The organism is Micromonospora sp. NPDC049101, assembly GCF_040648675.1.
GTDB lineage: Bacteria > Actinomycetota > Actinomycetes > Mycobacteriales > Micromonosporaceae > Micromonospora.
Genome location: NZ_JBEZED010000001.1, coordinates 456,346 through 512,496, shown reverse-complemented (window position 1 = coordinate 512,496; position 56,151 = coordinate 456,346). Strand labels below are relative to the sequence as shown.

The window sequence follows — 56,151 nt, the reverse complement described above, 5'->3', positions numbered from 1 at the left end:
CTGTCCGGGTACGACCCGGAGGGCCCACTGCCCGCCGAGGACCCGGACGTCTCCGGCGACGCGATCAGCCGGGGCCGAACCGGCGTGTATGCCGACCCGGTCGACACCGCGCGGCGGTGGCGGGCCCTGGCCGAGGAGAAGGGGCTCGGCATCCGCGATCTGATCATCGAGGTCACCGGCCGGCAGTCCTTCGTCGGCACCGCGCGGCAGGTCGCCGAACGGATGAACCACTTCGTGCAGTCGGACGCCGCCGACGGGTTCATCCTGGTGCCGCACCTGACCCCCGGCGGGCTCGACGAGTTCGTCGACCAGGTCGTGCCGCTGTTGCAGGAGCGCGGCGTCTTCCGCAGCGAGTACACCGGCACCACCCTGCGCGACCACCTCGGCCTCGGTCCCGCCCGCCCGGTCGCCCGACCCTCCAGCCGAAAGTGACGGTTCCGGCGTGAAGTTCCTGCTGATTACGCTCATCACCCACCTGCCCGACCCGGTCACTGGGCAGCGCAGGAGCACCACCGACCGGTTCCGGGACGTGGTCGACACGGCGGTCCTCGCGGAGGATCTCGGCTTCGACGGGTACGGCGTCGGTGAACGCCACGAGCGCCCCTTCATCTCGTCCTCACCACCTGTGGTGCTGAGCCACATCGCGGCCCGGACCTCCACCATCCGGTTGTTCACGGCGGTCACCACGCTCAGCCTGCTCGACCCGGTGCGCGCCTACGAGGACTACGCCACCCTCGACCACCTCAGCGGCGGCCGACTCGAACTGATCATCGGCAAGGGCAACGGTGCCGCGCAGGCGCAACTGTTCCACGTCACCGCCGAGGACCAGTGGGACCGCAACCGGGAGGGCTACGAGCTGTTCCGCCGGCTCTGGCGGGAGGACCGGGTCACCTGGTCCGGGACGTACCGGCCGTCGCTGACCGACGCCGAGACCTGGCCCCGCCCGCTGCAACAGCCCATCCGCGTCTGGCACGGCAGCGCTACCAGCAGGGACTCGGCCGACCTCGCCGCCCGGTACGGCGACCCGATCTTCTCCGCCAACGTCACCAACCCGATCGAGCCGTACGCCGAACTCATCCGCCACTACCGGGAACGGTGGGTCCACTACGGGCACGATCCGGCCGACGCGCTCGTCGGCGCGGGCACCGCCGGTTTCTACGTGGCCCGCACGTCGCAGGAGGCGGTGGAACGGTACCGGCCGATCTTCGACGCCCGGGTGGCCGCGTTCCGGCGGCTGGGCATCCAGCCGGTCTTCGCGACCCTGGAGGACGCCATCGAGCGCAGCTCGATCCTGGTCGGCAGCCCGCAGCAGCTCGCCGACAAGGTGCTGCGCTACCACGAGCAGTTCGGCCACGAGGTCATCCACCTCCAGGCCGACCACGACGGGCTGACCGACAAGCAGCACCGGGAGAGCCTGGAGCTGTTCCAGGCCGAGGTGGCCCCGGTGCTGCGTCGGGAGATCCCGAGCCGCCCCTTCGCACCGCCGGCGACCGCCGCCGCGGCGGCCTGACCAGAAACGGGGACCAGCATGCCGTCCACTCCACTGTCCATCCTCGACCTGTCCCCGGTGCCCGCCGGCGCCACCGTCACCGACGCCCTGCACAACACCGTCGACCTGGCTCGGCGGGCCGAGCAGTCCGGCTACCACCGCTACTGGCTGGCCGAGCACCACCTCGCCGCCGGCGTCGCCAGCTCCGCGCCGGCCGTGCTGATCGGGCAGGTCGCCGCGGCCACCAGTGTGCTGCGCGTCGGCTCCGGGGCCGTCCAGGTCGGGCACCGCACCGCCCTGTCGGTGGTCGAGGAGTTCGGCACCCTCGCCGCCCTGTACCCGGGCCGCATCGACCTCGGGCTGGGCCGCTCCGGTCAGCGGCGCATCGAGGCGGCCCAGGCGGTCGCCGCGCCGGCCCCGCCGCCGGTGCCGGCTCGGGTGGTCGACGGACTGCTCATCCCGCCGCCGTTCTCGTATGCCCAGGTGCTCACCTCACCGCGCTTCGCCCTGAGCACGGCCCTGCTGCACCAGCCGGGCGCGCAGCCGCCACCCTTCGCCGAGCAGGTGGCCGACGTGCTGGCCCTGCTGCGCGGCGACTACACCGACGCCGACGGCCTGGACGCGCACGCCGTGCCGGGGGAGGGCACCGACCTGCAGGTGTGGCTGTTGGGCAGCAGCGGCGGGGAGAGCGCCCAACTGGCGGGTGCGCTGGGCCTGCCCTTCGCCGCCAACTACCACGTCAGCCCCTCCTCGGTGCTCGACGCGGTCGCCGCGTACCGGGCCGCGTTCCAACCCTCGGCGACGCTCGCCGAACCGTACGTGGTGGTCTCCGCCGACGTGGTCGTCGCCGAGACCGACGACGCGGCCCGCCGGCTGGCCGCACCGTACGGGCCGTGGGTGCGCAGCATCCGCAGCGGCGAGGGCGCGATGCCGTTCCCCAGCCCGGAGCAGGCCGCCGCGCTGCCCTGGAGCGAGGACGACCGCCAGCTCGTCGCCGACCGGGTGGACACCCAGTTCGTCGGGGCACCCGGCACGGTCGCCGAGCGGCTGCGCACCCTGCGCGACGTCACCGCCGCCGACGAGCTGTTGGTCACCACGATCACCCACGCCCACACCGACCGGGTCAGCTCCTACGAACTGCTCGCCAAGGAGTGGACCGACTGACCCGGGCCCTGGTCGACGGTCACCGGGTGCCGGACGACAGCGTCGAACAGGTAACCGAGGTCGTTGCCCGCGGCCTGGTCACGCTGACCGGCCCCGGTGACGTCGGTGGCCCGGGCACGCAGGGTCCACCGGCCGGGCCGCGGCGGGCGCCAGGGCGCCGTCCATCGCTGCCAGAGCCCGCCCTCGTCCTCGGGGTATGTTGCGCTGGACGTACTCCTCGAAGCGTGTCCCGCTGACGCGTTGCACGACGTAGCCGGCGAGCGCGTTGCCGTAGTTGGAGTAGGCCGGGGTCGTGCCCGGCTCGTAGATCTGCTCCGGTGGGTCGGTCGTCAGGGCCTCGCGCAGGTCGAGGTCGGTGGCGTCGGTGCCGATCAGGCCGGCGATGCGCTCCTCGAAACCGGCGGTGTGCGTCAGCAGGTGCCGCAGGGTGACGGCTCGCTCGTAGTCGCGCGGCAGGTCGAAGTCGAGGTACGTCTCGACGTCGGCGTCGAGGTCGAGTTTCCCGCTCTGTACGAGTTGCAGGACGGCGGTGGCGGTGACGAGCTTCGACACCGATCCCATCCGGAAGAGATGTCGGTCCGGATCGACAGGTACGGCCCCGGTGTCACTGTCACCGGTGTCGGCGTGGCCGTACCCCCGGGTCGTGAGGATCTTGCCGTCGTCCACGACGGCGACCGTGGCCCCGGCGATGCCGGTGCGGTCGAGCGCGGCCGGCAGCACGCCGTCGAGCCAGGCGTTGACGTCGGTGTCGGTCAGGGCAGGACCCGTACCGCCCGGGGCGGCGGCAGCCGCCGGGGTGTCGACGTGCGGGGCCGGGCGGGCGGGCGACGCGCCGCAGCCCGCGGTGGTCACCGCGACGGCGGCGGTGGCGGCGAGGATCGCGCCGAGTCGGGCGAGGATCCCCGCCGGGCGGGTTCGCTGACGTGTACGAGAGCGCATTGTCTGCCTGTGCCTTCCTCGGCGAACGGGTGTCCGGAGCGGGTCCGTACGGCGTCACTCGATGCCTTGCCACCAGCCTGTTCGACCACGTGGGCGAAACCATCTGGCGGAGGACGGCAATGCCCTTGCGACCTGAGGAGGAGGGGTGTGCGCACCCACGGTGGAAAGATCCACGCGCGGTGCGTGAACCACCGCCCGTGCCGGGGCATCCCAGGTGGTGACAGATCCCGCAGAGGAAAGGACCACCCATGCGCGGCAAACTGCTCGTCGGAGTGGCACTCAGCGTCACGGTCGGCGCCGGCTGCACCCCATCGGTCGACCGGGTCGCCGGTGACGCGGGGCCCGCCGGCTCTGCCGCGGGCAGCGCGAGCCCGTCGGTATCGAGCGCCCCGACGACCGCCAGCTCCGGCCCGGGTACGCCGACCGCCGGCAGCGCCACCCCGGCTGCTCCGGTCTCCCGCACCTCCGGGACCGGTACCCAGCCGAGCGAGATCCGGCAGACCGACTGGCCCAACGCGGTGATCCGCAAGCTGGGCTTCTGCGAGTCCGACGACAGTGTGGTGTTCCGCAACGGGTCGAACGGGTTCGACGTGCCGTGCCGGATCCTGCCGGGTGGCGCGCAGCCGGTGTACGGCGAGTTCATCGTCGAGGAGCCGGCGAACGCGCCGTCGACCGAGGACGCGCTGGTCCTCGTCGAACTGGGCAACCCGAACGCCGCGCGACGGCAGGCCCTCGTGCCCGTGCAGCTCTCCGACAACGGCCGGGGCCGCTACGCCTGGCCGGTCATCCGGGGAGACCAGCCGGGTTCCGGAGTTGACCAGGTCATGACGTTCGTCTCGTACCGGTTGGTGGGCCAGAACGTGGAGGCCACCGTCCGTACGCTCGGCGGCGGCACCGAGACCCGCCGGTGGCGCAAGGCCGACGGCAGCGGCAACTGGGAACGGTACTAACCGCTACGACGCGGGCGTGCTGCCCCGCACGCGCAGCGTGCGGAGGATCTCGTCGGTGCGATCCGCGCCCCCGCTCTGTCTGACCTGGACGTAGACGTCGAGGGTGCTGTTGGCCGCGGTCAGGATGGTCTCGCTGAAGGACGTCGTGGTTCTGGCGCATCGCGTCCAGCGCCGGACGCTCCCGCTGAGGCTGCCGACCGTGATCGTGCGGTCGGCAGCGCGGATGCACCGGTTGTGGCCGGTCAGGGTGGGCGGGACCGTCGCAGTGGTGCGGGTCCGGCTCACCCCGACGAACACGCCGGGCGTGGGACTGTTCGCGGTGGACCACGCGGTGAGGTCGGGCCCGACGACCAGGCCCGGGTCGTGTGCGCCGGGCAGGCCGATCACGCCCGGTTTCCAGCCGCCGTCGCGCAGTTGCCGGGCCCAGTCGTCGGGCACGGCGACCGAGACGGTGCCGGTCACGTCACGCACCCGTGTCCAGCCCGGTGGCGTGGCGGAGGCGGCGGACGAACCGGCCAGGACCAGCGTCGTGGCCGCCGCGCCGACGGTGGTGAGGGCCCGGCGGGCGCGCTGCGGCGACCGCCGGGCCGGAGCCGTTTGCGCGGTGAGCAGATCCTCCAACGCGCGGGCGTACGCGGCCGCGCTCGGCCAGCGGCGGGCCGGATCGCGCTGCAGGGCCCGACGGACGACACGCTCGACGGCCGCGGGCACCCGGGCCGCTGTCTCCGCCGCCTGCCCCGGCGGCAGCCCGGTCACCATGTGGTGGGTGAGGGCGCCGATCGCGTAGACGTCGGCACGCGCGTCCAGCGCGCCGCCCGGGACGAGCTGCTCGGGTGCCATGTAGCCGGGTGTACCGGCGACCAGCGTGAACCCGGAGGCGTGCGCGAGTGCCTTGGCCAGCCCCAGGTCGGCGACGAGCACCCGGCCGCCGGCGGCCGGGGTGTCGAAGAGGACGTTGGAGGGCTTGAGGTCGCGGTGCAGCACGCCCTTGTCGTGCAGGACGGCCACCGCCCTGGCGATGTCGGCGGCGATCCGCAGCGCCTCGGGCACCGGCAGCGGACCGTCGGCCAGCCGCTCGGCGAGCGTGCCGCCACCGGCGTACGTCATCACCAGGTACGGCCGGCCGTCGGGCAACTCGCCGATGTCCAGCACGCGGACCAGGTGGTCGGAGTCGACCTGCCGCATGAACCGGGCCTCCTGGCGGAACCGCGCCCGGATGTCGGCCCGCTGCGACCAGTTCTCGGCGAGCACCTTCACCGCCACCGGGGCCTGCAACTCGTCGTCGTACGCCAGCCACACGGTGGCGAACGCACCGGCACCGACGGGTCGTGCGACGCGGTACCGGCCGACCTGTGGCGGGATGGACACGGCCGTATTATCCGGCAGCCGCAGCCGCGGTGTCGCACCGGGAGCGGGGGAGCGCCGACATTGGACGGGTCGTCGATCGAGGAACTGGCGCGCCGGGCAGCGGCCGGTGACAGCGCCGCACTTGAGGAGTTGCTGGCGGCGATCGGTCCGCGGGTGCTGGAGCAGTGCGGGCGGTTCCTGCCCTGCCGGCAGGACGCCGAGGAGGCGGCGCAGGACGCGTTGGTGCAGGTGGCCAGGCACATCGAGCGATTCGAGGGTCGGTCGCTCTTCACGACCTGGTTGCACACGGTGGTCGCCAACTGCGCGCGGCAGACCTACCGGGCGCTGCGGCGACGGGCGGCCGAGCGGCCGAGCGCACTGCTGCCCGTCGAGGTGGCCGATCCCCGCACGACGAGCGTCATCGCCGGGTCGCGTCTCGACCTGCTCGACGCGTTGGACAGGTTGGAGGCCCACCGGCCGGAGTTGGTGACGGCACTCGTGCTGCGCGACCTGTGTCAGCTCGACTACCAGGAGATCGCCGGGCAACTGGGCATTCCGGTCGGCACGCTGAAGTCCCGGATCCACCACGCCCGCAGACACGTCCGGGAGTCGTTGCAGGGCGGGGAGTAGAACGGCGGCCCTTTTCGGAAATGGCCTCGATCTGGGATTTTGTCGCTGATCGAGTGACATCGTTTGACATGCGCCGGCGGCCCATCTTGGATGGTCGATGGTCACAGTCCGACCGGGTCGGTCCGGTCGACGCCCCGATCCTGGAGGACGGATGTCAGCCATCGCGCGGTCCCACCCACGTCACTCACGATGGCGACTGCTGCCGGCGGCGATGGCAGCGGCGACGCTGCTGACCGTCGCGGTCGGCGTACCGGCATCGGCCGCGGCCACCTCGACGGTGGTCAGCGCCGCGTCGGGCCGCTGCCTGGACGTCGTCGGCAACGTCCGGACCGCCGGTGCCGGCATCAACATCTACGACTGCAACGGTCAGGCCAACCAGGCCTGGACCCTCACCTCGGCCGGCGAGCTGCGGGTCTACGACGAGACGATGTGCCTGGACGTGGTCGGTCAGGACACCACCGCGCCGGCCACGTTGCAGATCAACACCTGCACTGGTGGCGCCAACCAGCGCTGGCGGATCAACACCACCGGGACCATCGTCGGCGTCCAGTCCGGTCTGTGCCTGGACGTCAACGGCGGCGCCACCGCCAACAGCACCCTGGTTGGTCTCTGGACCTGCAACGGCCAGGCCAACCAGCGCTGGACGACGGCGCTGGGCAGCAGTGACAGCCAGCCGCCCACGGCTCCGAGCGGCGCGCGGGTCAGCGGTCTGACGTGCAACTCCGTGACCTTCGCGTGGAACGCCTCGACGGACAACGTCGCGGTCGCCTTCTACGACATCTACCACGATGGCCAGTTGATGACGTCGGTGAGCGGCTCGACGCTGTCCACAAGCCTCACGGTGGTCGCCGGGGCGACCTGGGGCCTGTACGTCAACGCCCGGGACGCCGCCGGCAACGTGTCCCAGGCGAGCAGCACCGTGTCGATCACGCCCCCGCAGTGTCAGGCCGACACCCAGGCGCCGACCGCGCCGCAACAGCTCACCGGCACCGCGTCGGGCACCACGGTGACCCTGCGCTGGACCGCGTCGACCGACAACATCGGCGTCCGGGCGTACGACATCTTCCGTGGCGGGGTGAAGGTCGGCACGGTCACCGGCGCTCCGCCGGCGACCACCTTCACCGACAGCGGGCTGGCGGCGAGCACCGCGTACCAGTACTACGTGGTGGCCCGGGACGCGCAGGACAACGTCTCGTCACGCAGCGCCACCGCGACGGTGACCACCGGCGCGGGCTGCGGCACCCCGGTGTGCGCGGTGCGCCAGGTCACCACCGACACCGACATCCCGTGGGGGCTGGCGACGTTGCCGGACGGCAGCGTCCTCTACAACCGCCGCGACGCGCACGACATCATCCAGCTCAACCCCAGCACGGGGGCCAAGACCAACCTGGGCACCGTCCCCAACGTGCAGAGCACCGACGGTGAGGGTGGCCTGCTCGGGCTCGCCATCTCGGCCAACTTCACCAGTGACCGCTGGCTGTACATCATGCACACCTCGCCCAGCGACAACCGGATCGTGCGGATCAAGTTGGAGAACGGTCGCCTCAACACCTCCAGCGAGCAGGTGCTGATCAGCGGCATCCGGCGCAACAAGTACCACGACGGCGGCCGGCTGCGGTTCGGCCCGGACGGCAAGCTGTACGCCAGCACGGGCGACGCGCAGAACGGCAACTACGCGCAGGACCGGTCGGCCCTCGAAGGCAAGATCCTGCGCCTCAACGCCGACGGCACCGTCCCCTCGGACAACCCGTTCGGCAACTACGTGTGGAGCTACGGCCACCGCAACCCGCAGGGGCTGGCGTTCGACTCGCAGGGCCGGCTGTGGGAGCAGGAGTTCGGCAACTCGATCATGGATGAGACCAACCTGATCACGAAGGGCGGCAACTACGGCTGGCCGGCGTGTGAGGGCACCAGCGGCACCTGCGGCACCGCCGGGTTCATCGCGCCGGCGCGCACCTATCCGACCGCGGACGGGTCCTGCTCCGGCATCGCGATCGTGCGGGACGCGCTCTACGTGGCGTGTGCGCGGGGTGCCCGCATGTACCGCGCGGTGATCAGCGGCAGCAGTCTGACGAACGTCCAGACGTACTTCAACGGCACCTACGGCCGGTTGCGGACGGTGGAGCCGGCCCCCGACGGCGGCCTGTGGCTGACCACCACCACCGTCGGTGACAAGGACAGCACCCCGAACAACAGCAACGAGAAGATCCTGCACGTCACGCTGGGCAACTGACAGCCGCGGTCCGGGCGGCTCAGCGCCTCGTCAGGATGACGAGTTGCTGGGTCGCCCGGGTCATCGCGACGTAGCGGTCCACCGCCCCCTCGATGCCCGTGCCGAACGCCTCCGGGTCGATGAGGACGACCAGGTCGAACTCGAGCCCCTTGGCCTGCTCCGGGCTCAGCGATCGGACGCGGGGCGTCGGCGGGAACGCCGGGTCGCCGATCACGCAGGCGGTCCCGTCGGTGTGCTCGGCGAGCCAGGCGTCGAGGGTCGCGCCCAACTCGGCGGCCGATCCGTGCACGACGGGGAGCCCGGTGCCGCGGACGGAGGTCGGCACGTTGGCGTCCGGGAGCACCGCCCGGATGACCGGCTCGGCCTCCGCCATGACCTCCTCCGGGGTCCGGTAGTTGATGCTCAGCGAGGCCAGGGTGATCCGGTCGAGCCCGATCCGTTCCAGGCGTTCCTGCCACGACTCGGTGAACCCGTGTCGGGCCTGAGCACGGTCCCCGACGATGGTGAAACTGCGCGACGGGCACCGGGCCAGCAACATCTGCCACTCGGCGTCGGTCAGCTCCTGGGCCTCGTCCACCACGATGTGCGCGAACGGGCCGGCGAGCAGGTCCGGGTCGGCGGCGGGCACCGCGGAGTCGTCGACCAGGGCGTCGCGCAGGTCCGGCTGGCGCAGCATCGTCAGCAGGCCCTCGCCGTCGTCGTAGGCGTCGGCCGCGAGCAGTTCGTCGAGAACTCTGGCCCGGTGCTCGCGTTCCACTGCGGCGGCGGGGTCGTGCCGTCGCGGCCGCTCCGAGACGTCGCCGAGGCGCTGCCGGGCCGCGTCCAACAGCGGCAGGTCGGACACGGTCCAGGCCCGGGCGTCGTCGCGGTGCAGCGTCCGGACCTCCGCCGGGCTGAGCCAGGGCGCGCAGGTGCGCAGGTACGCGGGCACCGACCACAGGTCTCCCACCAGGTCGGCCGGGTCGAGCAACGGCCAGGCGCGGTTGAACGCGGTGCGCAGCTCCCGGTTGCGCAGCAGCGATCGCCGCAGTGCGTCGTCCGGCTCGTCGCCGTCGTACCTGTCGACGAGGATCGTGAGCAACTCCGCCCAGATCTCGTCGCGTGCCTCGTTGTGTGGGGTGCCCGGCCCCGGTGCCTGGAACGCGTCGGCCCAGTCGTCGGCGCCCAGCCAGATGTCGCCCTCGTCGGTCGTGATCGTCATCGGCTTGACCGGTGGGTCCTCGTAGAACCGGACCGCCGCGTCGATGGCTCGGACCAGGTCCGCGGAGGACTTCAGCCGGGCCACGTCCGGGTCTTTCTCGACGGTCGCCGCGGCCCCCTCTCCGACGAGGTCCCGCAGGGTGCAGGTCTGCACGTCCTCCTCGCCGAGGCTGGGCAGCACGTCGGCGACGTAGGCCAGGTAGGGCTGGTGCGGCCCGACGAAGAGCACCCCGCCCCGGCGCTGACCCAGCCGAGGATCGGAGTAGAGCAGGTAGGCGGTGCGGTGCAGCGCGACGACTGTCTTTCCGGTGCCCGGGCCACCGTCGACGACGAGCGCGCCGGCCGACCCCGCGCGGATGATGGCGTCCTGGTCGGCCTGGATCGTGCCGAGCACGTCCCGCATCCGGCTCGACCGTGCGCTGCCCAGGCTGGCGACGAACGCGGACTGGTCGTCGAGCGCGACGGCGTGCCCCACGAACCCGTCCGGGGTGAAGACCTCGTCCCAGTAGTCGCTGATCCGGCCGCGCGTCCACCGGTACCGGCGGCGGCTCGCCAGGCCCATCGGGTTGGCGTGGGTCGCGCCGAAGAAGGGCTCGGCGGCGGGAGAACGCCAGTCGAGCAGCAGCCGCCGGCCCGCACTGTCGATGAGGCCGCGACGTCCCACGTACACCGGCTCGGGGTCGTCGGTGCCGACCACGTGGCCGAGGCACAGGTCCAGGCCGTAGCGACTCAGCGCCCGCAGGCGGCCGGTCAGCCGGCGGATCTCCTCGTCCCGGTCCATCGCCTGCCGGCCCTTGCCGCCGGGCGCCAGGCGCTCGGCGGCCAGGCGCTCGGACAGTTCGGCGTTCAGGTGGTCGAGGCTCGCCGCCATCGTCGCGAAGTGCTGCTCGTCGCGGGCGATGAGCGCCGGGTCGGCCTTGGGGGCGAGAGGACCGGGAAGATCGAACACGGAGGGAGGCAGGGAATTCACAATGCGGACTTCCATTTCGGCAGAATCTGGTCTCGGCCGACGATTTTGCGGCACGAACCGGGTCTTGCCGCAAGCCCCCCAGTGCGCTATATGTTAGAAGTGGCAGGGGGCCGGGTGCCCCCGTTTTCCGAGCTCAGGGCGCGTCGACGACCTCCCGACCGAGTGGCCAGAGCGCCGCCGGCACGAGCTTGAAGTTGGCGATGCCAAACGGGATCCCGATGATCGTCACGCAGAGGGCGACCCCGGCGAGGATGTGCGACAGCGCCAGCCACCAGCCCGCCAGCACCAGCCAGAGGATGTTCGCCAATCCGGAGGCGACGCCCGCGCCGGGTTTCGGCACCAGGGTGCGGCCGAAGGGCCACAGCGAGTAGACGGCGAGGCGCAGCGACGCGACGCCGAACGGGATGGTGACGACCAGGACGAAGCAGACCAGGGCGGCGAGGCCGTACCCGACCGCCAGCACGATGCCACCGCCGAAGACGAGCCACAGCACGTTCAGTACGAAACGAATCACCATCTCAGCATGAGCGATGTTCGCCACCCGAACCCGCGGGTGCTGTCGCCGACGTGGGGGGCCACGCCGAAGGTGAGTGCTTGTTACACTCCGCCATTGATGATCATGGGCGGTGTGGCGCGGCGCGCCGACGGCCACCGAGGCTGGCGGTGATTCTGGTGAACGACGGGTTCGCGGTCGACGCGGACGAGATCCGTGCCCACGCGCGCAACATCGAGGCGCTGGCGGGGCGTTTCGCGGCGGTGCGGGCGGCCAGCGCCCACATCACCCAGGACGACTCGGCGTACGGGTTGCTGTGCGGGTGGATCTCCGGAGTCCTGGCGGACAAACACGCGCGGCAGGACGAGTTGTTCGCCGCCGTCGAGGAGAATCTGACGCTTGCCGCCTCGGGCCTGCGCCAGACCGCAGACGGCTACGACACTGTCGACGGCGACAACGCCGCGCTGATGAGCGACGTGGAAAGCCAGTTGACCCGATGACCGACCTGTCACTTGTCGCCGACGTCACCTCCACGCGGGAGGTCTGGACGGGCGCCTCCCTGGCCGACAGCGTCGAGGGTCTGGTCGACGCGATCAGGAGTGAGGGCTGGGTCGACGATCTGCTCGCGGGTGCCGCGTTCGGGCTCGACGCGGCGGTGACGGTGCTGGATCCGTTCAGCGCGCTGCTCGCCAACGGCCTGGGCTGGGCGATGGAATACTTCGAGCCGCTGCGGGAGATGCTCGACCAGCTCACCGGCATGCCCGACGTGGTCGCCGCGCACGCCGCCACCTGGAACAACATGGCCGCCGAGCTGCACAGCATGGCCAACGACCTGCGGGCGCACCTCGACGCCGACCTGCCGGAGTGGTACGGGCAGGCCGCGCTGGCCTACCGCGGCCTGATGGACCACAACGTCGAGGCCCTCGGCGGGCTCGGTGCGGTCTCCGCCGCGATGGCCGCGGCCACCGAGGGTGCCGGCAACCTGGTGGCCTTCACCCGCGACATCGTGCGCGACCTCATCGCCGACCTGGTGGCACGCGTGATCGTCTGGGCGGTCGAGGCCATCTTCGTCGTCACGATCCCGGTCATCGCCGCACAGATCACGGCCGCCGTCGTCAAGTGGGCCGGGCGCATCCTCATGTACGTCGGCGCGTTGATCACCAGCCTGACCAACCTCACCCGCATCCTGAACGGATAAGGCGTCCATGGCGAAGCCCGGAAAACCCGGCGGCGGCAGCGGCGGCACGGGTGGCGGTGGCGGCGCCGGCAAACCCCCGAAGAGCTACGGCGGCATCAACGCCGGCAAGGGCATCGCCAGTGCCCAGCAGGCCACCGGCCAGGCGGCCCAGCAGGGCCATCCACCCGGGGCCGGCCAGGGGCCCGGCAGCACCAGGCCGGCGAGGCCGACCCCACCTCCCGCGCCGACCACGCCGCCGACGGCAGGCGGCATCCACCACAGCGACGCGTCGCGGAAGCACATCATCGAGGGCGACGGTGGTCGGCAGGGCGGCCACCTCGCGGGCACCGGCTTCTCCAACAAGACGGAGTTCCCGAAGAGCTGGGACGAGGCCAAGATCCTCGACGCCGCGCACCAGGTGACGCAGCAGGGGCCACCGAACAAGGGGCCATACCCGACCAAGGACGCGGACGGCAACCCGGCGTGGGCCTACGACTACGTCGGCGTCGTCGACGGGGTGCAGGTCAAGACGACGGTGCTCGCCGACGGCGAGATCCGCACCGCCTTCCCGCCGGACCGGACCAACCCCGGCGTCATCAGCAACCCGCCGGCGCCGAACCCCGCCCCGCAGGGAATCCCGATGGGCAACCCGCCCCGTTACAGTAATCCGGACGTCGGCGGCGACGGCAGTTGGACCTGGGAAGGCCCGAAGGGCAACAAGATCATTAGAGTGGTCCAGGACGACCAGGGCACCGTCACGCGGACCGAGCTCGGCGACTACAAGAAGAAATGAACACCATGGATACGCAGACGTACGCGACGGTCGCCGAGGTGTGCCGCAGGCTCGTGGGCCGGCTTCCCGACGACGTCCTCGGCACCGTGCGGGAGCAGTACGCCGCGGGTGAGTTCGACCTGGCCGACGCCACCCTCCTGCTCAGCCTCGCGTACTACGGCGTCGGGATCACCAGCGCGGAACTGGCCCTCCTGCGCGTCTTCGTCGGCGAGCCCGACGGCCCCGACCTGGCCGACGTGCCGGTCATCGCGGAGGTGCCGCCACTGGCGTACCGGTTCAGCCCCGACGGCCCCCCGGACGCGCCCAACCCGGCTCCGGCCGACACCCTCCTGGCCGCCGACGCCCCCCGCCGCCACGGACGCAGCCTGCACCGCGCCTGGCGGACACCACTGGCCGGCGCACCGGACGCGGCGGCCTGGACGTACCTGCTGCGGGTGACCGACGGAGCGGACGAGCTCTCGACGTACTCGGGCGTCATGTCGACGCTCTGGGTCTCGCTGCAGCAGAAGTGGCCGGTGGAGGTCATCGCCGGCGACTCGCCGCGGACGCCGTACCAGGAGGCCGCGTTGGCCGCCGCCCAGGTGATCTGGCGCGCCTGAGGGCGAGGCCCGGCGACCTCGACCGGGGGTCGGCTCGGTGGAAAACCTGAGACGGAAGTCGGGGGCCGGGCGAGGGATCTTCCCGGAGCCGGCCGGGGCTTCGCGGACCAGATGATGGTCGGCATGAAACGCGCTGCGCTGTACGTCCTCGCCGGACCTGTCGGGATCGCCGCCTACGGCCTGGTACGCCTGTGGGCACGAGCCGACAACGTGTACGGCCCGGGGCTCGACTGGCAGGCCGCGCACCTGGTCGCTCTCGCCGGCATGGTGTGCTTCGTCCCGGGTGTGCTCGCGCTGTCGGGCCTCCTGCCCCGCAGCCCCTGGCGCACCGGCGTGGTGACCCTCACGATGGTGGGCCTCGCCGCGACGATGGTCCAGTTCGGCGCCGACATCGTGGAGGGTCTCCTGGCCGCGGACCGGGCGGAGATGTCGGCGCTCGGCGCGGACTTCAAGGACATCCCCGGCGTCGAGATCGCCTTCTACGACGTCGTACCCCAGTTCTTCTTCCTCGGCCTGGTCGTCCTGGCGGGCATGCTCGCCGCGAGACGGCGGCTGCCGTGGTGGAGCGTGCCGCTGCTGGTCGTCGGCATCGTCCTGCCGGTGCTCACCCTCGACCTGCTTCCCGTCGCCGGCCTGGCGATGCTGGCGGCACTCGCGCCGGCGCTGCCGGCCCTGCGGGAACGGCAGGTCGTGACCGCGACGGTGGACCGCATCCCGTCGCGCCCCTGAGGACGATTCGGATAGTACGTGATCCGACAGTAACTTTCGATGCGGCCATATAGCGTCTGAGCTGGGCAAACGTTCCGAATGGACCGAGCGGGACGCCCTTTCTCGATGCCACTGCCGGGCATTCCCCGTACCTCGCGCAAGGAAGGCCTTCCCATGCATCGCATGATTCATCGACTGCTGCTCCTGACCGGCACGGCCGTCGTCATCGGAATGCTGACGACCTCCACGGGCGCGGCGGCCCGGCCGGGCAGCATCCCGCCGGCGCGTACCTCATCCCCGGCTCTGGCGTCGTTGGACGCCGGCTCCTGCACCATCCTGTGGGACCTGCTCAACGCCGGCGGCCGCAACGGTCGGCTGGCGGTCGGTCTGACCGAGGACCAGCAACTCCTGAAGTTCGCCGCCAACCGGCCGGGGTTGGCCTGCGTGATCGGCACGGTGGACCTGCCCGGCACCGAGAACCTCGTGGGCATCGACTACCGGGTCCAGGACGGCCGGCTCTACGGCGTCGGTAACAGCGGCGGCATCTTCACCCTGTCCACCAGCACCGCCGTCGCCACGAAGGTCAGCCAGCTGACCATCCCCCTCAGTGGGTCGTTCTTCGGCGTCGACTTCAACCCGGCCGCCGATCGTCTGCGCATCATCAGCGACACGGGCCAGAATCTGCGGCACAACGTCAACGTCGGCGGCGTCACCCTCGCCGACGGCACCCTCACCTACCCGCCTGCGGTCACCGCCGCTCCCGGGCTGACCGCAGCGGCCTACACGAACGTCGACCTCGATCCGAGCACCGCGACCACGTTGTTCGACGTCGACACCAACCTCGACCAGGTCGCGCTGCAGTCCCCGGCCAACGCTGGCCAACTCGTCGCCACCGGCAGCCTGGGCGTGGCCGCCAACCCACGGGCCGGCTTCGACATCCACAGCACCCTGCGCGACGGGCGAGCGGTGAGCAACAACGCCTACGCCGTCCTCAACGGCGGCTTCCCCAGCCAGGTGTACCAGATCGACCCGCTCACCGGCACGGCTCAGCTGACCGGTGGCTTCGCCGTGAAGTACCTGGTCATCGACCTCGCGCTGCGCCTCAACCAGCAGTAACTCTCCGGTGTCCGGCAGGGGTGGCCCATCTTCGGGTGGGCCGCCCCTGCCCGTCCACCGACTGTCAGTTCGACAGGCCGGTGCAGGCGGCTCCGTCGATGGTGCACGCCTCGGGGGTGGCACCGGCGGGCGAGCCGTTGACCCGGAACGTCACCCGGACCGACGCGCTGCCCGGCACCTGGCCCGCCGTGCCGTCCGGCACGAACGTCCACACCGCACCGTCGCGGGTGGCCCGTGCGCCCTGCACCGCGCTGACGCGCAGCGACTCCCGGGGCAGGGTGACCACCAACGTCCACTGCGGCGTCGGTGCCGACCCGGGGTTGCTGATCGTCACCGCCGCGCCAAAACTGAGCAGCGCGTTGTCCTCGATGGCGAAGTCGGCGACCAGGGCGGCCGACGTGGCCGTCGCGGTCGAACCGGTCGGCGCGGGCCTGGTCGACGCCCCGACGGTCGGTGGGACCGCGGTGGCCGAGGCGGCTGGCGGGGGAGCGGGCACCGCCGCGCTGGTGGCCGCCGGTCGCGCCTGCGCCCGGGGCGTGCCGGCCGGGGGCGTGCCCACCTGGTCCACCGACAGTGGCGGGTCGAGCGTCACAGGTGTCAGCTTCTGCGGCGTACGCAGCACCCCGGCGACGAGGACGGCCGTCACGACCAGCACCCCGAGCGCCGCGATCACGGCCAGCCAGGTGGCCCGCGAGGCGTCGTCCCGACCGGTGAGCACCCGCCGGGCAGCCGTGGCGAGGGCCACCAGCCGGTCCAGCAGGATGATCGCCACGGTACGGCGTGGCTGGGGTGGTGTTGCCGGCACTGCCTGTCTCTCCTTCATTTCGTCGCCGGATGCCCGCCCGCGACCCGTCCCGGTCGCGCGGGGCAGCCGAGCGGTCACAGGTCGCGGAGCCCGACGAGTATCGCCTCGAGCAGATCCTCGGTCGGCAGCTCCGACAACATCGGCGGGTCGTGCGTCTCGATCAGCCCGGCCGCGAGCAGGTCGCCGAGCAGCACCCGGACGGTCCCCAGTGGGAGGTCCAACTCGGCGCCGACCTCCGCGACCGACACCGGATGGTGACACAGCTCGATGATCCGCGCCTGTTCGGGGAAGAGCGGTGTGGACGGCGTGCCGGCCCGCCGGGCGACGACAAGTGAGATCAGGTCGAACTGACCGTGCGCGGGCGAGGTCCGCCCGCCGGTCATCGTGTACGGCCGGGCGACCGGGCCCGCGTCGTCGTCGTACCACGCCTCGTCAGCGGTGCCGGTGCTGTGCACCAGTGTCCCCGATCGTCGCCGAGGAGGCCGGCCCCAGTGTGATCGGCAGGTGCCGCTCGGCCTGCCCCACGAAGAGCGCCACCTCGTACGCCATGTCGCCGACCATGACGTCGTCACCGGCGATCCGCACGGTGAGGATGGTCCCGTTCGGGATGGTGGCGACGAACAGGAACGTCCGCGCCATCTGCACCACGACCTGACGCAGAGCGCCCGCGTCGCAGGTGCGGGTGGCGGCCAGCCCCAACGCGATCAGACCGGCGACCACGCCGGAGATCTGCTCGGCCAGCTTGCCCTCCACCCGTCGGGAGCCGCCGAGCGCCAGCCCGTCCGGGGAGAGCACGACGGCGAACTCCGCGCCGGGCACTCGGTCGACCAGGCGGTCCAGGGCACCGGTCAGGCCGTCGTCGGTGACCACTGCAGGGGTCATGGGTGTCTCCTCGCTGCTCTGGCGACCGGCATCTCGACAGTGTCGAGGCTGGCCCTGCCGTGTTCGGGGCCGGTGGGCCCGCTCTGGCGGACCCGCGTCGGCAGCGCGCCGTCGCCGTTGGGCTCGGGCGGGCCGGTGCCGTTGTGCGCCGGCGGGTACGGGGTGGCGGGTGGCGCGGTGGACGTGCGCCGGACGGTGTCGCCGACCGTGACAAGTCGGGCCGGCAGGAGCACGATCGCCGCCGTCCCACCGCGCCGGCTGGGACGCAGTGAGACGTGCGCCCCACAACGCTCGGCCAGCACGGCGACGGTGTACAGGCCGGTGGGGCCCGCGGGTGGGGTGGCCGGCGGGTCGCCGAGCAGGTGGTTGGCGTCGGCCAGTGCGGTGACGTCCAGGCCGGGCCCGTCGTCGACGACCAGGACGGCGCACCCCTGCGGTCGGTGCTCGCCGCTGACCCGGACGGTGCTGTCCGCCGGCGAGAAGGCGAGGGCGTTCTCGATCAGCTCCGCCAGCAGGTGGACGACGTCCGTGACGGCCGGGCCCGCCAGCGACCACGGCCAGTGCGGCGCGATCAGGACCCGGTGGTAGTCCGGCACCTCGGCGACGGCACCGCGGGCGACGTCGAGCAGCGGCACCGAGCGCCGCCAGCGGCGCGCGGGCGTCGCGCCGGCCAGGGCGATCAGCTTCTCCACGTTGCGGCGGACCCGGGTGGTCAGGTGGTCGAGTTGGAACAGCTCGGTGCTCTCCTCGGCGGACCGCTCCCGGCGCTGCATCCCGTCCAGCAGGTTGAGCTGGTCGCGCAGCAGGACCTGGTTGCGTCGGGTGACCCGCAGGAACAGCTCCCGGTCGGGGCCGGTGGGCGGTGCCACGACCTCCGGGGGCGGGGCCGGCGGGTGCACGACCGGCCGGGTCAGCTCGTCGGCCAGCCGTCGGACGGTGCGCACCCAGCTCGACAGGAGCACGAGCACGACGATGAGGCCCAACCCCACCACCGCGCCGGTACGCGCGACGAGCACCGCGGCACCCGGCGTGGCCCGCTCGACGCTGCTGCGGGCGGTGCTCGTCACCAGTGCCTGCAGTGCGCCGAGGGCGGTGTCCGCGGCGGCCCGCCAGCCCGGGATGGTGATCCCGGCCAGGGCGTTGGCGGTGTCCGCCCGCACCAGCCGGTCCTCCAGGGCGATCAGCCCCGCGAACTCGGGGCCGGTGGCGATCCGCTGGTGCGCACCGGGGCCGTCGGCGGGCAGCCCGGCCGCCGCCTCGGCGCGCGCGAACCGCTGGTTGTCGACGAGCGCGGTCAGTCGGCGTCGATCATCGACACCGAGCCGCCCCGCCGTCAGGGCCGCGCTGACCAGGGTGTCCTCCCGCGCCAGCAACTCCCGGGCGCGGGCCAGCGCGATCACCGCACGGGTGTCGGCGGCCAGCGCGCTCTCGTACGCGCCCCACTCCGGGCCGTACACCCGGAAGGCGACGTCGATGACCTGGTCGTACCCGTCGATGGCCGCGGCCTGGTCGAGTTGCCCGGCGTCCAGCTGGGACCGGATCGTGCTCAGGCCGTCGAGCCGGCGGACCAACTCGTCGGCCCGGTCGCGCACCTCGCCCGCGCTGAGCAGCCGGATGTCGTGGCCCTCGGTGAACTCGCGGAGCTCGGCGGCGGCCCGGTTGGTGCCCGCGCGCGCCCCGCCCAGCGGGGTCGGCGTCGACCCGGCCCCGGCGATCGTCTCGGCACTGGCCCGGCGCTCGGTCTGCAGGCTGAGGATCAGCCGGTCGACGGGCTGGCCCAGCGTGTCCGCCAGAGCCCGCACGCGCAGCAGGTCGATGGCGTCCTGGCTGGTCAGGTAGGCCGTGTACGACCAGAGCGTGACAAGCACGGCGGCCAGTACGACAAGCCTGGTCCGCAGCAGCCGGACCTCGTCCCGCGTCACGCCCCGCTCCGCTCGGTGCGGGAACGTCCGCCGCGTGGGCCCCTCATCGCGTCGTCCGCTGCGGCCACGGTTGCCCGGCCGTGTCGCTGGCCCGGTCGGCGACGAGGGTGCGCAGCAGGGCCAGCAACTCGGCGCGGTTGGCGCAGTTCAGCCGGTTGCGCATCCGCGCGACGTGGTGCTCCACGGTCTTGGCCGAGATGAAGAGTCGGTCGCCGATCTCGCGGTAGGTCAGCCCGGCCAGGACCAGCTCGGCGACCTCGTACTCCCGGTCGCTGAGCCCCTGCTGGGTGGGTCCGGCGACCCGTGCGGCGCTCTCGGTGCTCGTCGGTGTCTGCTCCCCGTGGCCGCCGGGTGGTCGCCCCTGCAACGCCCGGGCGCACTCCAGCAGGCTGGTCATGGCCCGTCGGTCCGCGGTGCGGATGGCGGCCTGGCCGGCGAGTCGAGCACCGTCCCAGCACAGCCCGGTGTCGTGCAGCGCGCGGGCGGCGGCCTCCACCCGGGCCGGGTCGACGACGCCCCGGAGCACCTCCACCCAGCACTCGGCGGCGGCGGCGACCACTGCGGCGTACCGGCTGTGGTCGGCCGCGGCCAGCAGAGCCGCCACGTGGTCGTCGGCGACGGCCGGCGCGCCGGTGAGGATCGCGGCGTGCAGGCCGCTCCAGTGCAGCGGCACACTCCACAGTGGTGGGTTGTCGAGGCGGCCGAGCAGGGCCCGTGCCTCCCTCAGGTACGGTTCGAGTCGGGCCAGGTCACCGAGGCGCGCGCCGGCGATGGCCAGCTCACCCAGCGGCAGGAGCGTGAACAGGTCGACGGGGTGCCGGACCACCGCCTCCAGCGCCTGCCCCCAGCCACGCTTGAGTGCCCCGATGTCGCTGTTGCGGCGGCCCACACCCATCCGGATCGCGGCGGCGAAGAGCAGGTCGCGTGACTCCAACTGCCGCCCGTCGAGCGTCACCGCGGCGAGGTGCTCGGTCGCGGCCCGCGTCTCGCCCCGCACCATCAGGATCCAGGCCTGCAACAGCCGGTGCCGGCGAGCCAGCAGCGGGCCACCGACACCGGCACCCAGGGCCCGGTGCAGCACCTGCTCGGCGATCTCCAGCTCACCGCAGTGCACCGCCGTCAGCGCGGCGAGCGCCGCCGGGCTGTCCGGTAGCAGGGCCGCCCGGCCGTCCGGTTCGAGGAGTGCGGCGGCCTGCACGAGGGTGGAGAGGGCGACGGTCGGCGGGCCGCTCACGCTCTCGCGTACCCCGTCGGCCATCAGTCGGGCGGCGCTGGCGTGCAGGGTCGGCGGTTCGCCCGCCGGGTCGCTGGCCGGCGAACCGGCGGCGGCGTCCGGGTTTCCGGTGGCGAGCCCGCCGACGATGGCGAAGGCCAGCGCCGAGGCGGTGCCCGACCACCGGTACAGCTCCACGCTGCGGCCGATGTGACCACGGTGCGCCAGGGCGGTCGCGGCCACCACTGCCGCCTCGGAGCGGTCGGGCGGGGCGGCGGTGGCCAGCAGTCGGTCCGCCAGCCGCAGGGCGTCGTCGAGGTTGCCGGCGAGCGCGGCGGCGAGCGCCTGTCGGGCGCTGGCCGGCTGCCCGGCGGCGGTGGCGGCGGCGAACAGCTCGGCGGCGAACGCCGGCTCGTCGGCCAGGGCCTCACCCGCCGCGGCGGCCAGTGTCGGGGCCGGGCAGTCGCCGAGCGCGCCGACCGCGAGCAGGGAACGGACCAGCGGCAGCACCGCGCCGCCCCGCGCGAGCTGCAACTCGGTGAGCCGGCGCCAGACCGCGCTCCGGTCGGTGGTGGGGCTGAGGGTCGTGACGGCCCGTCGGACGATCGGCGTGAGCCGGCCGTCGGCGCCGAGCAGCCCGGCCGCCCGGGTCGTCGCGATCACCTCGTCCACTGCCGCCGGGTCCCCGCCCAGGAGCGCGGTGAGCATGCTCGCCGGCAGCGCCCCGCCGGCCGCGACGGCGAGCAGCAGCCGCCGGACGGCGGTGGGCTGCACGTCCAGGTCCGGACCGAACTCCGCGAGGACGGACCGGGGCGGGTGGACCACCGTGCCGGTCTGGGGCTCCGCGCCGGCCAGGCCGCGGACCAGCCGTTCGACGTCCCGGGGGACGCCGGCGGTCTGCGTGTGGACGAAGTCGACCAGGTCGTCGCGGCGGCCCAACTCCGGCGCGGCGGCGAGGTAGCTGGCGGTCTGCTCCCGGGTGAACGGCGTGAGGAGCACGGCCTGCCCGTCCCGTCGGAGGGCGTCGACAAGCTCGCTGAGCGCCGCCGACCGGGGCCACGGGCGATGGGCGACCACCAGGCGGTGCCGGTGGGTGGCGAGCAGACCCAGGAGCACCTCGACCCGTGCGTCGTCGAGCTGGTGCGCGTCGTCGACGAGCACCAGCGCGTCCGGGTCGACAGGCGCGCCGGGCTCCGGGGCGCCCGTGTGGACGGTGCTCCCGGCCCGCTTGTGGATCCGCGCCAGCTCGGCGAGCAGCGCGGTCTTTCCGTGACCGCCGGGGCCGGCGATGCCGACGGCCAGTGGGCCGGTCGGGTCCTGCGTGACCCTGTCCAGCAGGGCCTGTGGCCCCTTGTCCAGGGTCAGCCCAGGTGCGGCGATGTCGTTCATGATCATTGGGGTCATCCTTCGCGTCCCCGGCCGCGGGCCAGCGCCAGGCGGGACGGTTTCGGCAGATCCAGTGGGAGGACCCGGACCGGGGGCCGCGGTGGCGGATCGCCCGGGACGGTGTCGTGGTGGGGGCGGTGCGGTGCCGGGATGGTGGCCCGACCGGTGCCGCGTACCGGGTCGCGGGCCGGTGCCGGCGGGCGCGGGCGCGGCGACACCACCTGGACGGCGGCCAGTGCCGCCCCGGCGGCGGCGGTCAGTTGCGAGTCCGGTTCGACCTCGACCGGCACCGGCAGGGCCGCGCTGATCAGCTCGGTGACGAGCGGAACGCGGGTCGAACCTCCCGCCAGCAGGACGCCGTCGAGCTGCGCCGGCGTCAGGTCGGCGCTGCGCACGGCCCGCAGCAGCAGGTCGACGGTGGCCTGCACCAGCGGGCGGATCATGTGCTCGAACTGCACCCGGGTCACCGGGATCCGTGCCGGGCCGGCCGGCAGGGCCAACACCACGTCGGCCGCCAGGTCGACGGTCAGCACCCGCTTGACCCGGTCACACTCCGCACGCAACCCGCGCAGCGCGGCCTGGGTGCCGCGACGGGCGGTGCTGGCCAACTCCCGGGCCAGCACCGCACGGGTGTGCCCGGACAGGGCCTCGTCGAAGTCGGCGCCGCCAACCGAGTCGAGACCCTGCGGCGTGCCGAACGTCTCGTACGTGCCGTGGGCGGTGCGACGCACCAGGGCGGCCTCGAAGCTGTTGCCCCCCAGGGCGTAGACGACGGCAGTAGTGCCCGCGAACCCGCGGGCGGCATGGCTCTCGGCCACCGTGACCGTGCGCGGCAGCAACGTCACGTGCCGCAGGCCGAACGCCGACAGGGCCCGGTGCAGCACCTCTCGCCGGTAGGGGCGCCACCCCGCCGGGTGGCTCAGCACGACGGCCTCGGCCGGGCCGCCCTCCAGGGCGTGCACCCGGTCCACCACCCACGCCGCGAGCTCCGCGGTCAGCGTCTGCGGTGTGCACGCCTCGCCACCCAGCAGCAGCGGCACGTCGTCACCGATCCGGTGGACGAAGTCCCGGGTGGTGCGGCTGCCGTCGTCGGTCGCGGGCTCGCCGACGTGCAGCGAGCCGTCCTCGGACAGGCACAGCACCGACGGTACGACAGGGGAGTCGACGTGCAGCGGGACCGCCTCGGGGCGGGTCCACCTCGCGCCGTTTCGCCGTGCGACCGTGGCGGCGGTGTTGGTGCTCCCGATGTCTATCCCCAGGACGTACGCCATCGTCTCTTCTCCCCCCGTGAGTTGGCCGGTCGGTGGCGATGGTGTCGGTGCTCTCGACGACCCACCCCCGGCGAACCCCGCGGGCTCCTACGTTCGTACCAGAGATCAGCCCCTGGTCGGGACCCTAATCTCGCCGGGACGGTTTCCCCCTGTCCCCCTAACGTACGAGGTGGCGGAGTCCCTAGTTCAACCGGGCCGGATGCGGGCTGAGCCCCGATGCCCGGGGTGCGCCCCCGGCCCTAGCGTCACTGTCGACGTACGACACCCGCCGACGCCACATCCGAGGAGAACCCGGCACATGGACTCGCACCAGACCCTCCACGACTTCGTGCTCGACCTGCTGACGAACCCCGACGCGCGGTCGGCCTTCGACCTCGACCCCGAGGGTGCGCTGCGGGGCGCGGGGCTCACCGACATCACCGCGGCGGACGTGCAGGACGTCGTGCCGCTGGTCGTCGACTACGCGCCGGGGGCGGGCCTCGCGCCGTTGGCCTCGCCGGTCGGGCAGCTCGGGCTGGACCCGCTGCTCACCGACGCCACAGATGTGGTGGGTCAGTTGCAGAGCGTGGCGCAGCAGATCAGCGTGACGAGTTCCCCCACCGGCGTGGACATCAAGGCCGGCGTGCTCGGCGCCATCGCGGTGGACTCGTCGACGGCCGCCGCCGGGGTCACCGTGCTGCCGGGGATCGGCCTGGGCGTCGGTCCGTCCGGCCTCGACACCGACTTCGCCGGCGTCTCCGATGTGGCGTACACCCTGGACGCCGACGTGGTGCAGCCGGTGGACGCGATCGCGGACCCGGTGGTCGGCGACGTCACCGGCACCGTCGGTGACGCGAGCGGTCTGCTCGGTGGCACCGACCCGAACCTGATCGGCGGCGACCTGGTCGGTGGCGTCCTCCCCGGCGCCCACGGCCAGATCGGCGGGGTCGTCAGCTCCCTCGGTGTCGACGACACCCTTGGTGGGCTGGGCCTCGGGCACGGCGACGGTGTCGTCGGCGGTGTGGTCCCGCCGCTCGACGTGCAGTCGACGGTGGGCGGCGTGACGCACCAGGTGGACAGCCTCCTCCCCGGTGTCACCGGCACGGTCGGTGACGTGACCGGCGGGGCCACCGATGGTGTGCTCGGCGGCGACTCGCACGCCTCGTCCGATCACGGGCTGCTGGGTCTCACCGGCGGCCTGCTCTGACCTGGTTCTCCGGTCGGAGCGGAGGGTCGGATCGTCTCGGGCGATCCGGCCCTCTCCGGTTCCAGTTCCGGAACCTCTTGATAATTGAGCCGAAATCCGCACACTTGGTGCGGTGATGGCCGGGATCTGGTTGGACGTGCTGGACGACATCGCCCGCACGTGCAGTGCACACGGTCGTGGCGACCTGCTCCAGACGGTCCGGCAGAAGCGTGCCCAACTGCTGGACCCGACGCTGCGCGTCCTGGTCATCGGTGAACCGAACCAGGGCAAGAGTCAGTTGATCAACGCGATCATCAACGCCCCGGCCTGCCCGGTCGGCGACGGCCGCACGACAGTCCTCCCGACGGTGGTGCAGCATGCCGAGGCCCCGTCCGCCGCGGTCGCGCAGGCGCCACCGGCCCGCGGCGGTCCCGCCGGCACCGCGCTCGCGGTGGCCGTCGAGCGGACCCCGGTGGCGCTCGACCAGGTCGCCCAGAGCGTGGCCGGCATGGTCGGACGACAGCCGGGCGGCGGTCCCGCGTACGTCGAGATCGGGGTGCCCCGCGCCCTGCTCGGCGCCGGGCTGGTGCTGGTGGACACTCCCGGCACCGACGAGGTCGCCGGCATCGGTGGCGCCGCCTCGGTCGCCGCTCCCGCCCGCGCCGACACCGTGCTGCTGGTCTCCGACTCCACCCGGGACCTGTCGGTCGCCGAACTCAACATGCTGCTGCACGTGGTGCGCTCGCACCCCAACGTGGTGGTGGTGCAGAGCAAGACGGATCTGGTGGCGGACTGGCGCGCGGTCGCCGAGCGCAACCGGCAGCACCTGGCCGAAGCCGGCATCCCGGCGACGCTGATCCCGGTTTCGGCGACGCTGCGCCTGCGCGCCGCCGGTGCCGACGACCGGGGCCTCAACGCCGAGTCCGGCTTCCCCGCGCTGATCGCCCGACTACAGCGGGACCTGGCCGGCAAGGCCGACCACCTGGCCAGGGCCTCGGTGCAGACGGTGGCTCGGACGGTGGTGGAGCAGTTGGCCGCGCCGCTGCGCGCCGAGCTGGCGACCCAGGAGGCCGAGGAGCAGTCCGGGCCGATCTCCCGGCTGCACGCCGCGCAGCGTGAGGTCGACGAGCTGCGCCGGTGCTCCACCCGGTGGCAGAACACGCTGAACGACGAGATCGGCGACCTGCTGTCCGACATCGAGTACGACCTGCGCGACCGGACCCGACAGATCCTGCGGACGGTCGACGAGGCGTTCGACACCGCCGATCCGCTCGTCGCCTGGGACACCTTCCAGGACTGGCTGGAGCGGAGCCTGGTGGAGGCCGCGGAGGCCAACCACGAGTGGCTGGTCCAGCGCTGCGACTGGATCGCCCGCCGGGTGGCCGCCAACTTCAACAGGTACGGCTACGACGTGCTGCCGCCCTGGTCGATGACGATGCCGGAGGACCTCGGGGAGCGGCTGCCCGAGTTGCAGATGCCGACGATCGACAGGTTCACCGCGAGCCAGAAGCTGTTCACCGGCATGAAGGGCTCCTACGGCGGGATGCTGATGTTCGGTCTGGCGACCACCCTGGCCGGCATGCCGATGATCAACCCGGTCTCGGTGGGGATCGGGGCGCTGTTCGGCGGCAAGAGCATCCGCGACGAGAGCAAGCAGTTGCTCCGTCGCCGGCAGGCGACAGTCAAGACGGCCATCCAGCGACATGTCGACGACTTCTTCGTCCGGATGATCCGCGACTGCCGCGACGCCGCCCGGCAGGTGCAGCGGATGCTGCGGGACCACTTCACGGGCCTGACCGAGGAGCTTCAGGAGGCGATCGTCCAGTCGTTCCGCAGCGCCAAGCAGGAGGCGGACACCGATGCCTCGCTGCGCGAGCAGCGGCAGCGCGAGATCCGGCTGAAGATGACCCGGTTGGCCGCACTCCACGAGCAGGCCCAGCAGTTGACGGGCACGCGTTCCGCGCCGCTGCGGTTGGAGCCGCAGGCATGACGGTGGGGCAGCGCCTCGACGAGGCGGCCTGGGGGTTGCTGCACCAGGCCATCGACCTCTACCAGGACAACCCCCGGGCCGTCGGGCAGTTGCGACACCAGGTCGCCCGTCTGGAGCAACCGCTGCGGATCGCGGTTGCCGGCCCGTGGCGATCGGGCAAGTCGACGGTGCTCAACGCGCTGATGGGGGAGGAGGTCGCGCCGGTCGAGAGGGCAGACGGGGCGTTCACCTGGTACGAGGACGGCGCCGAGCCCCGCGCGACCGCCTATCCGGCCGGTCAGCCGCCGCAGGAGTTGACGGTGGTCAAGTCGGCGACCGGCCTGCGGGTGGATCTCGGCTGGGGCGCGGGGGACGTCCGCGACATCGTGGTGCGGTGGCCGACGCGGGCGCTGCGGCAGGTCACGCTTATCGACACCCCGGCGGTCACCGGCGGCGTGGAGCAGGGCCGGGCGCCGGTGTTGGAGCGGGTGTTTCGGGACGCGGACGCGGTGCTGTATCTGACCCGCGACGCGCGCGACAGTGACCTGCGGGTGCTGGAGTCCGGCCGGGACAGCGTGGTCGGGCAGACCGCACCGGTCAATGTGATCATGGTGCTGTCCCGGGCGGACGAGATCGGCGGAGGCCGGATCGACGGCCTGCTCACCGCCCGTCAGCTCGCTCGTCGGCACTACCGCGATCCACGGGTCGGTGCGCTCAGCGTGAACGTGGTGGCGTGCAGCGGGATGCTCGGCCTGGCCGGCCGGATGCTCGGCGAGTCGGACTTCGCCGCGCTCGCGGCCATCGCCCAGGTGCCCAGGGCGGAGTTGGACGCCCACCTGCTCTCCGCCGACCGTTTCCTGCACGGTGAGCTGCCGGTACGGCTGGAAACCGAGGTGCGCGCCGCACTGCTGGACCGGTTCGGCGTCTTCGGCGTCCGGCTGGCGACCACACTGGTGCGCAGCGGGTTCGACAGCCGGGTGAAACTCTCCGCCGAGCTCATTCGGCGCAGCGGTCTCACCGAGCTGCGCGAGTCGGTGACCCGCTGTTTCATCGACCGCGCCGACGCCCTCAAGGCCCGGTCCGCGCTGGCCGCGGTCGAGACGTTGTTGCGGGCCGAGCCCACCCGTGGGTCCGCGGAGCTGGCCGGCGCCATCGAGCGGATCCTCGCCGGTGCACACGAGTTCCGGGAGCTACGCCTGCTTGTCGCGCTGCGCAGCACCCGGCTCGGCTTCGACGCGGAGTTGGCCGCCGAGGCGCAGCGGCTGGTCGGGGGCAACGGGGTGGGCCTCGCGGCCCGACTGGGCGTCGAGCACGAGGCGACCGTGCAGCGGCTCTGGGAGGTCGCCGCCGACGCGCAGTGGCGGTGGCGGGACCGGGCCGAGGATTCCCTGCTTCCGCTGGCACAGCGGCGCGGGGCCCAGGTCGTCGTCCGCAGCTGCGAGGGGATGATCGCCGAGTTGGTCGCGGGCGGTCGCTGACGCGTGGTGGGGGCGGCCCGGCGGCCGTCCCCACCGGTGTCCGCGTCGGGCTCAGCGCGGTTGGTACGTCTGGCAGTCGGCGATGTCCTGCCCCGGGCCCACCCGAATGGACGGTGCGTGACACTCCAACTCGGCGTTGTGTTGGCAGTCGCTGCGCTTGCAGGCGCCGACCTGGGCGATGACGCGGTCCAACCCGCCCTTGGTCGAGGTGTCGATGAACGTCGCGCAGGTGGCGTTCTGCTGCCCGATGGTAATGGCGAACGCGTGGCAGCCATCGTGGTTGTAGCCGCAGTCGGTGACGGTGCACTCGTGTACCCGCGGCATCTCCAGCATGTCGGTCATCAGCGATCTCGCTTCCGTCGGTGTGCCTGGCAAGCTCAGTACCCGGCTTCGACGGGACAACTCCCCATCAGCTGGCTCTTTCGGGGAGATTTCGCATAGGCGAGCCTTCCCTAACCACACTGATCGGCATCGGTCAGTCAGCGAGCACGTCGGCTTCGGCAACCGTGCGCCTGGCGGAGCAGCGCCTCGATCTGGTCGCCGAGGTGGTCGGGATGCCGCACCGGCGCCCCGAACCGCAGCCGGACGTCCCGGTCGCCCCGGGCCAGCTCCAGCCGGAGCACGACGCCGTGCCGGTCCAGGCGGACCGGTCGGACCTGGCGGACACCCTGCAGGTGGTGGGCAGGTATGAGCTGGCACAGCCGGTCGACGGTCTGCGGGTGATGGTGGTCGAGGTGGCACAGCAGGTCGGCCTCGGCGGTGGCCAGTGGGTCGGGCCGGGCGGCCACGAAGGCGTCCGGATCGACGGAGGTGGTGCGGCCATCGGCGGTCAGCTCGGCGGTGGCGAGGTCGAGGATCGTCACCAGCTCCTGATCACTGTCGGTCGGGACGTTCTCGGTCGCCAGCCAGCCGGTGAGCGTGCCGCGCCCGCGTACCCGGTTGCGGACCGGGGTGGGCGCCAGGTCGGTCACCTCGACCATCGCCACTGTCTCCCGCTGCTGCCCGAGGTGGTGGGTCAGGTGGCAGCCGGCCGGTAGGTCGATCCGCAGCCGCCCGTCGCCGGTCACCACGTGCCGTCCGGCGACGTACGCCTCGATTCCGGGGATGCGCAGGGTGAGGGAGTCGGCGGCGGCGAGCATCGAGCGGAGTCGGACGCCCGCGTCGTCGGTGGTGTCCGTGCTGGTCGAGGGGTTGCTCACGGCGATCATCTCCTAATAAGGTTAGCCTTACCTTACTTGAGAGGTGACTGATGAATCAGACCCGTCCCAAGGTCAGGCGTTCCCGCGCTCTGGGCATCGCGCTGACCCCGAAGTGCGTGCGCTACTTCGAACGCCGACCGTTCCCGCCCGGCCAGCACGGCCGCGCTCGACGCACCACCAGCGACTACAAGGTCCGACTGCTGGAGAAGCAGCGCCTCAAGGCGCAGTACGACCTGCACGAGGGCCAGCTTCGGCGCGCGTTCGACCGGGCCGTGCGCCGCTCGGGCAAGACCGGCGAGGAGTTGATCGTCGAGTTGGAGAGCCGGTTGGACGCGCTGGTGCTGCGCGCCGGGTTCGCCCGCACCATCTACCAGGCCCGTCAGGTCGTCACCCACCAGCACGTCACGGTGAACGGCCGGCGCGTGGACCGACCGTCCGCGCGGCTGCGGCCCGGCGACGTCATCGCCGTGGCGGAACGCAGCCGGGGCAAGGCGCCGTTCGTCGTCGCGGCGGCGGGGGCGCACGCCTCGGAACGTCCGGCCCCCTATCTCGAGGTCAGCCTGTCGGGCCTGACGGCGCGACTGACCCGCCTGCCGCAGCGGTCGGAGGTCCCGGTCGTCTGCGACGAGCAGCTCGTCGTCGAGTACTACTCGCGCTGACGTCCGGCGACTGGCCGTGGGGAGGGGCCCGAGCGCGGCGGGGCCCCACCCGCGGGCCGGAAAACGGTTATCTGATCTTGCTTCGGGCAGTCGCTCCTGACCTGCGGAGATAGCGCTCTCACGGATGGTGGAAGAGTGCTTGACGCGCCGGGATCCGACCGCAACGATGCATGCACATACCTCACTCCACCGCCAGGCGTGATCGGCGCACGCCGTCCTCGCACCGCGAAAGGACAATCGTGCGCAGATCCCTGAGATCGTGGTTCGGCGTCGCGCTGAGCGCGATCCTCGTGGCCGGCGGCATCGTCGCCGTGCCACCCACGGCCAGCGCCGCACCGTTCACCGTGCTGGTGTTCAGCAAGACCGCCGGCTTCCGACACGGGTCCATCACCCCGGGCATCACCGCCATCCAGCAGCTCGGCGCCGCCAACGGCTTCACCGTCGAGGCCACCGAGGACGCCGCCCAGTTCACCGACGCCAACCTGGACCGGTTCGCCGCGGTCATCTGGCTGTCCACCACCGGCGACGTGCTCAACGCCGCCCAGCAGGCCGCGTTCGAGCGCTACATCACCGGCGGGGGCGGCTACGTGGGCGTGCACGCCGCCTCGGACACCGAGTACGACTGGCCCTGGTACGGCGGGCTGGTCGGGGCGTACTTCGCCGCGCACCCGGCCGAGCAGACCGCCACCGTCAAGGTCGCCGACCAGGTGCACCCGTCCACCGCGACGTTGCCGCAGCGGTGGAGCCGGTTCGACGAGCTGTACAACTACCGCACCAACCCCCGGGGCGCCGCGCACGTGCTGGCCACGCTGGACGAGAGCACCTACACCGGCGGGAGCATGGGTGCCGACCACCCGATCTCCTGGTGCCAGAACTACTCCGGCGGTCGAGCCTGGTACACGGGCCTCGGGCACACCGACGCCTCGTACACCGAGGCGGCCTTCCGGCAACACCTGCTCGGCGGCATCCAGACCGCCGCCGGGGCGGTCGACGCCGACTGCGGCCCCACCGTCACCAGCAGCTTCCAACAGGTGGAGCTGGCCAGGGGCGCGGCCGAGACCGGCGAGCCGATGAGCCTCACCGTCCTGCCGGACCGGGGTGTGCTGCACACCTCCCGCGACGGCGTGATCCGGCACACCGACGCCGCCGGCAACACCAAGGTCGCCGCCACCCTGCCGGTCTACACCGGAGACGAGGAGGGCCTACAGGGCATCAAGGCGGACCCGAACTTCGCCACCAACCGCTGGGTGTACGCGTACTTCGCCCCGCCACTGAGCACCCCCGGCGGCGGTGCGCCCGCCGAGGGTACACCGGCCCAGTTCGCCGTCTGGGACGGCGTCAACCGGCTGGCCCGGTTCACCGTGAACGCGGACAACACCATCAACCTGGCCAGCGAGACGCTGGTCCTCAACGTGCCCACCAGTCGGGGCATGTGCTGCCACGTCGGCGGTGACATGGACTTCGACGCGGCGGGCAACCTCTACCTGTCCACCGGTGACGACACCAACCCGTTCGACTCGGCCGGCTTCACCCCGATCGACGAGCGGACCGGGCGCAACCCGGCGTTCGACGCGCAGCGCACCTCGGCCAACAGCAACGACCTGCGCGGCAAGGTGCTCCGGATCAAGCCGAGCGCGGCCGGCGGCTACACCATTCCGGCCGGCAACATGTTCGCCCCGGGCACCGCGCGGACCCGACCGGAGGTCTACGCGATGGGCTTCCGCAACCCGTTCCGGATGAGCGTGGACAAGGCCACCGGCATCGTCTACCTCGGTGACTACGGCCCCGACGCGGGCACCGCCGACCCGAACCGGGGGCCCGCGGGCAACGTGGAGTTCGCCCGCATCGACCGGCCCGGCTTCTACGGCTGGCCGTACTGCACCGCCCGCAACGACGCCTACAACGACTACACCTTCCCGTCCGGGCCGTCCGGGCCGAAGTTCAACTGCGCGGGCGGGCCGGTCAACAACTCGCCGAACAACACCGGCATCACCCAACTGCCGCCGGCCATCCCGGCCTGGTTGCCGTACGGCGGCTCCGGCTCGCCGCCGGAGTTCACCGGCGGTGGCCTGTCGCCGATGGGCGGCCCGGTCTACCGGTACGACCGGAACAACACCTCGCCCGTGGCGTTCCCGGAGTACTACGACGGGACCTACTTCGCCGGTGAGTTCGGTCGTCGCTGGATCAAGAACATCAAGCTCGACGCGTCCGGCCAACCACTGAAGATCAACCCGTTCCCGTGGACCGGCACCCAGGTCATGGACCTGGAGTTCGGGCCGGACGGTGCGCTCTACGTGCTCGACTACGGCACCGGCTGGTTCAACGGCGACGCCAACTCGGCGCTCTACCGCATCGAGTACGCCCGCGAGGGCCGCGCGCCCGTCGCCAAGGTGTCCGCCACCCCGACCAGTGGCACCGCGCCGCTGACCGTGGCCTTCTCCTCGGCCGGCACCCTCGACCCGGACGGTGACCCGTTCACCTACGCCTGGGACTTCGACAACAACGGCACCACCGACTCGACCGCGGCGAACCCGAGCTTCACGTACACCACCAACGGGACCCGCAGCCCCACGCTCACGGTCCGGGACAGCACCGGCAAGACGGCCACCGCGAGCCTTGTCGTCACCGTCGGCAACAGTGCCCCGGTCGTCACCGTGAACACCCCGTTGAACGGGCAGACCTTCAGCTTCGGGGACGCGGTGCCGTTCAGCGTGACAGTCACCGACGCCCAGGACGGTGCGATCAGCTGCGCCCGGGTGAAGGTGAACTACGTGCTCGGCCACGACTCGCACGGCCACCAGCTCGGCAGCGCGCAGGGCTGCTCCGGGGTCATCCAGACCTCGGCCGACGGTGAGCACGACACGGCGGCGAACATCTTCGGCATCATCGACGCCGAGTACACCGACCTGGGCGGCGGCGGCCAACCGGCGCTGACCACGCACACCCAGGCCGTGCTGCAACCGCGGGTCCGTCAGGCCGAGCACTTCGGTGACTCGTCCGGCGTCCAGGTCGTCGCCGGGGCGGCCGGACACGGCGGCGCGGCAGTCGGCTACATCGACAACAATGACTGGATCTCGTTCCGCCCGTACAACCTGACCGGCGTCCAGTCGTTCAGCGCCCGGGTCGGCGCACCGGCCGGCGGGGGCGGCACCCTCGAACTGCGGGTCGACTCGCCGACCGGGCCGCTCGTCGGCTCGGCCACCGTCGTGCCCACCGGCGGGTACGCCAATTTCGCCACGGTCACCGGCGGGGTCACCGCCCCCACCGGCACCCGGACCCTGTTCCTGGTCTTCAAGGGCACCGGCCCGTGGTTCGACATTGACGAGTTCACCCTCTCCGGCAGCCCCGGAGGACCCGGCCCGGACCCGGACCCCGAGCCGAGTGCCAACCTGGCGCGCGGCAAGCCGGCCCGCGCGTCCAGCTTCGAGGGCGCGTTCACCGCGGCGAACGCGTTCGACGGGGCGGCCGGCACCCGCTGGGGCAGCGCGTTCGGTGACCCGCAGTGGATCGACGTGGACCTGGGTGCCTCGTACGCCATCAACCGGGTCAAGCTGACCTGGGAGGCGGCGTACGGCAGCGGGTACCAGATCCAGACCTCACCGGACGGTGTCACCTTCACCACGATCCGGACGGTGACCGGCGGCGACGGCGGGGTGGACGACCTGACCGGGCTGACCGGCTCCGGCCGCTACATCCGGCTGCTCGGCACCACCCGGGGCACCGCCTGGGGCTACTCACTGTTCGAGTTCGAGGTGTACGGCGGCACCGGGAGCCCGACCGGCGGCAACCTGCTGCTGAACAAGCCCACGTCGACGTCCAGCACCGAGGGCGCCGACGTGTCCGGTGCCCAGGCGGTCGACGGCAGCCTCACCACCCGCTGGTCGAGCACGTTCTCCGACCCGCAGTGGATCCGGGTGGACCTCGGCAGCCCCACCGCGATCGGACGGGTCAAGCTGAGCTGGGAGGCGGCCTACAGCAGCGCGTACCAGATCCAGACCTCGAACGACGGCACCACCTGGACCACCGCGAAGACGGTGACCGGGGCCGACGGCGGCGTGGACGAGCACACCGGGCTCGCCGCCAACGGTCGCTACCTGCGGATCTACGGCACCGCCCGGGGCACCGGCTACGGCCACTCGCTCTGGGAGGTGGAGGCGTACACCAGCTGAACCACCACCTGAGTCCGCCCCCACCCTCGGATTGGGCGGTGGGGGCGGACTCCCCTCGATCACGTGCTGCTCAGTAGTAACGCTGGCCGCCTGACAACTACTCCTCAACACCGTTGCGTTAGGGCTGTAGCCGGCGGGTCAACCCGGGACGGGAAGTGCCCGATCGGGGAGCGGGTTGGGCCCGGCTTGGCGATCATGGAGTTGTGGTGCCGACTTTGGGGGTTTACGGGCTTTCTGTTACCCACCACAACTCCATGATCGGCGAGGCAGTGCTGGTCGACGAACAGCCGTTCCACCTAACGCAACGGCGTTGAACTACTCCTCATCACCTGATCATGGTGCGGCCCTGCGCGTGGTTCGACGGGCCGCTGGGTTGTGAGCGGCGCGCGGCAAGGCGTCGACGCGCGGCTTAGTCGTCGGCGACGGCCACCGGCTCCGAGCCGATGCAGCGCACCTTCAACTCGTACTCGCGGGTCGGCCCCGCGAACGTGACCTCGACGTCGTCGTCCGGGCCCCGGTCCACGTCCCGGACCCGGTAGCCCTGCGCGGGCGCCCACGAGACGAGGCGTACACCGTCAGGGCCGCACTCGGCCACGGCCGTGCCGCCGTCGGTGGCAAACCCGCGACGGGCCCCGGAGTTGGCGCTCGGCGCAGGGCTCGTCGTGCCCGGCCCGGGTGCGGCGGTGCCCGTCGTGCCGGTGGACACCGGCTCCGGCGAGGCGAGCGCCCGTTCGATCTCCGCCTCGCTGCGTACTCCGCCCGGAGTGCCGGTGATGCTCTCCCCGACTAACCGGATCGCACCCAGCCCGATCAGGGTGGCCACGGCGACCGTGGCCACCCACCCGGCGGCGACGAGGACCGAACGACGGCTCATGCCCCGACTATCCCCGATCCAGGGTGTTGCCGGCACATGTGAACCCTCGACCGGTGAACGTCACGACCAGTCCGCGCTCGCGCAGCAGACGCATCGCCGACCGGACCCACGAGCCATGCCGTCAAGCCGGCCGATCGAGCGTGTCGCCAGTGGTGCTGGCCTGCCAGGCTGTCTCCATGGCGAACGGTGGATCCCTGGCGGTCGTGCTGTCAATCGGAGCCCTCGTTGTGGCGGGAGCGAGCCTGCTGGTGTCGGTGCTGACCTACCGACGGGGTGGCGCGCGTGTGAGGGCCTACGTCCACACCGCCCATCGAAAGCTGAAGAGCGGGCGTGAGGTCGGCGTCCTGGCGGCCACGATCATCAACGAGGGATACGGCGCCGTGCAGCTACGCGGGGCTTCCTTTGGCTTCATCGGCCGGCCGTGGCCCAAGTTCACGATGGAAGGCACGGATGGCCCCGACTTCCCTATCAAGCTTGAAGGGCATCACGCCGAAACGGTATGGGTACCCATCGCCAGCTGCCTTCGCGAGATGGATCACCATCGAGTGACCGAGTTTCCATTTCAGGTCGTCTTCGCGCTGGGCTCCGGCCGGGCGGTTTTCAGCACCAACCGATGCGCTATCCCGCTCTGGATGATCCGCGAAGCGCTCCTCGATGTCAGAACCTTGGCGGAAGACGAGATGGATTTGTCCGACAGATGGGATGCGATTCGATACGCCGAACTTGACGCTTGGCTCAAGGACATGCTCGACAGGCACAAGCCCCCGCCGTCACTGGGATCGTGGTCTATCGCTGGCCCCGGGCACCCATCGCCAATTCCGCCCGCAGCCGATTCCGGACGGACCGGGGAATCGGCTGCGGGCTGAAGATCGGCTGTCGGTCGAGCGGCCAGCCGTTGTAGTCCGCGTAGAGCGTTGGCCGCCCCGCGACGGGCATCGGCCGTACTGGCGGCCGTGGTCCCGCGTGAGCGCCTCCGCCCGCTGCTCTCCCAGCCCGGCATCGATGATCGCCCGCATGGCCTCTTCGCTGCCGCGTCACCCTCGCCACCGAAGGGCCGGGACACGGCTCGGGCCGCTTCGTCGACCGGCACGGCGAGATCGCGTGGTCCTAGGCGGTGAGCCGCTAGCCTGCCAGGTGTGCCGCGTCTACTGCTCATCGAGGACGACCTGACGATCCGCACGCCGCTGATCCGGGCGTTGCGGGAACGCGGGCACGCGGTGGCCGCCGCCTCGACCGCGATGGCCGGTCTCCGCGACGCCCTGGAGGACCGGCCCGACCTCGTCGTGCTCGACCTGGGCCTGCCCGACCTGGACGGCCGTGAGCTGCTGCGGATGCTGCGCGCGGTCAGCTCCGTGCCGGTCATCGTGGCCACCGCCCGCGACGACGAGGCGGAGATGGTCCGGGTGCTCGACGCGGGCGCCGACGACTACCTGGTCAAGCCGTTCACCGCCGCGCAGCTCGACGCCCGCGCCCGGGCGGTGCTGCGGCGGGGCCCGGCCGGCGCGGACGGGCAGGACCCGTCGCTCGTCGTGGGCGGGCTGCGCGTCGACCCCCGGTCCCGGCAGGTCACCCTGGACGGGACGGCTGTCGAGTTGACGCCGCGCGAGTTCGACCTGCTGCACCACCTGGCCGGCCGCCCCGGCCAGGTGGTGACCAAACGGGAGCTGCTCACCGAGGTCTGGCAGATCCCGTACGGCGGCGCCGACAAGACCGTCGACGTGCACCTGTCCTGGCTGCGCCGCAAGCTGGGGGAGAACGCCCAACAGCCGCGCTACCTGCACACCGTGCGCGGGGTCGGTGTGCGCCTCGAGGCACCGGCGGCGCAGCCGTGAGGGTCCGGCTCGCGCTGCTTGTCGCCGCGGTCAGCGTGCTCACCCTCGTCGCCTTCCTGGTGCCGCTGGCGCTGCTGGTCCGCACCGTCGCGGAGGACCGGGCCACCGTCGCGGCCACCGCCGACGCGCAGAGCCTGGTGCCGGTGGTCGGCACCGCCGACGGGGCGACGATCCGGCTCACCGTCGAGCAACTCGCCGCGGAATCCGGGCGACCGGTGAGTGTCTTCCTGCCGGACGGGTCGGTGCTCGGCGCGCAGACCCCCCGTACGCCGGCGGTGGCCCTGGCCGCGCGCGGGCAGAGCCTCACCGGGGAGTCGGCGGCCGGCCGGGAGGTGGTCATCGCCGTGCAGGGTCGGGCGGACGGGACCGGGGTGATCCGGATCGTGGTGCCGCGCGACGAGCTGACCGCCGGGGTCACCCGGGCCTGGCTGGTGCTAGCCCTGCTCGGTGTGCTGCTGGTGCTGATCGGTCTGTTGGTCGCCGACCGGCTGGCCCGCACCCTGGTCCGGCCGATCAGCGACCTCTCCGCCGTGTCGCACCGGCTGGCCAACGCCGAGTTGGACGCCCGGGTCACCCCGGCCGGCCCGGCCGAGCTGCGCGAGGTGGCCGGTGCGCTCAACCACCTCGCCACCCGCATCCAGGTGCTCCTGGTGCAGGAACGCGAACAGGTCGCCGACCTGTCGCACCGGTTGCGTACCCCGTTGACGGCGTTGCGGCTGGAGGCGGAGTCGTTGCGCGACCCGGAGGACGCCGCCCGGATCACCGCCGCGGCCGACGGTCTCGAACGCGCGGTCACCGGGCTGATCCGGCAGGCCCGGTGGCGTCACTCACCGACGGCGCGGCCGGCCGCCTCGGACGCGGCGGCGATCGTCGCCGAGCGGGTCGCGTTCTGGTCGGTGCTGGCCGAGGACACCGGCCGGGCCGTCACCCTCGACCTGGTGCCCGGCCCGCTGCCGGTGGGTGTGCCCGCCGACGACCTGGCGGCGGCCGTGGACGCCCTGCTCGGCAACGTCTTCGCGCACACCCCGGACGGGACGCCGTTCGCCGTCCACCTCGGCCGCGACGCGGGGGAGGTGGTCCTCACCGTCGCCGACGAGGGGCCGGGGATGCCGGTCGGGGCGGTCCGGCGGGGCGCCAGCGCGGCCGGGTCGACGGGCCTCGGCCTGGACATCGCCCGGCGCGCCGGGCAGGCCGGCGGTGGCCGCCTGGAGTTGCACACCGACCCGACGGGCGGGGCGCGGGTGCTGCTGCGGCTCGGCCCACCGACGCCGCAGCGGGAGGCGTAGGCGCTGCGGTGCCGCAGCGGGAGGCATAGGCGCTGCGGCGTCGGGTAGCTGCCAGCTATGGCGCGGTATACGAAACCCGAACTCAGAGAGCAGATCAAGGAAGAGATCAAGGCTTCCGACAAGGGTGGTCGGCCGGGGCAGTGGTCGGCACGTAAGTCACAGGTGGTCACGCAGGAGTACAAGAAGCGCGGCGGGGAATTCCTGGGCGAAAAGGACGAGCGGCAGAAGTCGCTCCAGCGCTGGGGCAACGAGAAGTGGCAGACGAAGGAGGGCGACACCCGCGCCCGCAAGGGCGACACGACGAGTCGTTACCTGCCCAAGAAGGCGTGGGACGAGATGTCGGACAGCCAGAAGCGCGCGACCGACACCAAGAAGCGCGAAGCGTCCCGGTCCGGCAGGCAGTACGTCGCCAACACCGGCCCGGCCAAGCGAGCGCGTCGAGATGCCACCACCGCCGGTCGGATATCGGAGATGTCGGTCGCCGAGGCGGCCAAGCTGGTCCGTGGGCTCGACACCCGCCAGCTCAGGACCGCGCTGCGCAACGAGCACGCCGGCAAGGACCGCAAGACGCTCGTCCAGCGGCTTGAGGCCGAGCTCAACCGGCGCGGCTGACCTGTCAGGGAGCCTGACCGGTGGCCTCGAAGCCCGTCGCGGTGATCCGGTCGTCCTGTCGGCGGCGCAGGATCTGCACCTCGGTGGTGGCCTCGGTGCCGGTCAACGGCAGCACTCCCACCGAGGCGGGCACCACGGCGGAGACGCTCGCCGGGGCGATCGTCACCCCGAGGCCGGCCGCGACCAGGTGCGCCACCGTGGCCCAACTGGTGGCGTCCTGGACGATGTTGGGTGTGTAGCCGGCTTCCAGGCACGGCCGGAGATTGCGTTGGTAGGCCCGCTCGCTGGCCACCCGGGGGAAGAAGACGAACGGGTCGTCGCGCAGCACCGCGGCGTCGATCGCGAGGTCTCCCGCGTGCGGGTGATCGGCCGGCAGGACGGCGACGAAGGACTCGGTGGCGAACGGGGTGCCGACCAGGTCGTCGTGGTCGTCCGGGTCCCGCACCACGCCGAGATCGACCTCGCCGTTCCGCAACCGGTCGACGATGTCCGCCGTGTACGCCTCGTGCAGGCGTAGGTGCACGGCCGGGTAGCGCTCGCGGAATCGACGGATCGGCCCGGCCAGCCCGAGCTGGATCGCCGAACTGACGAAACCGATGTCGAAGCGCCCCTGCTCCCCGCGCCCGATCCGACCCGCCTCGTGCACGTCGTCGGCCACGGTGGCCAGCACCCGCCGGCACCGGTCGAGGTACGCCTCGCCCGCGGGCGTCAGCGCCACCGACCGGGAGGTACGCACGAACAGCGGCGTGCCGATCATCGCCTCAAGCTGGCGGATCTGCTGCGACAGCGGGGGCTGGGCCATCCGCAGCCGCACCGCGGCCCGGCCGAAGTGGAGCTCCTCGGCGACCGCGACGAAGTAGCGCAGGTGGCGCAACTCGGGTTCCATACCTCAAGAATACGGATGACCCCGAACAAGATATTGGACGTTCGAATGGCGGTGGCCGGAGAATCCCACCATGAAGCCGAGCACGCTGACCATCACGTCCATGACGACCGCCGCCGAGGCCGAGGCCTTCCGGACGCTGAACGAGGAATGGATCGCCCACTTCTTCACCATCGAGGAGTCGGACCGTAAGACGCTCAACGACCCGTTCGCCGCCATCGTCGACCCGGGTGGCGACGTGCTGATCGTCCGCGACGGCGGGGAGATCATCGGCTGTGTCGCCCTGGTCCGCAGCTCGGACGACGTCTTCGAACTGTCGAAGATGACGGTGGTCCCGACGGTGCGCGGTCGGGGCATCGGCCGCCAGCTCATCGAGGCGGCGATCGCGCGCGCCCGCGAGCTCGGCGCGACCACCCTGTTCCTGGGCAGCAACACCAGGCTCGCGAACGCGGTGCACCTCTACGAGGCCACCGGTTTCCAGCATGTGAGTCCGGATCAGATCCCGCTGCCGCCGTACGCCCGCGCCGACGTCTTCATGAAGATGGCGCTCTGACCGGCCAGGCCGAGGGCCCGGCCGCAGGGTCGCTGGCTTAACCCGGCCTTAGCGTTCGGACAGCGCGGTGCTATCCCCGTTCAGCGGATCCTCGGAGTCGACAACCCAGGAGTTGACATCCGAGGAAAGGTGGACACCACGATGAAGCGCACCAACCTGCTTCTGGCGACGGTCGGCGGGTCGGCGGTGCTGGCGGTGGCCGGGGTCGCGCTCGGCGTCGACGCAGCGAACGACAGGCGCACCAGCGGCACGGCACTCGCCGCGGCCACCATCGCACCGACGGCCACGGACGCGCCGGAGGGCAGCGCCGCTCCGGCGACCAGCAGCGGTACGCCGTCGGCCGGCCCCGGATCGGGTACGCCGTCGAGCGGTACGCCGTCCACCGGCACCGCTCCGGCGGGCAGCGCGGTCGACGAGAAGCGCGCCGGTGAGATCGCGCTCGCCAAGGCCGGTGGCGGCCAGATCGTCGAGGTGGAGGCCGAGCAGGAGAAGGGCCGGCCGGTGTGGAGCGTCGAGATCGTCGCGGGCGACACCGAGCACGAGGTGGACGTCGACCGGGACAACGGCTCGGTGGTCAAGGCCGAGCAGGAGCCGGTCGACGGCGATGACGACAACGACGCCGACGACAACGACGCCAATGACAACGACGACGATGACAAGGACGACGACAACGACAACGACTAACCGTCCGCTGCCGCCGCCCGCCCTGGGGGATCCCCCGGGCGGGCGGCGGCTCGCGTCGTGGAGAGGGCGCCCGGTGCGGCGACCTCAGATGCCGACGCGTTGCCCCTGGACCGTCGGCTGGTCCTGGTCCGTCGGCTGGTCCTGGTCGAACTGGGTGCGGTACAACTCCTGGTACCGGCCACCGGCGGCGAGCAGGTCGCCGTGCCGTCCACGCTCGACGATCCGGCCGTCCTCGACGACGAGGATCTGGTCTGCCGCACGGATGGTGGAGAGCCGGTGCGCGATGACCACACTCGTCCGGCCGGTCAGGGCTTCGGCGAGGGCGTCCTGAACCGCGGCCTCGGAGGTGGAGTCGAGGTGCGCGGTGGCCTCGTCGAGGATGACCACGCGCGGACGGGCCAGCAGTAGCCGCGCGATGGTGAGCCGTTGCCGTTCCCCGCCCGACAGCCGGTACCCGCGTTCACCGACGACGGTGTCGAGCCCGTCGGGAAGTGAGCGGATCAGGTCGTCGAGGCGGGCCCGCTGAAGCACCTCCCACATCTCCTCCTCCGTGGCGTCCGGCGCAGCGAACGCCAGGTTGGCGCGGATGCTCTCGTGGAAGAGATGCCCGTCCTGGGTGACCACGCCCAGCGCCGTCCGGATCGACTCGGCCGACAGGTCGCGTACGTCGACGTCGGCGAGCGTCACCGCGCCGTCCTCGACGTCGTACAGGCGGGGGACGAGCTGCGCGATCGTCGACTTGCCCGCCCCGGAGGAGCCGACGAGGGCGACCATCTGCCCCGCCTCGGCGCGGAACGACACCCCGTGCAGCACTTCCTCGCCGCCGCGGGCGTCGAGCTTCACCACGTCCTCCAGGGACGCGAGCGACACCCTGTCCGCCGAGGGGTAGCCGAACCGCACCTTGTCGAACTCCACCGCGACCGGCCCGTCGGGCAGCGGGCGCGCGTCGGGCCGGTCGAGGATCAGCGGCTTGAGGTCGAGAATCTCGAAGACCCGCTCGAAGCTCACCAGCGCGCTCATCACCTCCACCCGAGCGCTGGCCAGCGAGGTCAACGGCGCGTAGAGGCGCGACAGCAGCAGAGCGAGGGCGACCACGGTCCCGGCGTCGAGGCTGCCCCGGAGGGCGTAGAGACCACCCAGCCCGTAGACCAGGGCCAGCGCCAGCGAGCCGACGACGGTGAGCGCGGTGATGAAGACCCACTGGAGCATGGCGGCCCGGATGCCGATGTCCCGCACCCGACTCGCCCGTGCCGCGAACTCGGCTGACTCCTCGGCCGGCCGCCCGTACAGCTTCACCAGGGTCGCGCCGGGCGCGGAGAAACGTTCGGTCATCCGTGTGCTCATGGCCGCGTTGTGCTCGGCCGCCTCCCGCTGCAACTGGGCGAGCTTCGAACCCATCCGACGCGCCGGGAGGACGAAGACGGGTAGCAGCACGAGCACCAGCACCGTGATCTGCCACGAGAAGCTGAGCATCACCGCAAGCGTCAGCGCCAGGGTGACAGTGTTGCCGACAACCCCGGACAGGGTGTCGCTGAAGGCCCGCTGCGCGCCGATCACGTCGTTGTTCAGGCGGCTGACCAGCGCACCGGTGCGCGTCCGGGTGAAGAACGCCACCGGCATGCGTTGGACGTGGTCGAAGACGGCCGTCCGCAGCGCGACGATGAGCCCCTCACCGATGCTGGCGGACAGGAACCGCGTCACCAGACCCAGGCCGGCTTCGGCCAGGGCGATCACGGCGATCAACACCGCCAACCGGATCACGACGCCGCTGTCGGCGCCGTCGACGATCGCCTCCACCACCCGCCCGGCGAGGACCGGTGCCGCCACCGTGAGAACCGCCGTCACCACGCTCAACAGCAGGAACCTGATGATCAGGGCCCGGTGTGGCCGTGCGAACCCCGCGATGCGCTTCAGGGTGACACGGGACAGCGGTCGTTGCTCCTGCGCGTTCATCGCGTGGTGCAGAGACGTCCACGCGGTAAATTCCATACTCATGCCCTACCTCCGATAGTGGAGGTTAGGACCTCACCCGAGCTTGAGGTCAAGTTACGGCGCCGGGCGTTCCAACTCGGTGCGGATCTGACCGAACACACCATGTCGGCCTCCGCTGTCAACGCTTCCGGTTCTCCGGATGGCCGGGGCCGGCCCGCCGCGTGTTCAGCCGAGCGCACCACCGGCGCTCAGGCGGTCTGCTCCGCGAACGGCCGCGTCCGCTCGGCCCACCGCACCACGGGCGGTGTGATCAGGCCGACCACGACGAATACGGCACCGAGCAGCAACCAGCCAGGCACCCCCTCATCAAAGATCGCCTGCTCACCGCTCCGCAGCGAGCCATCCAGGAACTGCTGCTAGTGCGGTGACCACATACGTTTACCGGCTTGGTGGCCCCGCGGTGAGTTTGTCGCCACTGCTGCCGGGCAGGCCGTCTTACCATCGCGGCATGAAGATCGTCGTGGATGACCTGTCCGGGCCTGAGATCAAGGCGCTTTTGCAGGAGCACCTCGATGAAATGCGAGCGGTCAGCTCGCCCGAGAGTAAGCATGCCCTTGACCTCGACGGGCTGCGCCAGCCCGCAGTGACCTTCTGGTCGGTCTACGACGGTGACGAACTCGTGGGCTGTGGAGCTCTCAAGAAGCTGGACAACATGAGCGCTGAACTCAAGTCGATGCGGACCGCCCGGACCGCGAAGCGGCGGGGAGTGGCCTCCGCGCTTCTCCAACACGTCTTGGCAGAGGCCCGCCGGCGCGGCTTCACCCGGCTATACCTGGAGACCGGCGCGGATGACCATTTTGCGCCGGCGCGGGCGCTCTACGCGAAGTACGGATTCACCCGATGCGAGCCGTTCGCCGACTACCCAGAGGACCCGAACAGCGTGCATATGACCAAAGTCTTGTAGTCGAGGCTGTCACAGGGCCCGATGTTCAGGCGGCTTGCCTGCGGGGGCGGCCCCAGCGTTGCTGGCGTTCGCTGCGGACGCGGGCGCGTTCGCGGCGTTGCGCGGCCAGGACGTCCGGGTGGCGGGCGTTGGCGTTGCGCCAGCGTAGGTATTTGTGCGGCTCGCGGGCCAGGACCGTGCGGTTGGGGTGGTTCGAGTTGGCCATCGTGAACATGCGTAGCGGCCCGATCTGGGCCTCGATGGGGTTGGCCCAGGACGCACTGGTCGGGGTGAGACACAGCTCGACGTTGTTGCGGGCGGCCCAGGCCCAGATGGCCGGGGTCTTGTTCGCCGAACTGCCGCAGCCGTTCCCGGCCGATGACCACCCGCCGGGCGGCGTCGGTGGCCAGGTAGTCGGCGAGTTTGCGCAGGCTCCAGCAGGTGAATGGCCGCCCGAGGGTGCTCGGGCGGGCCTTGGCCGTCGCGACGATGAACGCTTCCTCGTCGTCACTGATCCGGCGGGGACGGCCTCCCGCCCACTGAGGGTCCAGCGCGCGAAGACCCATCTCGTTGAAGGCGTGGATCACGTCGCGGACGCTGTCTTCGTGCCCGGCGATCAGCCGGGCGATCGCCGGGACAGGTGTCCCGGACGCCGACGCCATGATGATCAGCGCCCGCCGAACCCGTACTGAATCGTGCTTGCCCCGGCGGACGAGTTGTTGCAGCTTACGGCCTTCCTCCTGCGTCAACCGCCGTGCCCGTACCGGCTCGGACAACCCGCCACCCCACTCTCAATGGCCAATATCACCGCCGTCGAGAGTGGGCCTTCACCAGCGACTACCGGCGGACGCCGCCCGGCGTGTCGCTGACCCGGTGAACGTTCATGGTCAACGCACTAGCGATGATTCTCGAATGGTCGTTTCTATGTTCGTTGGTGGTAGTGGTTGCGGCGGGGGAGTTGGTCGGGGTCGAGCCAGGCGGGTGGGATGAATTCGGGGTGGCCGTCGCCGCCGAGCCGCACGGTCCAGTCGTTGTGGTGTAGGTGTCGGTGGTGGTGGCCGCACAGCAGCACTGCGTTGGCCAGGCTGGTGGTGCCGCCGTCGGCCCAGTGGTGGATGTGGTGGGCGTCGCACCAGCGGGGTGGGCGGTCGCAGCCGGGGAAGGCACAGCCCCGGTCGCGCAGCACGAGGGCGCGCCGGAGGGGGGCCGGTGATGAGGCGGCGTTGTCGGCCGACGTCGAGTGGTTGGCTGGCGCTGCCGAGGACGGCGGGCAGGATGGCCGCGTCGCAGGCGAGTCGGCGCACCGTGTCGGGGGTGAGGTGCAGGTCGGTGTCGAGTGCGCCGGCACCGAGCTGGCGGGTCAGCTCGTCGTAGCTGGTGGTGACGACGAGCTGGGCGGGGTCGCCGCCGCTGTCGGGCAGCTCACCGGTGCGCAGGGCGAGGCGGCACACGTCGGCGAGGGCGTCATGGCGGCGTTGGCCGGCGCAGCGGGTGTCGTCGGGGCCGGCGGGTGCACTGAGGGGGTCGATGGCGGCGCGTAGCAGCGCTGCGGCTTCCGCGTCGAGGGTGCCAGTGAGTCGCAGCCGGCCGTCGGTTTGCTCGGAGAGGGTGAGATGCCGGTTGCGGGTTGCCCGGGCAGCCTCGGCCTCCAGGGCGGCTTTGGCTGCGGCGTCGGCGATGTCGGGTGCGACGTGGTCGAGGATGCGGGTGCCGAGCTTGCGCATCAGGGTGGGGTCGAACTGGCCGGCCCAGTCGACCAGCATGCCGACGGCCAGGTCGGCTACCTCCGGCCCGGCGGCCGCCTGCACGGCGGTGACGGTGTCGACGATGACTCGGACCTGCTCCGTGCTGACCGCGCCGGTCGCCAGGGCATCCCGCACGGCGGTCGGGGCCGCGTCGACGCCGGCCGCGAGATCGACCAGCTTGCGCGCGGCCGGAACTGTCAACCGCAGTCGCTCGCGCAGCCAGACCGCCGTGCTGGAGGCGCCCTGCGTCAGTGCGGTGCCGCGACCGTCCAACTCGCGCACCAACGCCAGTTTGACGGCGGCGAGTCGTTGCTCGACGCGGTGCGCGGCGTCGAGAGCAGCGATCAGCTCATGCTCGGCGAGGGCCCAGGCGGCATCGTCGACGCAGGCGGCGACCGCGTCGTCTGCCTGCGCCAACTCCTCGACCATGACTACAAAATAGAACAGATGTACGACACTTTCCCTCGTCGTGCTCAATCGCTGCGCTCGGTGGTCAAGGCCGAGCAGAAACAGGTCGACAAGGACGACGATGACGACAGCTCCGACGGGGACCGACACCGCCCAGCGGCGCGCTGATCGGCTCCACGTCGGGCGCGGCTGTGTTGTCGCCGGCCGCGTGGCCCAGCGACGGAGTGGGGGAGCGGGACCGCGTCAGGCGCCGGGCTGGGGGTGGCCGGCAACGCCCTCGGCACCGGAGCGGGGTTCGAGAACCACCACGGCGGTTTCGGACGAACGCAGCGCCGCGAAGGCGTCAAGCTTCGTGTCGATCTCACGCCAGCGCGCCCACAGGCGTGCCCGTTCGTCGCCGGTCGCGGCGCGTCCACGGATCTGCCGCTGCCCGTCCACCAGGTCGACTGTCGCGTCCGGATGCGCCTGTAGGTTGAGCCACCAGGCGGGCTCACCCTCGCCCCAGCCGTTCATCGCCAACGTGAACAGGTTCGGCCCATCCTCCAGGTACGCGACGATGACACCGCGCTGCTGGCCGGTGCGGCGACCCGTGGTGGTCAGCCGTAACGTGCCCCAACGGGCCGGGCGGGGCCGCCAGAGCCCGACCCGGCCGCGGAAGACCCGATAGAGACCCCGGTGCACGGACCAGGCCGTCCGGATGAACCAGCGCGGCGGAAGCTTCGGCTTCTCCGCTCGATCCTCGATCGACACGACGACCTCCCACACCTGCCCGGCGATGGTGCGAACAGGATGCCAGCCACGGCGTCGGGCGCACCAGTGGCCGTCTATGCATCCGACACGTCCGATCGGGTCACGATTGACTGCCAGGGCGGGTGCGAGCGGTTCCCCCGGCGTGCCGGTGCCGGTTGCCCCGATTCCCGGTGGACCGGCCGTCCCCCCGTCGGGGAGCGGAATCCGCTACCGTTGGCGGGCAATGTGCGGACAGTGTTGAGTTGGTGGAGTGGGTGGTGTCTGTGTGGGCGGCAGGTAAGGTCATCAGGTTCGACGAGACGCGTGGCTACGGCTTCATCGCGCCGTCGAAGGGCGGCGAGGACATCTTCGTCCACGCCAACGATTTCGGTGAGCTGCGGCATCTCGTGCATCCCGGCATGCGTGTCGAGTACGAGGTGGAGGCCGGCGACCGTGGCCTGAAGGTGGCGTCCCTTCGGGTCGTCGATCCGGTCGCGGTCCCCCGTCCGGAACGGGTTCCGGACGCCGCGCCGACGCGGACCGGGCAGACCGGTGACGACGACGGGATGTGTGACGTCCTGTCACCGCGCGAGTTCACCTACGAGGTGACGGAGTTGCTGATCGAGCGGGTGCCGACGCTGACCGCGGCCCAGGTCTCCTCGATCCGGCAGGCTCTGGTCGACCACGCGAGATCGCACGGCTGGGTCGAGAGCTGAGTCGCTGGTCCTTGCACGTCAGTCACGGCCCTGCGGGTGCGAACGGCGCCCGCAGGGCCGTGCTCTGGCGGGTGTGTCCCACGACGAACGAGCCGCGGAGACAGCCGAGGGTGAGGCTCAGTGCGGCGCCGCCTACCCGACAGGCGTGGTCGACTGTGCGCAGGCCGTCGGATCACCGGCGGTCCCCGGCGTCCCCGGAGCCCACGGCTCCGGCATCGACCTGTGCCGGCGGCTACGGGAGAACGGCGTCCTCGCTCCGGTGATCTTCCTGACCGCGCGGCGGACGGTCGCCGACAAGGTCGAAGGGCTCAGCGTCGGCGGCGACGACTACCTGACCAAGCCGTTCAGCCTGGACGAGCTGGTCGCGCGGGCCCGGGCGATCCTGCGCCGGTCGCAGTTGGCCGCGCCCGCGCCGCCGCCGGAGGCGACCGGCGGGTTGCGCTACGCCGACCTGGTGATCGACCAGGAGGCGTACGTGGTGCGCCGGCAGAACGTGGTGATCGACCTGAGCCCCACCGAGTTCAACCTGCTGCGCTACCTGGTGCAGAACGCCGGCCGAGTGATGTCCAAGCAGCAGATAGTCGACCAGGTGTGGGAGTACGACTTCGGCGGCAACCACGGCGTGGTCTCGACGTACATCAGCTATCTGCGCCGCAAGATCGACCAGTTTGATCCGCCGCTGATCCAGACCATCCCCCGGGTCGGCTACACGCTGCGCCTGCCGGCCGAGTGAGCCGATGAGCCTGCGGGGCCGGCTCATCATCCTGGTCGCGGTGCTGCTGGCGGCCGGGATGTGCGTGGCCGCGCTGGCCACCCTGGCCGCGCTGCGGTATTTCCTGGTGACCCGCACCGACACCCAGCTCGATCAGCTGAGCACGGCGGTCGCGGCGCAGGTGGACAACGGCACCGGGCTGAGCCCGTCCGGTGCCGGCAGCGACCGGCTGGCCAGCGCGGGCGGTCAGCCGTTCGTGCTTCTGCGGATCCTGGCCCCGGACGGCACCCCGATGCTGGACCTGCAGAATCCGGGCGGGCAGGCGTCCGCGATCCGGCTGCAACCGAGGGATCCCAGCACGAGCAGACCGGACGGCGCGGTGTACGCGACAGTCACGCTGACAGATCAGCAGCCGAACCAGTGGCGGGTGCGATCCGGCTGGTTGCCCGACCGGCGGACGATCCTGCAGGTCGGCCTCCCGCTCACCGACTACGACGTGGCGAACCGCCAGCTCATCCGTACCCAGGCGGTCGCCACCGCGGTCATCCTGGCCGCCATGGTGCTGATCGCGTGGTGGCTGATCGGCCTGGGCACCCGCCCGCTGGACCGGATCGCCGAGGTGGCCGCGGACATCGGTGCCGGGCACCTGGACCGGCGGGTGCGCCCGGCCCGGCCGAACACCGAGATCGGGCGGCTCAGCGCGGCGCTCAACGCGATGCTGGTGCAGATCCAGACCGCCTTCAAGGAAAGGCAGACCTCGGAGGAGCGGCTGCGGCGGTTCGTCGCCGACGCGTCGCACGAGCTCAACACTCCGGTGTCGACCATCCGCGGATATGCCGAGCTGTTCCGGCACGGTGCCGGCGCCCGGCCGGCCGACCTCGAGGTCGCGATGCGACGCATCGAGTCCGAGGCGACCCGGATGGGCCAACTGGTCAACGAACTGTTGGTGCTGGTGAAACTGGACGAGGGTCGCCCGCTGGACCGGGAACAGGTGGATCTGACCCATCTGGCCACCGAGGCGGCGGCGGACGCCCGAGCCATCGCGCCCGGCCGCCCGCTGAGCGTGCGGGCGCCGGGCTCGCTCGTGATCTCCGGCGACGAGTTGCGCCTGCGGCAGTTGCTGGCCAACCTGTTGTCCAACGTACGCCGGCACACTCCGCCGGGGACCGCCGCCGAGGTCCGGGTCTCCACCTCGGACGGCGGCGCGGTGATCGAGGTGGCCGACGACGGCCCGGGCCTGACCGAGGAGGACAGCCGACGGGTCTTCGAACGCTTCTACCGCAGCGCGACCTCGCGCAGCCGGCAGCGGGAGGGCTCCGGCATCGGCCTTGCCATCGTGGCGGCGATCGCCGAGGCGCACGGTGGCACGGCCGAGGTGAGCTCGGTGCCGGGCGAGGGCACCACCTTCACCGTACGCATCCCACAGGACGAGCGGGCCTAGGCGCTCCTGCGCAGGTAGGCCTCGGCCAACTGACGAAGGCGTGCCCGGTCGAAGCTGGGCCCGTGGCCGGGATGCACGACTGACACGTCGAGGTCGGCGAGGAACTCCATGCTTTGTCGGTAGGCGGCCACGTCGGAGTTCGGCAGGTCGTCGATCAGATAGCCCTCGTAGACGACGTCGCCGGAGTACAGGGCCCCGCTGACCTCCTCCAACAGGGCGATGCTGCCCGGTGTGTGGCCGGGGAGGTGCAGCACGGTCAGTGCCCGCCCGCCCAGGTCGACGCGGTCGCCATCGTCGAGCGTGCGGTGCAGGGTGACGGGGGCGACGCGGTAGGTGGCCGGGTCGTAGTCGGGCTCGGGCAACGTGTCGATCATCAGCTCCGGGACGGCTTCTCCCGCCGCGTCGATGCCGAGTTTGTCGTAGAGCTCCGCGCCGTACAGGCTCGCCGGTACGCCCGCCGCCAGGAGCCCCGCTTCGGCGGGATGGGCGGCCCGGTCGGCGAACTCGGCAGCGCCACCGACATGATCCAGGTGCGCGTGGGTGAGCAGGACCATCGGATCACGCTCGAACATGGCCGGGATCGCCTCCCGCAGGGCGACGACACCGAGCCCGGCGTCGACCACGATGTCACGGTCGTTGCCGCGCAACCACCAGAGGTTCGCCGACAGGAGTTCGTTGACGTGCGGTTCCGAGATCCGGATGACGTCGGTATCCACTTCGGCCCGCGTGAACCAGTCAGTCATGGCGGTCAGTGTGCCAGTGCTGGATATACGTCTCGATCGGTCACAGCCCGGCGTGCGTGGTCAGGCTCTGTCGCAGGTGCAGTTTCGGCCTGGACCCGACGACCGAACCGACGACCTCACCCCGACGGAACACCAGCAGCGTCGGCAGGGACATGACCCGGTAGCGCCGCGTGGCCTGCGGGTTGTCGTCGGAATTGAGCTTGGCGATGACCATCCGGTCGCCGAACTCCCCGGCCAGCTCGACGAGGCTCTTCTCGATCATTTTGCATGGTGGGCACCACTCGGCCCAGAAGTCGACCACGACGGGCCGGTCGCTGGCGAGCACCAGCTCGGCGAACGTGGCATCCGTGACGGTGGTCAGGGAGCCGACTGTCGTCTCCTGGGGCATGTTTCCTCCCGGTGCGCGATGGCGTGGGTGAGCTGGGTGTGCAACTGCTGACGGACCGCTGTGAGCCGACCGAGGTAGTCGTCGACCTCGGCGAGCTTGCGTCGCAGCACCAGCACGGAATCGGGGCAGACGTCGCCGGACGTGTTTCCCGCCCGCAGGCAGGCGACGAACGGACGGACGTCGTCGAGGCCGAAGCCGACGTCGAGCAGTGCGCGGATCTCCTGGACGACCCGCAGCTCCGCCTCGTCGTAGACGCGGTAGCCGTTGGCCGAGCGCTGCGGACGTACCAAACCGTGGGCCTCGTAGTAGCGCAACGTCCGGGTGCTCGTGCCGGCCCGTTCCGCCAGCTCGCCGATCAGCATCAGACCTCCTCGACCAGCCCGTCGCGACCAGGCTAAACCTTGTCGTCAGCGTCAAGGCAAGGTCGCGCCCAGGGACGGCTCAGGGCGCCGCGAGGCGGCACCCTGAGCGTCTACTCGTCTAGCCGATGCGGAACTGTTCGCCGTAGACGGCGAACACCAGCGGTGTGGTCAGGGTGAAGTTGCCGTTGTTGAGGAACACCCGCTGGGCGGTGTCGACGCGGGACGTGTCCGAGTGGGCCTCCTCCTTCTTCATCTCGATGACCCGTTCGTCGAGGAACGCGTTGAGCCAGGTCCGCTCGTCGCCACCCTGGGCCGGGGGCTTCGCGCGGGCGAGGGCGCGGTTGCGGATCTGGCGCATGCCCTCGTACCCGTGCATGACCGCCGCGTCGTAGTAGGCGAACTGGCCGAGTGCCCGGACCTGGTCGTTCTTGCCGTCGCGTACCGATGGGTTGAAGTAGACCCGGTCCCGCTCGGCCTCCTGCGCGGCGCGGAACACCGAGTCGGTGGCCGCGGCCCGCCAGTCGCGGGGGAAGTTGGGGTCCAGACCCGCGTGCGAGGAGGTGCCGTCGACGGCGCGCAGCGCCGGCAGGTACCCGGCCAGCACGTTGCCCGGCTTGGTGCGGGTGTACGCCTCGACCAGTTCGAGCATGTCACCGGTGCCGGAGCAGAAGCCGATGATGCCGGCGGTGTAACCCCGCCCGTCGCCGATGTCCTCGATGTAGGAGAACTGCGCGCGCCAGTCGAGTGAGGAGTTTTCCGCGGCCGAGACGAGCTGCATGGCGACGTCCTTCTTCGCCGGGTCGTCGAGGTTGGTGCCGGCCGGGACGGTGCCGGTCGGCGTTGGGCTGGGTGTGCCCCCGCCGGGCAGTGTCCACTGCTGGTTGGTGGTGCCCCCGCAGGTCCAGATCTGCAACCGGGCACCGTTGGCGGTGCTCCGGTCGGTCACGTCGAGGCACTTGCCCGATGCGGTGTTGACCAGTGCGCCGTTGCTGGCCGTCCACTTCTGCGCGCCGGTGTTGTTGCAGTCGTACAGCTGGATCTTGGCGCCGTTGGCGGTCGACGCGGCGGTGACGTCCAGGCACTTGCCGAGCGCGCGGATCGAGGCGTCGGTGTTGCCGACCGTCCACGTCTGGGCCGCGCTGCCGTTGCAGTCGTAGAGCTGGACCGGCGTGCCGTTTGCCGGATTGGCCCCGGCGACGTCGACGCACTTGCCGCCGAGACCGGTGATCGGGCCGGCGGTCGCGGCGCTGGCCGACGGCAGGCCGTAGCCGACCGCCGCGACGCCGGTCAGCAGGGTGCCCATGACGTAGGCGGCTGTTCTCTTGCGCACCATGGTGTTTCCTCGGGGGAAGGGGCGGCGTGCCGCCGGCCGGTCGGTGCCCGGCGCGGCGATCGGCCCCGGCGGGCACCGCGAGCATCAGGAAACATTATTAACAAATAGTGCTACGTCGATCAACAGTCAATCGTGGACGGCCTTGGCTCAACCGAGGAAGGCGGTGGTGGCGCTGCGGAGTGCGGCGACGCACGCGACGACCGCCGGGTGGCCGCCCGCACCCCGGCGGTAGGCGACGCGGGTGCGGCGGCGCATGGCCAGCGGCAGGAGCCGGACCTGTGGGGAGGGCTGCGCGACGGCGAGCTGCGGAACGAGAGCGACGCCCTGGCCGGCGGCGACAAGCGCGAGCATGGCGGCGAAGTCGTCGGCGTGGTGCCGCACCGCCGGAGCGAAGCCCGCCATCTGGCAGGCGTGCAGGGCCACCGAGTGGCAGAGCGTGCCGGGGCTGCCGACGATCCACTGCGCGTCGCGTGCTCCGCTGATCGGGTCGGACCTGGTGCGCTCGGCGGCGCTGTGCTGGGCGGCGCTGTGCTCGGCGGCGGTGTGGTCGGGCTTGCGGGGCACGGCGAGGAAGACCGTCTCCTCCAGCAGCGCGATCGAGTCCAGCGCCGGGTCGGGTGGGACCGGCGCGATGTCGTAGTCGTGCAGCAGCGCGACGTCGAGCCGTCGGTTCCGCAGCGCGGTCGGCATGCCGACCGGGTCCAGCTCGGTGATCATGAGGTCGAGCGCGGGATGGTCGCGGGCCAGGCTGACCAGGGCCGCGGGGAGCAGGGTGCGGACGGCGCTGGGAAAGGCGCCGATGCGTACGCTTGCGCGCACCCCGGTTCGGGCTGCCGCCAGGGTCGCGTCGGCGGCTTCCAGCGCGGCGAGGATGACCTCGGTGTGCCGCACGAGCGCGTCGGCGGTCGACGTGAGGCCGACCCGCCGGCCGGTGCGCTCCAGCAACCGGGTGCCCGCCTCCCGCTGGAGGGCGGCCAGTTGCTGCGAGACGGCAGACGGCGTGTAGGAGTGCGCCTGGGCGACCGCGGCGATGGTGCCGAGGCGGGCCAGATCCCGCAGCAGGATCAGCCGGCGAACGTCAAGCATCAGCTCAGCTTACGTATTGGTTGAGCAATCGGAACTGGACCTTCCTGGTCGCTCGGCCGAGAGTGGAAGGCATGACCCTGACCGGCCTGTACGTACCGCTGATCACGCCCTTCGACCTGGCCGGGCGCGTCGCCACCGACGCGCTGACGGCCCTCGCGACCGATGCCCTGGATGCCGGCGCGGCCGGTCTGGTCGCGCTCGGCACGACGGGGGAGCCGGCCGCGCTCACCGACGAGGAGCGCGGCGCGGTGCTCGACGTCCTGGCCGCGGTCTGCCGTGCGCGCCGCGCCCGTCTGCTCGTCGGCGCCAACAGCGTCGAGGCGTTGCGCGCCCTGTCCGACCGGCCGGAGGTGACGGCGGCGCTCTGCCTGGTGCCCTCGTTCCTGCGGCCCGGCGCGGCGGGAGTGCTCGCCTACTTCACCCACCTCGCCCGGGCCAGCCCGGTGCCGCTTGTCGTCTATCACGTCCCGTACCGCACCGGGCAGCACCTCCACGCCGGCGATCTCCGGCAGCTCGCCGGCCTGCCCGGCGTCATCGGCATCAAGTACGCCACCGGCGGGATCGACGGGGACACCGTCGACTTCCTCGCCAACATCCGGCCCGGCTTCGCCGTGCTCGGTGGCGAGGACCCGCTCATCTCCCCGTTGCTCGCCCTCGGCGCGCACGGCGCCATCGCGGCCTCGGCCCAGGTCGCCGCCCCGGACTTCGTCCGGCTGGTCGCGCACTGGCACGCCGGCGACGTCGTCCGTGGGCGGTCGCTCGGCCATCGGCTCGCGGGCCTGTCGGCGGCGCTGTTCGCCGAGCCCAACCCGACGGTGATCAAGTCGGTGCTCCACGCGCGGGGTCGCATCCCGACGGCCGCCGTACGGCTGCCGTTGCTGCCCGCCGGTCCGGACGCCGCGCGGCGGGCACTCCGGCACCTGGACGAGCTGACGAGCGCGCCGAGGTGACCGGACGGCACCCGCCGGGCGGCGTCCGCACGGTCAGTGCTCCCGATAGGTGGCCCGGTCGAAGTCGGCGTACACCCCGTCGCCACCCAGGTCCTGCACCCACAGGCCGACGAACGCCCCGGTGAAGCCCCACGCCGCCGGCTCCCCGTCGATGATCAGCGCGGCGTGCTCGTCGGACAGGATCGTCGCGTCCAGGTCGACCGGCAACCGCTGCCAACCCGCGCCGAGGTCGTACTCGAAGCGCACCACCGGCCCGTCGAACACCGCCCGCAGACCCACCCGCGCGACCCCGCTGGCATCGACGGTCAGCTCGGGGTACGGGGTGCGCCGCCCGTTGTCGGAACTCAGCAGCTCCAGCACCGTCCGCCCGTCGTCGGCGCGGGTCAGGTAGAGGTGGTGCCAGTTGAGGGTGTTGTAGTACGCGGTGATGCCGGCGAGCTGACGGTGGTCGACCGGGTCGAACTCCACCACGGTCTCCAGGGAGCAGTGCGTCGCCTCGACGCGTCGCGCGACCAGGCTGGGGGCCTGTCGGCCGACCGGCGACTGCCCGCCGTGCACGCGCAGGTGCGACGGCCGGGACCGCAGGTCGATCCAGTCGTCGGTGGCCGGCCGGCGCAGCGTCGACCAGCACAGACCCAGCTCGGGGGCGTCGAAGTGGTCGGTGTCCGGCTCCGCCGGCCACGGGTGCGGGGGTAGGTCCGGTGCGACGACCTCGTCCGCCGGCACCCCTCCGGGGATGCGGGGCCAGCCATTCGAGGGCCACTCGACCCGCTGGATCGCGGTCTCCCGGCCCAGCACGCAACTGCCCAGCGGTGAGTAGGGGCGACCCACCAGGTGGGCCAGATACCACTCGCCGCCCTGGGTGCGGACCAGGCTGCCGTGCCCGGCCTTCTGCAACCGCAGGTCCGGCCGGCCGACCGAGCTGAGCAGCGGGCCGTCCGGCTGGACCTCGTACGGCCCGAACAGCTCCCGGGACCGCGCAACGGTGACCTGGTGCTCCCAGCTGGTGCCGCCCTCGGCGGTGATCAGCCAGTACCACCCGTCGTGGCGGTACAGGTGCGGGCCCTCGGTGACCCCGACCGGGGTGCCGGTGAACAGGATGCGGGGTCGGCCGACCAGACGGCGCGCGGCCCGGTCGTACTGTTGGATCTCGATGCCGCCGAAGCGGTCCCGACCGGGTCGCCAGTCGGCGCTCATGCTCAGCAGCCAGGTGGTGCCGTCGTCGTCGTGGAACAGGGCGGCGTCGAAACCGCGCCCGTGCAGCTTCACCGGATCCGACCAGGGGCCGGCGATGTCCTCGGCGGTGACCAGGAAGTTCTGTGGATCCCAGTAGCCGCTGGCGAAGCTTGCCACGTCGCTGTAGACGAGGTGGAACTGGCCGTCGTGGTACGTCAGGTCGGGCGCCCACACGCCGTTGGAGTCGCCGCAGCCGCGCAGGTCGAGCAGGCGGCGGTCGGTGATGATCCCGCCCAGCGTGCGCCAGTTCACGAGATCACGCGAATGGTGCACACGCACACCCGGATACCACTCGAAGGTCGAGGTGGCCAGGTAGTAGTCGTCGTCGACGCGCAGGATCGACGGATCCGGATGGAAGCCGGCGAGGACGGGATTGCGGATCGACCGGGCAGCGGTCACCACATCAGCGATGTCGGTCGACACGAGAGCTCCTCTGGGGGACTGTCTGGAACTTCCGGAAACTTGCGGTCCAGGATCACTGGAAGTCCTGACTACGCTAGCCGGTCTTTTCGCAATAGGACAGAGGTCTTGACCGTCGCGGCAACAGCTCGTAGCGTGCCGGCCATCGACCGGTAATACCGGCGAAGCAATGAAAGTTCCGGAGATCCATGTTCCCCCTGCCGGCTCGACCGGCGTCCGAGCACCCCCGTGAGTCCCCGAAGGGATGGATCATGACAGCGCACCTTTCCCGCCGAACGCTGCTCGGCCTCGCCGGTGCCGGCGCCGGCGCATACCTGTTGAGCGCCTGTGGCGGTGACGACAAGTCCAGCGACCCGA

Annotated in this window: 52 protein-coding genes and 2 pseudogenes (2 of these 54 cut by a window edge); 30 read left to right on the top strand and 24 right to left on the bottom strand. The window is 71.7% G+C overall.

The window, feature by feature from the left end:
- The 3 genes in view from AB0B57_RS02340 to AB0B57_RS02330 are tightly spaced (at most 18 nt apart) and all read left to right on the top strand, a layout consistent with a single transcriptional unit that may run on beyond the window.
- Window positions 1–432 carry the 3' end of an NtaA/DmoA family FMN-dependent monooxygenase gene (locus tag AB0B57_RS02340; RefSeq protein ID WP_357064331.1) on the top strand. It extends 927 nt beyond the left edge of the window, so the window shows 432 of its 1,359 coding nt (coding positions 928–1,359); the start codon falls outside the window, past its left edge; its stop codon occupies window positions 430–432.
- Window positions 433–442: 10 nt separating this feature from the next.
- The gene (locus AB0B57_RS02335) at window positions 443–1,510 is read left to right on the top strand and encodes an LLM class flavin-dependent oxidoreductase (RefSeq protein WP_357064329.1); all 1,068 of its coding nucleotides are present in this window, start codon (window positions 443–445) and stop codon (window positions 1,508–1,510) included.
- A gap of 18 nt (window positions 1,511–1,528) precedes the next feature.
- The gene (locus AB0B57_RS02330) at window positions 1,529–2,653 is read left to right on the top strand and encodes an LLM class flavin-dependent oxidoreductase (RefSeq protein ID WP_357064326.1); all 1,125 of its coding nucleotides are present in this window, start codon (window positions 1,529–1,531) and stop codon (window positions 2,651–2,653) included.
- A gap of 78 nt (window positions 2,654–2,731) precedes the next feature.
- Here the strand turns inward: AB0B57_RS02330 and AB0B57_RS02325 are convergent, their stop codons facing one another.
- On the bottom strand, window positions 2,732–3,592 hold the full coding sequence (locus tag AB0B57_RS02325) for a serine hydrolase domain-containing protein (RefSeq protein WP_357064324.1): 861 nt from the start codon (window positions 3,590–3,592) through the stop codon (window positions 2,732–2,734).
- Window positions 3,593–3,840: 248 nt separating this feature from the next.
- Here AB0B57_RS02325 and AB0B57_RS02320 point away from each other — a divergent pair, with 248 nt between their 5' ends.
- Window positions 3,841–4,542, top strand: a complete 702-nt coding sequence (locus tag AB0B57_RS02320) for a hypothetical protein (RefSeq protein WP_357064321.1) — start codon at window positions 3,841–3,843, stop codon at window positions 4,540–4,542.
- Between the two features lie 3 nt (window positions 4,543–4,545).
- Here AB0B57_RS02320 and AB0B57_RS02315 read toward each other — a convergent pair whose 3' ends face one another.
- Window positions 4,546–5,910: a serine/threonine-protein kinase gene (locus tag AB0B57_RS02315; protein WP_357064318.1), complete on the bottom strand. Its 1,365-nt coding sequence runs from the start codon at window positions 5,908–5,910 to the stop codon at window positions 4,546–4,548.
- 60 nt (window positions 5,911–5,970) lie between these two features.
- On the opposite strand from AB0B57_RS02315, the gene AB0B57_RS02310 reads away from it, so the two are divergent.
- Window positions 5,971–6,519 carry an RNA polymerase sigma factor gene (locus AB0B57_RS02310; RefSeq protein ID WP_357064315.1) on the top strand — a complete coding sequence of 183 codons (549 nt, stop codon included), beginning with the start codon at window positions 5,971–5,973 and terminating at the stop codon, window positions 6,517–6,519.
- A gap of 151 nt (window positions 6,520–6,670) precedes the next feature.
- Window positions 6,671–8,752 (top strand): PQQ-dependent sugar dehydrogenase, encoded by a 2,082-nt coding sequence (locus tag AB0B57_RS02305; protein ID WP_357064313.1) that lies wholly within the window; start codon window positions 6,671–6,673, stop codon window positions 8,750–8,752.
- Window positions 8,753–8,771: 19 nt separating this feature from the next.
- Here AB0B57_RS02305 and helR read toward each other — a convergent pair whose 3' ends face one another.
- Complete coding sequence (helR, locus tag AB0B57_RS02300; RefSeq protein WP_357064311.1) at window positions 8,772–10,937, bottom strand: RNA polymerase recycling motor ATPase HelR; 2,166 nt, start codon at window positions 10,935–10,937, stop codon at window positions 8,772–8,774.
- Between the two features lie 118 nt (window positions 10,938–11,055).
- Window positions 11,056–11,436, bottom strand: coding sequence for a YccF domain-containing protein (locus AB0B57_RS02295; protein WP_357064309.1), 381 nt, complete (start codon window positions 11,434–11,436; stop codon window positions 11,056–11,058).
- 158 nt (window positions 11,437–11,594) lie between these two features.
- On the opposite strand from AB0B57_RS02295, the gene AB0B57_RS02290 reads away from it, so the two are divergent.
- The 6 genes from AB0B57_RS02290 (at window position 11,595) to AB0B57_RS02265 (ending at window position 15,808) form a co-directional block, all read left to right on the top strand.
- A complete protein-coding gene (locus tag AB0B57_RS02290; protein WP_357064306.1) occupies window positions 11,595–11,915 on the top strand; it encodes a type VII secretion target in 321 nt (106 codons plus the stop codon).
- Entirely contained in the window at window positions 11,912–12,613 is a 702-nt protein-coding gene (locus tag AB0B57_RS02285; protein WP_357064304.1) for a hypothetical protein, read from the top strand. The genes AB0B57_RS02290 and AB0B57_RS02285 overlap by 4 nt, the downstream gene beginning before the upstream one ends.
- Window positions 12,614–12,620: 7 nt before the next feature.
- Complete coding sequence (locus tag AB0B57_RS02280) at window positions 12,621–13,385, top strand: EndoU domain-containing protein (RefSeq protein WP_357064301.1); 765 nt, start codon at window positions 12,621–12,623, stop codon at window positions 13,383–13,385.
- 5 nt (window positions 13,386–13,390) lie between these two features.
- On the top strand, window positions 13,391–13,984 hold the full coding sequence (locus AB0B57_RS02275) for a hypothetical protein (RefSeq protein ID WP_357064298.1): 594 nt from the start codon (window positions 13,391–13,393) through the stop codon (window positions 13,982–13,984).
- Window positions 13,985–14,107: 123 nt separating this feature from the next.
- Window positions 14,108–14,713, top strand: a complete 606-nt coding sequence (locus AB0B57_RS02270; protein WP_357064296.1) for a hypothetical protein — start codon at window positions 14,108–14,110, stop codon at window positions 14,711–14,713.
- Window positions 14,714–14,875: 162 nt separating this feature from the next.
- Window positions 14,876–15,808, top strand: coding sequence for a DUF4394 domain-containing protein (locus AB0B57_RS02265; RefSeq protein ID WP_357064293.1), 933 nt, complete (start codon window positions 14,876–14,878; stop codon window positions 15,806–15,808).
- A 64-nt stretch (window positions 15,809–15,872) separates the two neighbouring features.
- On the opposite strand, the gene AB0B57_RS02260 is transcribed toward AB0B57_RS02265, so the two are convergent.
- The 6 genes from AB0B57_RS02260 to AB0B57_RS02235 all read right to left on the bottom strand — a co-directional run bounded on the left by AB0B57_RS02260 (window position 15,873) and on the right by AB0B57_RS02235 (window position 23,287).
- A complete protein-coding gene (locus AB0B57_RS02260; protein WP_357064290.1) occupies window positions 15,873–16,613 on the bottom strand; it encodes a cellulose binding domain-containing protein in 741 nt (246 codons plus the stop codon).
- Window positions 16,614–16,687: 74 nt separating this feature from the next.
- Window positions 16,688–17,068: a DUF742 domain-containing protein gene (locus AB0B57_RS02255; protein ID WP_357064287.1), complete on the bottom strand. Its 381-nt coding sequence runs from the start codon at window positions 17,066–17,068 to the stop codon at window positions 16,688–16,690.
- A complete protein-coding gene (locus tag AB0B57_RS02250) occupies window positions 17,046–17,495 on the bottom strand; it encodes a roadblock/LC7 domain-containing protein (RefSeq protein WP_357064285.1) in 450 nt (149 codons plus the stop codon). Before AB0B57_RS02250 ends, AB0B57_RS02255 begins: the two co-directional genes overlap by 23 nt.
- On the bottom strand, window positions 17,492–19,417 hold the full coding sequence (locus AB0B57_RS02245; RefSeq protein WP_357064282.1) for a nitrate- and nitrite sensing domain-containing protein: 1,926 nt from the start codon (window positions 19,415–19,417) through the stop codon (window positions 17,492–17,494). The genes AB0B57_RS02250 and AB0B57_RS02245 overlap by 4 nt, the downstream gene beginning before the upstream one ends.
- A gap of 43 nt (window positions 19,418–19,460) precedes the next feature.
- On the bottom strand, window positions 19,461–22,025 hold the full coding sequence (locus AB0B57_RS02240) for a LuxR C-terminal-related transcriptional regulator (RefSeq protein WP_357064279.1): 2,565 nt from the start codon (window positions 22,023–22,025) through the stop codon (window positions 19,461–19,463).
- A 5-nt stretch (window positions 22,026–22,030) separates the two neighbouring features.
- Window positions 22,031–23,287, bottom strand: coding sequence for an Hsp70 family protein (locus AB0B57_RS02235; protein ID WP_357064276.1), 1,257 nt, complete (start codon window positions 23,285–23,287; stop codon window positions 22,031–22,033).
- A gap of 298 nt (window positions 23,288–23,585) precedes the next feature.
- Here AB0B57_RS02235 and AB0B57_RS02230 point away from each other — a divergent pair, with 298 nt between their 5' ends.
- From AB0B57_RS02230 to AB0B57_RS02220, 3 genes are all read left to right on the top strand, one after another.
- Entirely contained in the window at window positions 23,586–24,473 is an 888-nt protein-coding gene (locus AB0B57_RS02230; RefSeq protein WP_357064274.1) for an IniB N-terminal domain-containing protein, read from the top strand.
- A 115-nt stretch (window positions 24,474–24,588) separates the two neighbouring features.
- Window positions 24,589–26,442 (top strand): dynamin family protein, encoded by a 1,854-nt coding sequence (locus AB0B57_RS02225; protein WP_357064502.1) that lies wholly within the window; start codon window positions 24,589–24,591, stop codon window positions 26,440–26,442.
- Complete coding sequence (locus tag AB0B57_RS02220) at window positions 26,439–27,899, top strand: hypothetical protein (RefSeq protein WP_357064271.1); 1,461 nt, start codon at window positions 26,439–26,441, stop codon at window positions 27,897–27,899. Before AB0B57_RS02225 ends, AB0B57_RS02220 begins: the two co-directional genes overlap by 4 nt.
- A gap of 51 nt (window positions 27,900–27,950) precedes the next feature.
- Here AB0B57_RS02220 and AB0B57_RS02215 read toward each other — a convergent pair whose 3' ends face one another.
- Together AB0B57_RS02215 and AB0B57_RS02210 are read right to left on the bottom strand one after the other, a co-directional pair.
- Window positions 27,951–28,241: a DUF1540 domain-containing protein gene (locus AB0B57_RS02215; RefSeq protein ID WP_357064269.1), complete on the bottom strand. Its 291-nt coding sequence runs from the start codon at window positions 28,239–28,241 to the stop codon at window positions 27,951–27,953.
- A 137-nt stretch (window positions 28,242–28,378) separates the two neighbouring features.
- Window positions 28,379–29,038 (bottom strand): DUF2470 domain-containing protein, encoded by a 660-nt coding sequence (locus tag AB0B57_RS02210; protein ID WP_357064500.1) that lies wholly within the window; start codon window positions 29,036–29,038, stop codon window positions 28,379–28,381.
- A gap of 110 nt (window positions 29,039–29,148) precedes the next feature.
- On the opposite strand from AB0B57_RS02210, the gene rpsD reads away from it, so the two are divergent.
- Complete coding sequence (gene rpsD / locus AB0B57_RS02205) at window positions 29,149–29,757, top strand: 30S ribosomal protein S4 (protein WP_357064267.1); 609 nt, start codon at window positions 29,149–29,151, stop codon at window positions 29,755–29,757.
- A 239-nt stretch (window positions 29,758–29,996) separates the two neighbouring features.
- Entirely contained in the window at window positions 29,997–33,926 is a 3,930-nt protein-coding gene (locus AB0B57_RS02200; protein WP_357064264.1) for a ThuA domain-containing protein, read from the top strand.
- Window positions 33,927–34,335: 409 nt separating this feature from the next.
- Here the strand turns inward: AB0B57_RS02200 and AB0B57_RS02195 are convergent, their stop codons facing one another.
- Complete coding sequence (locus AB0B57_RS02195) at window positions 34,336–34,800, bottom strand: septum formation initiator (RefSeq protein WP_357064262.1); 465 nt, start codon at window positions 34,798–34,800, stop codon at window positions 34,336–34,338.
- A gap of 53 nt (window positions 34,801–34,853) precedes the next feature.
- Here AB0B57_RS02195 and AB0B57_RS02190 point away from each other — a divergent pair, with 53 nt between their 5' ends.
- The 4 genes from AB0B57_RS02190 to AB0B57_RS02175 all read left to right on the top strand — a co-directional run bounded on the left by AB0B57_RS02190 (window position 34,854) and on the right by AB0B57_RS02175 (window position 38,530).
- Window positions 34,854–35,666, top strand: a complete 813-nt coding sequence (locus tag AB0B57_RS02190) for a hypothetical protein (protein ID WP_357064259.1) — start codon at window positions 34,854–34,856, stop codon at window positions 35,664–35,666.
- Window positions 35,667–35,936: 270 nt separating this feature from the next.
- Window positions 35,937–36,632, top strand: coding sequence for a response regulator transcription factor (locus AB0B57_RS02185; protein ID WP_357064256.1), 696 nt, complete (start codon window positions 35,937–35,939; stop codon window positions 36,630–36,632).
- Complete coding sequence (locus AB0B57_RS02180; RefSeq protein WP_357064253.1) at window positions 36,629–37,918, top strand: HAMP domain-containing sensor histidine kinase; 1,290 nt, start codon at window positions 36,629–36,631, stop codon at window positions 37,916–37,918. The genes AB0B57_RS02185 and AB0B57_RS02180 overlap by 4 nt, the downstream gene beginning before the upstream one ends.
- Before the next feature lie 57 nt (window positions 37,919–37,975).
- Entirely contained in the window at window positions 37,976–38,530 is a 555-nt protein-coding gene (locus tag AB0B57_RS02175; RefSeq protein WP_357064250.1) for a DUF5872 domain-containing protein, read from the top strand.
- A 4-nt stretch (window positions 38,531–38,534) separates the two neighbouring features.
- Here AB0B57_RS02175 and AB0B57_RS02170 read toward each other — a convergent pair whose 3' ends face one another.
- Window positions 38,535–39,416, bottom strand: a complete 882-nt coding sequence (locus AB0B57_RS02170; protein WP_357064247.1) for a LysR substrate-binding domain-containing protein — start codon at window positions 39,414–39,416, stop codon at window positions 38,535–38,537.
- Window positions 39,417–39,486: 70 nt separating this feature from the next.
- Between AB0B57_RS02170 and AB0B57_RS02165 the strand changes: the two genes are divergently transcribed.
- Both AB0B57_RS02165 and AB0B57_RS02160 read left to right on the top strand, forming a co-directional pair.
- A complete protein-coding gene (locus AB0B57_RS02165) occupies window positions 39,487–39,966 on the top strand; it encodes a GNAT family N-acetyltransferase (protein ID WP_357064244.1) in 480 nt (159 codons plus the stop codon).
- Between the two features lie 141 nt (window positions 39,967–40,107).
- Window positions 40,108–40,650 carry a PepSY domain-containing protein gene (locus tag AB0B57_RS02160; protein ID WP_357064241.1) on the top strand — a complete coding sequence of 181 codons (543 nt, stop codon included), beginning with the start codon at window positions 40,108–40,110 and terminating at the stop codon, window positions 40,648–40,650.
- An 84-nt stretch (window positions 40,651–40,734) separates the two neighbouring features.
- On the opposite strand, the gene AB0B57_RS02155 is transcribed toward AB0B57_RS02160, so the two are convergent.
- Window positions 40,735–42,645 carry an ABC transporter ATP-binding protein gene (locus AB0B57_RS02155; protein ID WP_357064238.1) on the bottom strand — a complete coding sequence of 637 codons (1,911 nt, stop codon included), beginning with the start codon at window positions 42,643–42,645 and terminating at the stop codon, window positions 40,735–40,737.
- A gap of 445 nt (window positions 42,646–43,090) precedes the next feature.
- Here AB0B57_RS02155 and AB0B57_RS02150 point away from each other — a divergent pair, with 445 nt between their 5' ends.
- Complete coding sequence (locus AB0B57_RS02150) at window positions 43,091–43,546, top strand: GNAT family N-acetyltransferase (RefSeq protein WP_357064235.1); 456 nt, start codon at window positions 43,091–43,093, stop codon at window positions 43,544–43,546.
- Between the two features lie 25 nt (window positions 43,547–43,571).
- On the opposite strand, the pseudogene AB0B57_RS02145 reads toward AB0B57_RS02150, so the two are convergent.
- A pseudogene (locus AB0B57_RS02145) lies at window positions 43,572–44,301 on the bottom strand (helix-turn-helix domain-containing protein).
- A 146-nt stretch (window positions 44,302–44,447) separates the two neighbouring features.
- Window positions 44,448–45,699: pseudogene (locus AB0B57_RS02140) on the bottom strand (DUF222 domain-containing protein).
- Window positions 45,700–45,717: 18 nt separating this feature from the next.
- Here AB0B57_RS02140 and AB0B57_RS02135 point away from each other — a divergent pair.
- Entirely contained in the window at window positions 45,718–45,846 is a 129-nt protein-coding gene (locus tag AB0B57_RS02135) for a hypothetical protein (RefSeq protein ID WP_357064233.1), read from the top strand.
- A gap of 75 nt (window positions 45,847–45,921) precedes the next feature.
- On the opposite strand, the gene AB0B57_RS02130 is transcribed toward AB0B57_RS02135, so the two are convergent.
- The gene (locus tag AB0B57_RS02130) at window positions 45,922–46,428 is read right to left on the bottom strand and encodes a nitroreductase/quinone reductase family protein (RefSeq protein ID WP_357064231.1); all 507 of its coding nucleotides are present in this window, start codon (window positions 46,426–46,428) and stop codon (window positions 45,922–45,924) included.
- A gap of 263 nt (window positions 46,429–46,691) precedes the next feature.
- On the opposite strand from AB0B57_RS02130, the gene AB0B57_RS02125 reads away from it, so the two are divergent.
- The 3 genes from AB0B57_RS02125 (at window position 46,692) to AB0B57_RS02115 (ending at window position 49,276) form a co-directional block, all read left to right on the top strand.
- Window positions 46,692–47,123, top strand: a complete 432-nt coding sequence (locus AB0B57_RS02125; protein ID WP_357064498.1) for a cold shock domain-containing protein — start codon at window positions 46,692–46,694, stop codon at window positions 47,121–47,123.
- Between the two features lie 73 nt (window positions 47,124–47,196).
- Window positions 47,197–47,856, top strand: coding sequence for a response regulator transcription factor (locus tag AB0B57_RS02120; protein ID WP_357064228.1), 660 nt, complete (start codon window positions 47,197–47,199; stop codon window positions 47,854–47,856).
- A gap of 4 nt (window positions 47,857–47,860) precedes the next feature.
- On the top strand, window positions 47,861–49,276 hold the full coding sequence (locus AB0B57_RS02115; RefSeq protein ID WP_357064225.1) for a HAMP domain-containing sensor histidine kinase: 1,416 nt from the start codon (window positions 47,861–47,863) through the stop codon (window positions 49,274–49,276).
- Here AB0B57_RS02115 and AB0B57_RS02110 read toward each other — a convergent pair.
- The 5 genes from AB0B57_RS02110 to AB0B57_RS02090 form a co-directional block, all read right to left on the bottom strand.
- Window positions 49,273–50,019 (bottom strand): MBL fold metallo-hydrolase, encoded by a 747-nt coding sequence (locus AB0B57_RS02110; protein ID WP_357064222.1) that lies wholly within the window; start codon window positions 50,017–50,019, stop codon window positions 49,273–49,275. The genes AB0B57_RS02115 and AB0B57_RS02110 overlap by 4 nt on opposite strands.
- A 40-nt stretch (window positions 50,020–50,059) precedes the next feature.
- The gene (trxA, locus tag AB0B57_RS02105) at window positions 50,060–50,407 is read right to left on the bottom strand and encodes a thioredoxin (protein WP_357064218.1); all 348 of its coding nucleotides are present in this window, start codon (window positions 50,405–50,407) and stop codon (window positions 50,060–50,062) included.
- The gene (locus AB0B57_RS02100; RefSeq protein ID WP_357064216.1) at window positions 50,377–50,769 is read right to left on the bottom strand and encodes a MerR family transcriptional regulator; all 393 of its coding nucleotides are present in this window, start codon (window positions 50,767–50,769) and stop codon (window positions 50,377–50,379) included. Before AB0B57_RS02100 ends, trxA begins: the two co-directional genes overlap by 31 nt.
- A gap of 118 nt (window positions 50,770–50,887) precedes the next feature.
- Entirely contained in the window at window positions 50,888–52,102 is a 1,215-nt protein-coding gene (locus AB0B57_RS02095) for a chitosanase (protein ID WP_357064213.1), read from the bottom strand.
- Window positions 52,103–52,249: 147 nt separating this feature from the next.
- Window positions 52,250–53,188, bottom strand: coding sequence for a LysR family transcriptional regulator (locus AB0B57_RS02090; protein WP_357064211.1), 939 nt, complete (start codon window positions 53,186–53,188; stop codon window positions 52,250–52,252).
- 71 nt (window positions 53,189–53,259) lie between these two features.
- Here AB0B57_RS02090 and AB0B57_RS02085 point away from each other — a divergent pair, with 71 nt between their 5' ends.
- Window positions 53,260–54,138, top strand: a complete 879-nt coding sequence (locus tag AB0B57_RS02085; protein WP_357064208.1) for a dihydrodipicolinate synthase family protein — start codon at window positions 53,260–53,262, stop codon at window positions 54,136–54,138.
- Between the two features lie 33 nt (window positions 54,139–54,171).
- Here AB0B57_RS02085 and AB0B57_RS02080 read toward each other — a convergent pair whose 3' ends face one another.
- The gene (locus AB0B57_RS02080; protein WP_357064206.1) at window positions 54,172–55,797 is read right to left on the bottom strand and encodes a glycoside hydrolase family 43 protein; all 1,626 of its coding nucleotides are present in this window, start codon (window positions 55,795–55,797) and stop codon (window positions 54,172–54,174) included.
- Between the two features lie 248 nt (window positions 55,798–56,045).
- Here AB0B57_RS02080 and AB0B57_RS02075 point away from each other — a divergent pair, with 248 nt between their 5' ends.
- On the top strand, window positions 56,046–56,151 hold the beginning of the coding sequence (locus AB0B57_RS02075; RefSeq protein WP_357064203.1) for an extracellular solute-binding protein. It continues 1,190 nt past the right edge of the window; only the first 106 of its 1,296 coding nucleotides appear in the window; it begins with the start codon at window positions 56,046–56,048; its stop codon lies beyond the right edge, outside the window.

What these genes read in the sequence shown, in the direction of transcription:
- AB0B57_RS02195 (WP_357064262.1), bottom strand. Translation starts at nt 34,800, where the DNA reads ATGAGCCGTCGTTCGGTCCTCGTCGCCGCCGGGTGGGTGGCCACGGTC.
- AB0B57_RS02225 (WP_357064502.1), top strand. Translation starts at nt 24,589, where the DNA reads ATGGCCGGGATCTGGTTGGACGTGCTGGACGACATCGCCCGCACGTGC.
- AB0B57_RS02305 (WP_357064313.1), top strand. Translation starts at nt 6,671, where the DNA reads ATGTCAGCCATCGCGCGGTCCCACCCACGTCACTCACGATGGCGACTG.
- AB0B57_RS02250 (WP_357064285.1), bottom strand. Translation starts at nt 17,495, where the DNA reads ATGACCCCTGCAGTGGTCACCGACGACGGCCTGACCGGTGCCCTGGAC.
- helR (WP_357064311.1), bottom strand. Translation starts at nt 10,937, where the DNA reads ATGGAAGTCCGCATTGTGAATTCCCTGCCTCCCTCCGTGTTCGATCTT.
- AB0B57_RS02175 (WP_357064250.1), top strand. Translation starts at nt 37,976, where the DNA reads ATGGCGCGGTATACGAAACCCGAACTCAGAGAGCAGATCAAGGAAGAG.
- AB0B57_RS02320 (WP_357064321.1), top strand. Translation starts at nt 3,841, where the DNA reads ATGCGCGGCAAACTGCTCGTCGGAGTGGCACTCAGCGTCACGGTCGGC.
- AB0B57_RS02270 (WP_357064296.1), top strand. Translation starts at nt 14,108, where the DNA reads ATGAAACGCGCTGCGCTGTACGTCCTCGCCGGACCTGTCGGGATCGCC.
- AB0B57_RS02160 (WP_357064241.1), top strand. Translation starts at nt 40,108, where the DNA reads ATGAAGCGCACCAACCTGCTTCTGGCGACGGTCGGCGGGTCGGCGGTG.
- AB0B57_RS02235 (WP_357064276.1), bottom strand. Translation starts at nt 23,287, where the DNA reads ATGGCGTACGTCCTGGGGATAGACATCGGGAGCACCAACACCGCCGCC.
- AB0B57_RS02265 (WP_357064293.1), top strand. Translation starts at nt 14,876, where the DNA reads ATGATTCATCGACTGCTGCTCCTGACCGGCACGGCCGTCGTCATCGGA.
- AB0B57_RS02100 (WP_357064216.1), bottom strand. Translation starts at nt 50,769, where the DNA reads ATGCTGATCGGCGAGCTGGCGGAACGGGCCGGCACGAGCACCCGGACG.
- AB0B57_RS02215 (WP_357064269.1), bottom strand. Translation starts at nt 28,241, where the DNA reads ATGACCGACATGCTGGAGATGCCGCGGGTACACGAGTGCACCGTCACC.
- AB0B57_RS02330 (WP_357064326.1), top strand. Translation starts at nt 1,529, where the DNA reads ATGCCGTCCACTCCACTGTCCATCCTCGACCTGTCCCCGGTGCCCGCC.
- AB0B57_RS02230 (WP_357064274.1), top strand. Translation starts at nt 23,586, where the DNA reads ATGGACTCGCACCAGACCCTCCACGACTTCGTGCTCGACCTGCTGACG.
- AB0B57_RS02325 (WP_357064324.1), bottom strand. Translation starts at nt 3,592, where the DNA reads ATGCGCTCTCGTACACGTCAGCGAACCCGCCCGGCGGGGATCCTCGCC.
- rpsD (WP_357064267.1), top strand. Translation starts at nt 29,149, where the DNA reads ATGAATCAGACCCGTCCCAAGGTCAGGCGTTCCCGCGCTCTGGGCATC.
- AB0B57_RS02165 (WP_357064244.1), top strand. Translation starts at nt 39,487, where the DNA reads ATGAAGCCGAGCACGCTGACCATCACGTCCATGACGACCGCCGCCGAG.
- trxA (WP_357064218.1), bottom strand. Translation starts at nt 50,407, where the DNA reads ATGCCCCAGGAGACGACAGTCGGCTCCCTGACCACCGTCACGGATGCC.
- AB0B57_RS02280 (WP_357064301.1), top strand. Translation starts at nt 12,621, where the DNA reads ATGGCGAAGCCCGGAAAACCCGGCGGCGGCAGCGGCGGCACGGGTGGC.
- AB0B57_RS02240 (WP_357064279.1), bottom strand. Translation starts at nt 22,025, where the DNA reads ATGATCATGAACGACATCGCCGCACCTGGGCTGACCCTGGACAAGGGG.
- AB0B57_RS02115 (WP_357064225.1), top strand. Translation starts at nt 47,861, where the DNA reads ATGAGCCTGCGGGGCCGGCTCATCATCCTGGTCGCGGTGCTGCTGGCG.
- AB0B57_RS02110 (WP_357064222.1), bottom strand. Translation starts at nt 50,019, where the DNA reads ATGACTGACTGGTTCACGCGGGCCGAAGTGGATACCGACGTCATCCGG.
- AB0B57_RS02085 (WP_357064208.1), top strand. Translation starts at nt 53,260, where the DNA reads ATGACCCTGACCGGCCTGTACGTACCGCTGATCACGCCCTTCGACCTG.
- AB0B57_RS02090 (WP_357064211.1), bottom strand. Translation starts at nt 53,188, where the DNA reads ATGCTTGACGTTCGCCGGCTGATCCTGCTGCGGGATCTGGCCCGCCTC.
- AB0B57_RS02210 (WP_357064500.1), bottom strand. Translation starts at nt 29,038, where the DNA reads ATGCTCGCCGCCGCCGACTCCCTCACCCTGCGCATCCCCGGAATCGAG.
- AB0B57_RS02170 (WP_357064247.1), bottom strand. Translation starts at nt 39,416, where the DNA reads ATGGAACCCGAGTTGCGCCACCTGCGCTACTTCGTCGCGGTCGCCGAG.
- AB0B57_RS02095 (WP_357064213.1), bottom strand. Translation starts at nt 52,102, where the DNA reads ATGGTGCGCAAGAGAACAGCCGCCTACGTCATGGGCACCCTGCTGACC.
- AB0B57_RS02155 (WP_357064238.1), bottom strand. Translation starts at nt 42,645, where the DNA reads ATGAGTATGGAATTTACCGCGTGGACGTCTCTGCACCACGCGATGAAC.
- AB0B57_RS02275 (WP_357064298.1), top strand. Translation starts at nt 13,391, where the DNA reads ATGGATACGCAGACGTACGCGACGGTCGCCGAGGTGTGCCGCAGGCTC.
- AB0B57_RS02150 (WP_357064235.1), top strand. Translation starts at nt 43,091, where the DNA reads ATGAAGATCGTCGTGGATGACCTGTCCGGGCCTGAGATCAAGGCGCTT.
- AB0B57_RS02285 (WP_357064304.1), top strand. Translation starts at nt 11,912, where the DNA reads ATGACCGACCTGTCACTTGTCGCCGACGTCACCTCCACGCGGGAGGTC.
- AB0B57_RS02220 (WP_357064271.1), top strand. Translation starts at nt 26,439, where the DNA reads ATGACGGTGGGGCAGCGCCTCGACGAGGCGGCCTGGGGGTTGCTGCAC.
- AB0B57_RS02135 (WP_357064233.1), top strand. Translation starts at nt 45,718, where the DNA reads ATGTACGACACTTTCCCTCGTCGTGCTCAATCGCTGCGCTCGGTGGTC.